Raw genomic sequence first — 56985 nt, 5'->3', positions numbered from 1 at the left:
AGGGGCACCTGCACGCCAGCGGCCTTGAGCCGGTCTGCCAGTTGCCACCATAGGCCCGAGAGGCGCTCGTCAAATGGTCCGCCGCCAGATTCGCGCGCCAGCAGCACGGCTCGGCAGCCCAGCAGGCGGGCCAGCGGCTCAAGCGGTGGCCAGCAGGCTTCTTCGCTGTAGAGGTGCATCACCGCCTCGCAGTCGCAGTGCAGATCAAGCACCAGATCGGCGTCGTGCGAGAGCCTCAGCAATTGCCGGCGCAGGCCTTCAAGCTCGCTGGAAGGTTGCCACGATTTGAGCCATTGGCCCACCAGTGAGCGCACGGTGGCCACGTTGGCTCGCGCGTCCTGCCCGAGCTGCTTCATGGCGTCGGCCAGCACCGCTTCGGCCAGGTCCGGGTAATGGCGATTGAAGTTCTGCGCCGTGTCGAACTCGAAACGTCCCATGGCCTTGTGGTCGAGGCGCTGCGCCAGGCCAATGGGGTTGGCCACAGGCACCAGCACCACCTGGCCACGAATGCGACCCTCGGCCTCGGCGGCCTGCAGGTGTTCACGCAAGTGATGCGCCACCAGCATGCCGGGCAGTTCCTCGGCGTGAAGGCTGGCCTGTATGTAGACCTTGGGACTGGCGTCGGGCGAGCCAAAGTGGAAGCTCACCAGGGTCTTCTGGCTTCCCAGGCTCGGGCTCGGCAGAGGGTGTTCGATTCGCTGCATGCCGCTTGGGACCTGTTCGCGGTTCAGTGCGCTCTCGGCGCGAGGTGAGCCAGAAAATGGCGTTCGGCCAGTTTGAACGCGCCCACCAGACTGAACGTGATGGTGAGGTAAATCCCCGCCGCGAACAAGTAGGCTTCAAACGGTAGGTAAAAGTCTGAGTAGATGCGGCTGGCCGCAGCCGTCACATCCAGCATCGCCGGCACGGTGCTGGCCAGGCTGGTGGCGTGCAGCATCATCACCACCTCGTTGCTGTAGGCCGGCAAAGTGCGCCGCAGCGCACTCGGCAGCACGATGCGGCGCAGCGCCAGGCTGCGGCTCATGCCCATCGCTTGTGCGGCCTCGATCTCGCCCGGCGCGGTATCCCGGATGGCGCCGGCAATCATCTCGGCCGTGTAGCCGGCGGTGTTAAGGCTGAAAGCCAGCAGGGCGCAGAAGAAGGGCTCCTTGAAATGCGTCCACGGCCAGATGTCGTTCCAGCGCGCCTGGATCCAGTCAAGCTGGGCCAGGCCGTAGTAAATAAGGTAGAGCTGAATGAGCAGCGGCGTGCCCCGGATCACATAGGTGTAGGCCCCGACCAGCCAGCGCAACGGCGCGATGGAGCTGGTGAGGGCCAAGGCAAACAACAGCGCCAGCACCGCACCCACGCCAAGCGACGACAGCAGAAGCCACAGCGTGGTGATCAGCCCCTCGCCATACATGGCGAGTGTGCTGGGGCGGAAGATGACTTCCCAGTTCATGTCAAGCTCGCGCCCGCTTCACGCCCATGCTGAAGCGGCGGTCCAGCCAGCGCAAGGCCCACAGCGAGATCGTGGTGTAGATCAGGAACAGTGCGGCCGCAAAAAGAAAATACGTGAACGGCTCACGCGTGGCCGCACTGGCCTGCTTGGCGAGATACGTCATCTCGTGCAGGCCGATCAGGCTCACCAGCGCCGTGGCCTTGATCAGCACCAGCCAGTTGTTGGTGAAGCCGGGCAGGGCGTAGCGCACCATCTGCGGTGCGGTGATGCGCAGGAAAGTGCGCAACGGGCTCATGCCGAACGCCCAACCGGCTTCCATCTGGCCCTTGGGAATCGAAAGGATGGCGCCCCGGAAGGTCTCCGTCATGTAGGCGCCGTAGATAAAGCCGATGGTGAGCATGCCCGCCAGGAACGGGTTGATGTCCACCGAAGCACGGCTGCCCATGGCCTCGAGCAGCTTGTTCAGGCCAATCGTGCCGCCGTAGAAGATCAGCAGCATCAGCACCAGTTCAGGGATGCCCCGCACCAGGGTGGTGTACGCCGTGGCCAGCCCCACGAGAATGGGACGGCCTGAGAGCTTGGCGCTCGCGCCCAGCAGCCCGAGCAGAATGGCCACCACCAGCGCAGCCAGCGAGACGCCCACCGTGAGGAGGGCGCCTTGCAGGATCGAGGCGTGGTAGCCGGTCAAGGCGCCGGGCTTTTAGTTGCCGTAGACGTCGAAGTCGAAGTACTTCTTGCTCACTGTCTCATAGACGCCATTGCCACGAATGGCCTTGATGGCGGTGTTCAGCTGATCCTTCAGCGCCGTGTCTTCCTTGCGCAGCGCCACGCCCACGCCAGTACCGAAGTACTTGGTTTCGTTGAGCACCGGGCCCACGAAGCCGTACCCGGCCCCTTCGGGCTTGCTCAGAAAGCCGCCGTTGACTTCCACCTGATCAGCCACCGTGCCGTCCAGACGGCCCGACTTGATGTCCAGATAGACCTGGTCCTGGGCTTCGTAGGGAACGATGCTGGCACCCGCGGGCTTGAGCTCACCCATGGCGTATTTCTCCTGGGTACTGCCCTTCAGCACGCCGATCTTCTTGCCTTTGAGCGAGGCCAGATCGGTAAAGGGCGTGCCGGTTTTCACGACGATGCGGCTGGGCGTGAAATAGTATTTGTCGGTGAAATCCACCACTTGCTGGCGTTCTTCGGTGATGGACATCGAGCTGACGATGACATCGTATTTTTTGGCCTGCAGGCCGGGGATCATGCTGTCCCAGACTTGTTCGACATACGTGCACTTGCGCTTGATCTCATTGCACAGCGCCTCGGCGATGTCGACGTCGAAACCGGTGGGCTTGCCATCGGCGGTCTTGAAGGTGAACGGCTCGTAGGTGGGGTCGATGGCAACCTTGAGTTCGGGCATTTCTGCAGGTGCCGGCGCGGCGGCAGGCGCCGCTGCGGGTGCGGGAGCAGCCACAGGTGCCGGCGTTTCGGTTTTGCCGCAAGCCACCAGCGTTGCGGCGCCGATCAGGCTGAGGGTCAAAAGAAGATGTTTCATGTGCGTCTTTCAGCGACCAGCCTCGAGGCCGGCCAAATGGTTGTGAGCAGGCGATGGATTGTAGGTGCAGGGCAATGAAGTGCTTGTTCTCCGGAAGCAGGTGTTTGCCCTGTAAGAGTTGCCCAGGGGACAGGGACGAGGCAGCAAGTTCCAGGCCCATCGTCTACAGTTCTTAAACTTAACATAATATACATCGTAGAATCTCAAGCCATAACGTCCTCGCATCCATCCGCCACTACCATCGGCACCAACTTCATCAACCTACAAGGCAGCAACATGGCTTCAGCAGCACTTCCAAGAATCGCATTGGTCACTGGCGCAGGCACCGGGATCGGTCGAGCTGTCGCGCTCGGCTTGTTGAAGGACGGATTTCAGGTTGTGCTCACGGGCCGTCGCGCCGAACCTCTGGCTGCGGTGGCGGAAGCCGCAGCAGCGGCAGGACAACATGCGCTGGCCATCCCCGCAGATGTGCGCGACGCCCAAAGCGTGCAGGCGCTTTTTGACAACATCGAGAGGCGCTTCGGCCGACTGGACCTGCTGTTCAACAATGCCGGCGTCAATGCCCCGGCAGTACCCATGGACGAACTTCCGGTGGAGCGCTGGAAAGATGTGATCGACACCAACGTCACTGGCGTATTTCTGTGCGCGCGCGCCGCCTTCGGGCTGATGCGCCGACAGACGCCACAAGGCGGACGCATCATCAACAACGGGTCCATTTCGGCCCACACGCCCCGCCCCTTCAGCAGCCCGTACACCGCGAGCAAGCATGCTGTGCTGGGCCTCACCAAAACCATCGCCCTGGATGGTCGGGACTTCAACATTGTGTGCAGCCAGGTGGATATCGGCAACGCGCTGACCGAGTTGTCCGCGCGCATGACTCAAGGCGTGCGGCAGGCCAACGGCACCATGGCCACCGAGCCGATGATGGATGTCGAGCACGTTGCGCAGGCGGTGCGCTACATGGCCGGGTTGCCGTTGTCGACCAATGTGCTGAACATGACCGTGATGGCCAGTCAGATGCCCTTTGTGGGCAGAGGATAGAAAAAGGGGCCTGAGGCCCCTTTTTCACTCTTCGACGAAGGCTTCTTCGCGCTTCTTCTTGATCGAGGGCAGCAGCACGATGATCAACAGCACCACCGCTGCGGCAAGCAAAGAGGCCGAGATCGGGCGCGTGACGAACACCGACCAGTCGCCACGGGAGATGAGCATGGCGCGACGCAGGTATTCCTCCATCATCGGGCCCAGGATGAGGCCTAGCAGCAGGGGCGCCGGCTCGCAGCCCAGCTTGATGAAGAGGTAGCCGATGAAGCCGAACAGCGCGACCATCCAGATGTCGAAGCTGTTGTTGTTGGTCGAATACACGCCAATGGCGCAGAACAGCACGATGGCCGGGAACAGCCAGCGGTAAGGCACCGTGAGCAGCTTGACCCAGAGGCCAATGAGCGGCAGGTTCAGGATCACCAGCATCAGGTTGCCAATCCACATCGAGGCAATGAGGCCCCAGAACAGCTCCGGATTCGCGGTCATCACCTGCGGGCCGGGCTGGATGTTGTGGATCGTCATGGCACCCACCATCAGCGCCATCACGGCGTTGGGCGGAATGCCCAGGGTGAGCAACGGGATGAACGAGGTTTGCGAGCCGGCGTTGTTGGCCGCCTCGGGGGCAGCCACGCCGCGGATGTTGCCCTGGCCAAACGGCACTTCGCCGGGCTTGAGCTTGGTTTTCTTTTCGATGGTGTAGGCCGCGAACGACGACAGCAATGCGCCGCCGCCGGGCAGGATGCCCAGCACCGAGCCCAGTGCCGTGCCACGCAGCACCGCGGGCGCCATGCGCTTGAAGTCTTCTGCGGTGGGCATCAGACCCTTCACCTTGCCGACGAAAACTTCCCGTTTTTCTTCGTCTTGTGACAGGTTGCTGATGATCTCACCGTAGCCGAAGATGCCCATGGCGATCACCACGAAGCTGATGCCGTCGGTGAGTTCGGGGATGTCGAAGCTGAATCGCGCCACGCCGGAGTTCACGTCGGTACCCACCAGGCCGATGAGCAGGCCGAGCACGATCATGGCGAGCGCCTTGATCAGGGAGCCCGATGCCAGCACCACTGCGCCAATGAGGCCCAGCACCATGAGGGCGAAGTATTCGGCCGGGCCAAAGCTCAGCGCCACCTCGGTCAGCGGAGGCGCAAAGGCGGCCAGCACCAACGTGCCCACGCAACCCGCGAAGAACGAGCCCAGCGCAGCGGCCGACAGGGCAGGCCCCGCCCTGCCCTTGCGCGCCATCTGGTGGCCGTCGATCACGGTCACCACCGAAGAAGATTCACCCGGCAGGTTGACCAGAATGGCGGTGGTGGACCCGCCGTACTGCGCGCCGTAGTAAATGCCGGAAAGCATGATGAGCGCGGCCACGGGCGGAAGCCCGTAGGTGGCTGGCAGCAGCATGGCAATGGTGGCCAGCGGGCCAATGCCGGGCAGCACCCCGATCAGCGTGCCCAGCAGGCAGCCAATGAAGGCGTAGATCAGGTTCTGGAAGGTGAAGGCGACGCCGAAGCCCAGCGCCAGGTGGTCGTAGAGATCCATCATGATGTGTGCTGCCTAGGGAATCAGGATTGAAGGAAGGCAGGCCACACGGGGAACTGCAGGTTGAGCAAATAGACGAAACCGCCATAGCTCCCAACGGCCAGAATCGTCGCGAGAATCACCGACTCCTTGAAGCTGTGCTTGGGGCGGGCCATACCCGCGATGATCACCAGTGCGTAGATCGCAACAATCAGGCCCATGGCCGGCAGGCCCAGGGAGGGCAAGCCCACCAGCAAGGCGCCAAACGCCAGGTTGGCACCCAGGATGTACCCCAGAGGGCGCCAGGCGAAGGCTCCGATCGGGTCACCATCGGGGGCTTTGCTGCGGAACGAAATCACCGTGATCAGCAGGCCCAGTACGGCGAGCAGAATGCCCAGCAACAGCGGGAAGTAGCCCGGCCCCATTCGGGAAGCCGTACCGACCGTAAAACTGGTGGCACCGACGGCAAAAGAGATGCCGACGATGGTGAACATGAGTCCTGAAAAGAAGTCCTTCTGACTGGCGAGCTTCACAGCGTCTCCTCTATTTGTGGGTATCGGGGCGATTTTGATGCGTCGCTTTGGCTGAACCAATGTGGATTACACCTACTCGTGACCCCGAAACGGGCGTTCAGCTCCGATTTGAGCAATGTTTGAATGATTGAAAGGTATTACCAGCGACCACGAGGCTGCTTTGACCGCACGAAGGCGGCGATGATTTCGGCCGCTTCTGCCCGGTTGGCACCCCGGGCGAAGTCGATGGCGGTCAAGCCCTTCTGGTTCTTCAGCAGCGGATCGGCGCCCTCTTCCAGCAGCAGCTTGACCACGCCCGGGTTGCCATAGTGGGCCGCCATCATCAGCGGCGTGCTCCGGTTGGGTGACTCGGCGTCGATGTAGGCATGGTTCTCCAGCAGCAGCCGCACCATGGCCGGGCTTTCCTCCCCCGCGTGGGTGGCGGCGTAATGCAACGGTGTCCAGCCGGTCTTGTTGACCTCGGCCTTTCGATCGATAAGGCGGCGGGCCAAGGCCAGGCGGCCCTTGAGCGCGGCCATCATCAGCGGCGTTTCACCTTTTTCAGAGACAGCGTTCACATCCACTTTGCTTTGCCCGACCAGAAAGTCGGCGACTGCGGGTGCGTCATCGCGCAGCGCCAGATACAGAGGGTGCTCGCCGGCCACATTGCGGGTGTTCAGGTCAAAGCCACGTCGGGCCAGGTTCTGCACGGCGCTGACGTCGTCGCGTTTGATGGCGGCGAAAAAGTCATCGAACGAGCTCGCCAAAACGGGGCCTGTCAAGAAGGCACCCGCCAATACGATACCTTTTAAAACAATGCGTTTTTTCATATATCTAATGTGTAACTTTAGATTTTGTCAGGATTTCATGGGGTAAGCACACGGCTGAAAAGCCGCTCGAAATTGCGGCTTGTGGCGTCTGCCACGGCCTCCACTTCAAGCCCACGGAGCTCGGCGATCTGTCGGGCCACCCAAGGCACCAGGGCGGGAGAATTGGTCTTTCCGCGGTGCGGCACAGGCGCCAGATAAGGGCTGTCGGTTTCAATCAGCATGCGATCCAGCGGCACGAACTGCGCCACTTCGCGCAGGTCCGCCGCGTTCCGGAAGGTCAGGATGCCGGAGAACGAAATGTAGAAGCCGAGGTCCAGCGCCGCGCGCGCCACGGCCAGCGTTTCCGTGAAGCAATGGAACACGCCCCGGGAGGGAGCACCATCTGCGGTGGCTGACGACGCGGAAGAGCCCAGACCCCCCTCTTCCCGCAGGATCGCCAGCGTGTCGTCGGAGGCGCTGCGGGTGTGGATCACCAGGGGCAAGTCGGTCAGGCGACCGGCGCGGATGTGCGTTCTGTAGCGCTCGCGCTGCCAGGCCATGTCGCCCACGCTGCGCTCGCCGAGCCGGTAGTAATCAAGACCGGTTTCGCCAATGCCCACCACCCGGGGTCGCGCTGCCCTCGTCAGCAGGTCGTCCAGCGAAGGTTCCTGAAGGCCTTCGGTGTCTGGGTGCACACCCACCGTGGCCCATAGGTGCGGGTGGTCATGGGCCAGGCGGTAAACGTCCTCGAATTCTTCCAGCGTGGTGCAGATGCACAGGGCGCGCTCGACCTGGGCTTGCGCCATGGCATCGAGGATGACGGGCAACTGCTCTCGCAGCTCAGGAAAGCTCAGATGGCAATGGGAATCGGTGAACATGCGTGACGAATGGGCAGCAAAAAGCCGATGGGACACGCATTGTGCGCCGCATCGGCTTCGCGGAAACCGCCGCCAGGGCGGATCAGAGGGTCTGGGTGGCCTTGTCCGATCCGAGGTTGGACCCCAGGATTTCCTCGATCTTGAGCTTGAGCTGGCGCGACTTCTCGTCGGCCGGGAAACGTATGCCCACGCCCTGGGTGCGCGCGCCCTGCGCCTTGGGCGGAGTGACCCAGGCCACTTTGCCGGCCACCGGGTAGCGCTGCGGGTCGTCCGGCAGGCTCAGCAGCACGTACACGTCATCGCCCAGGCGGTATTCACGCGCCGAGGGAATGAAGATGCCGCCATCGGCAAACAAGGGGATGTAAGCGGCATACAACGCAGCCTTCTCCTTGATGGAGAGCTGGATCACGCTCGGCCGCGCGGCAGCGGCCGATGGAGAGGGGTTGGTGCTCATGCTGGGCAGTTTAGCGGCAATCGTTGCGTGTGAAGAGGCAGAAATGACCGTGTCATGCGCCCAATTGCGGGGTGATTCCGTGACAAATGCGCGCTATGCCGGAACGGGCGCCGCGCGGTAGCTTTCAAACGATTCCTCATTCAGGCCCCAACCTGCCCCGTGCTGGCGAGCACCTGGCGCGTGCGCGCAGCCCAGGCTTCCTGCATCAGGCCGGCGCTGTAGGGATGCTCCACCGACCGTGCGGCCAGCATGAGTTCCCGTGACCACTGCGCCAGCGCGGTCCAGCGCGGCGCAGCCGGCAACTCTTCGTCGGGGAAAAAGCGGGCGGGTGCGCCAGCGGCTTTGGCCATGAGGTCGTGGCAGAGCTTCTGCAGCACGGCGAGTTGTTGCGCTGCAGGCCAGTCGTTCAGCAGCGCCCAATCGCCCCGTGCGAGCGAGCGGGGCAACTGCGCCCACGCGGGGCCCTGCAATCCAGAGGTGGCCCAGGCCAGCGCGTCGCTGGGCCGGCCACCGGCGGCCTGCAGCCACACACGGGCCAGCTCCCTGCTGGCGCCAGCAGCCGATTCCTGAGCCAGCAGCCAGTCGAGCGCCTCGACTTCGCCGGGCCACACCATGGCGTGCGTCTGGCAGCGGCTGCGGATGGTGGGCAGCAGCTGGTGAGCGGCGTCTGTAGCGAGCACGAAGCGCACTTCGCCCACCGGCTCCTCCAGGGTCTTGAGCAAGGTGTTGGCCGATTCCATGTTCATGCGCTCGGCGGGATAGACCAGGATCACCTTGGTGTTGCCGCGCGAACGCGTGAACTGCGTGAACGACACCGCTTCGCGTGCCGCCTCCACACGGATCAGCTTGCTGGGTTTGCGCTTCTTGTCGTCGATTTCCTTCTGCGCCCCCTCGTCCAATGGCCAGCCCAGCTCCAGACTGAGCGTTTCGGGCAAGAGGGCGCAGAGGTCGGCGTGCGTGCGCACGTCGATGGCGTGGCAGCTGCCGCATTCGCCACAGGCGCCATGCGGGCCGGGCCGCTCGCAAAGCCAGGCGCGAGCCAGCGCCAGCGCCAGCTCGTACTGGCCCAGGCCTGAGGGTCCGGCCAGCAGCAAGGCATGGCCTCGCTGGGCCAGCAGATCTTTCAGTTGAGCCTGCAGCCAAGGCGCCATCGGGCTCATGCTCGAACCTCTGCGGTCTTCAGCCAGCCGCGCTGCTCAAAGGCCACGCGCACGGTGTTCCATACGGCGTCTTTTGATTGATCGGAGGGCACGCGCACGAAGCGTGGAGGGTCTTCGGCGAAACGCTGCGCGTAACCTTCGGCCACCCGTTCAAAAAACGCCGTCGGCTGGGCCTCGAACCGATCGGGCACGCGCGCGCCAGCCAGGCGTTGGGCCGCCACTTCAGGCGGCAGATCGAACCACACAGTCAGGTCGGGCTGGCGCAGCATGGCCGTATCCGGGCGCGCCTGCACCCAGCGTTCGAGCTGGCGCAGCACGGCCAGGTCGAAGCCGCGTCCGCCGCCCTGGTAGGCGAAGGTGGCGTCGGTGAAGCGGTCGCACAGCACCACGTCGCCGCGTGCCAGCGCGGGCTCGATGACCTGCTGCAGGTGGTCACGCCGCGCGGCGAACATCAGCAACGCCTCGCACAAGGGGTCCATGGCGTCGTTGAGCACGAGTTCGCGCAGTTTCTCGGCCAGCGGTGTGCCGCCGGGTTCGCGGGTGAGCGTGAGGCGCCGGCCCGCAGCCCGGAAGGCCTCGGCCAGGGCCGCGATGTGGGTGGATTTGCCCGCGCCGTCGATGCCTTCGAAGGTGATGAAGAGTCCGGCGGGATGCATGTGCGAAGGATCGGGGGGAGGTTCAGCGGCGCAGGATGTAGCGCCGAACCGCCGCATTGTGCTCTTCCAGCGTGGCGCTGAACTGGCTGGAACCGTCTCCCCTTGCCACGAAATAAATGGAGTTGGTGCTCAGCGGTTGCACCGCCGCCATGATCGACGCCATGCCGGGCATGGCAATGGGCGTGGGCGGCAGACCAGCCCGCGTGTAGGTGTTGTAGGGCGTGTCCTCGTTGAGGTCGTTGCGCCGCAGGTTGCCGTCGAAAGCTTCACCCAGTCCATAGATGACCGCAGGATCCGTCTGCAGGCGCATGCCGATGCGCAGCCGGTTGGAGAACACACCGCCAATTCGACGCCGGTCGCTCTCCAGGCTGGTTTCTTTCTCGATGATGCTGGCCAGGATCAACGCCTCGTCGGGCGTGCGCAGCGGCGAGGCCGGGTCGCGCTGGGCCCAGGCTTGGGCCACGCGCTCCTCCATGGCTTTGGCCGCCTGACGCAGCACAGTGGAGGCCGGTGCGTGTTTCAGCACGCGGTAGGTGTCAGGAAAAAAACGCCCCTCGGGATGGCGGCCCGGGTAACCGATCAGGGCCATGATGTCGGCCTGGCTGAGACCTTCGATGTCCTGCTTGAGGTCGGTGGCGCTTCGCACGGCCTGTAAGACCTGCCGCACGTTCCAGCCCTCCACCAGCGTGATGCTGCGCAGTGCCTGCTCGCCGCGAACCAGCTTGGAGAGCAAGGTGCGGGGCGTGGTGCCAGGTGCGAACTCGTAGCTGCCGGCTTTCATGTCGCGCGATTCACCCGAGAGCCTGAACCACGCGTACAAGAGTTGAGAGGGGGCGCCGACGCCCGCATCGGCCAGGGTCTGGGCGATGGACTGCGCGGAGGAGCCCGGCGCGATGGTCACGTCCAGCGGCTCCTGGGCGGATGTGCCTGCCGGCAGGCGCAGCGGCTGCTGCAGCCACCACATGCCCACAGCGGCGGCCAGCACGGCCAGAATGAGCGGGTAGAGCACCAGCAGTTTGAGGATGCGCATCACGGGCTTGGTGTCGGCAGGGGCAAGGGTTGGGCGGGCTGCGTGGAAGGCGGCCGGCCATGATAATCGAGCCCCTCGCATCCGCAGGGGCCCACGGCCACCCACTGGCCGGGCCCCGGCCGCCTTTCATCGAGAACCGGCCCTTACCCATGATTCACCCCTCCGAACGCACCCCCCCGCTTCAGGCCGCTGCCCTGAACGGCGTGACGCCCTTGCCGCAGCTGGGCGTGATCCGCGTCGAAGGCGCGGACGCTGCGGCTTTCCTGCATGGGCAGCTCACGCAAGACTTTTCATTGCTCGGGTTGTCCGAGGCGCGCCTGGCGGCGTTCTGCTCTGCCAAGGGCCGCATGCTCGCCAGTTTCGTGGGCTTTAAACGCAGCCCAGAAGACATTCTTCTGATCTGCAACCGAGACCTGCTCGCCCCCACGCTCAAGCGCCTTTCGATGTTCGTGCTGCGGGCCAAGGCCCGGTTGAGCGACGCCAGCGAGAACTTCCGGGTGGTCGGCCTGGTCGGCGGTGCGGTGCCACCCGCGCTGCCCGTCCCGCTCTGGAGCCAGGCGCGCGTTGGAGAGGCCAGCGTAATACGGCTGCCGCTGGCCGATGGCGCGACGCGCGCGCTGTGGGTGGCGCCCGTTGGCGAAGCTCCGCCAGAAGGCCCGGCATTGGCCGAGCCCCTGTGGCAATGGCTCTCGGTGCGCAGCGGCGTGGCCACGCTCAGCCAGCCTGTGGTGGAGGCCTTCGTGCCGCAGATGCTGAACTACGAATCGGTCGGCGGTGTGAACTTCAAGAAGGGTTGTTACCCCGGCCAGGAAGTGGTGGCACGCAGCCAGTTCAGGGGCACGCTGAAACGCCGCGCCTACGTGGTGCATGCCGACGGCGCCATCTCGCCCGGCCAAGACGTGTTCCAGGACAGCGACGTCGAGCAGCCCTGCGGTACGGTGGTGGAGGTCGCTCCGCACCCGGAAGAAGGTTTCGACGCCATCGTTTCCCTGCAGGTCAGCGCGGCGGCGCAGGGCGGGCTGCACGCCGGCAGTGCGAATGGTCCTGCCCTGACCCTGCAGCCTCTGCCCTACCCGTTGCTCGACGACATCTGAACGACCACTGCGCCATGTGCCTGATCGCCTTCGCGCTGAACGCCGACCCGGCGTGCCCGCTGCTGATCGCGGCCAACCGCGACGAGTACCTGGACCGCCCCACGGCGCCGCTGCACCGCTGGTCGCTGGCCGATGGCACCGAGGTGGTGGGTGGGCGGGACCTGCGCGATGGCGGCACCTGGCTGGGCATCAATCCGCAAGGGCGCGTGGCCATGCTGACCAATGTGCGCCAGGCCATGGCCGGACCAGGCTCGCGCAGCCGTGGTGAGCTGGTCACACGCTGGCTGCGGGCGGACACCGATGAAGACCGCTTCGCCGAAAGCATCGATCCCGAGGCATACGGCGGCTTCAACCTGGTGGTGGGCGATTTCCATGCACGCCGCTGGAGCTGGCTGGGCAATCGCCATCCTGATGAACCCCACGAGATGCACCCGCCCGCCCTGCATCGCCAGTCGCTGGGCGCTGGCGTCTACGGCCTGTCCAACGCGAGTCTGGACACGCCGTGGCCCAAAACGCAGCGCCTCAAACACGCGGCGCTCGCCTCGCTGGAACATCTGCGGGAAGACCCTGCCGGGCGCTGGACCGATCCCCTGGCACGGGCGCTGTTCGATGACCAGCCTGCGCCCGATCAGGACATGCCCCGTACAGGTGTGCCGGGCGACGCCGAACGCGCACTCTCCAGCCCCTTTGTGCGCATGCCCGAGCGGGCCTACGGCACACGCAGCAGCCTGCTGGTGAGCGCCCGCCCGGAGGGCAGCGGCTGGCAGGTGGAGCTGATGGAGTGGACGCATGACCACGCATCAAACCGTTCCTCAACGCTGCCGGGGGAGCCCCACCACCGCATGGCGTTGGTCTGGCCTTAGAGCCTGGCCACCATCTCCTGGTGCGGGATTCCCGCCTCTTCAAAGGGCTCCCCGCGGTTCTGGTAACCAAGGCGCTGGTAGAAACCGATGGCACTCTGCTGTGCGTGCAGCATCACCTCGGCATCGCCGCGTGCGCGCGCCGCGTCCATCAATGCAAACAGCACATCGCGGCCGAGGCGGCTGCCGCGCAGCGTGCGGTCCACCGCCATGCGGCCGATCCGGGCCACACCCGTTTCGGTGGGCAGCAGGCGCCCCGTGGCCACCGGGCGGCCCAGGCGGTTGTAGGCGACGGCGTGCACGGCCACCGCGTCGGCCTCGTCCCATTCCAGCTCCTTGGGAATGCGCTGCTCCTGCACAAACACCGCGGTGCGGATGGCGCCCGCGTCGGCGCCGAGTTCACTCCAGGCGCCCACGCGCATGTGGCTCACCGCCTCGCCGGCTTCAAATCCCAGCAGCGTGTCGCGCAGCACCTGGGGCACGGGGCGAGATTTCTGCGTCGCCGGATCGGCGAACACATAAATGATTTCGCCGGTGATGAGGTGTTCCTCGCCCCGAAAGATGGCGCCCTGAAATGTGAGCGATGAATTGCCGACGCGCTGGCAACGCATCGCCACTTCGAGCTGGTCGTCCACACGCGCCGAGGCATGAAACTCAACGGTCGCCTTCACCACATAGAGATCGCCACCGAGGTGTTCCATGCTTTCCTGATACGGCAGGGCCAGCGCGCGCCAGTAGTCGGTGATGGCGGTGTCGAAATACATGAGGTAGTGGGCGTTGAACACAATCTTCTGCATGTCCACCTCGGCCCAGCGCACGCGCAGGCGGTGGAAAAAGCGGAAATCGCTGCGCTTCAGGGTCATTTCAGGTCTCCGGGTTGAAAGCTTTTCGCAGGGCGCGGGCCGCGTCGTTGTGAGCGGTGAGCGCCTGGGGAATGGCGCGGCCGAAGTTGATGAAGCCGTGCACCACGCCAGCATAAATCTCCAGCGCCACGGGCACGCCCGCGTGGCGCAACCGGTCGGCGTACATCACGCCTTCGTCGGTGAGGGGATCGCATTCCGCGAGGCCCAGCCATGCAGGCGCCACGCCATCGAGCTCGCGCGGGTGTCCGGAGGCGTCCACGCCATCCAGCGGTGCGAAGCGCCAGTCGTCGCGATCGGCTTCGGTGCGCAGGTACTGGTTGAAGAAATAGTCGATGTGCGGCTTTTCCAGCAGGAAGCCTTTGGAAAACCTCTTGTGGCTCGCGGTGTCTTGGTGCCCCGCGCAGCCGGGATAAAAAAGCAGCTGAAGCGCCAGTGGCCAGCCCGCGTCGCGAGCGGCAATGGCCGTGACCGCGGCCAGTGTGCCGCCTGCACTGTCGCCACCCACCGCCATACGCTGGGCGTCCAGCCCCAGCGCATCGGCCTGCTCGCGCAACCAGGCGAGCGCGTCCCAGGCATCTTCCACCGCCGTGGGGAACTTCCATTCAGGCGCCAGCCGGTAGTCCACCGAGATCACGGCGCAGTGCGCCAGATGGGCCAGATGGCGACACAGGGGCTCGTGGCTGGCCACGCTGCCCACCGTGAAACCGCCGCCATGAAAGAACAGCAACACCGGCAGCGCCACATCCAGCGACGGAGCAAACAGCCGCGCGGTCAGCTTGAAGTCATCGCGTGCGGGAATGCTCAGCTCCTGCACGCGCGTGAGCTTGTGCAGCGGGATTTCCAGCACGGGAGCACCGGCCAGATAGGAGGCCTTTGCCTGATCGGGCGAGAGTGCATGCAGGGGTGGGTGGCCGGCGCGTTCGATGCGGTTCAGCAGGCCACGCATGGCGGGCGTGAGCAGAGCGCGGGGATCGGAGTGGTGAGACATGGCCAAATTGTCTCTGTCTTTCTTGCGACCGAATATCTCGCCTCATCATTGGCCCCGAAGCAGTCAAACCTTATAGTTATCGTCTATAACCCGAAAGAACTCCGAGACACACCGAATGGCGCAAATCCTTTATGTGACCAACATCCTGATTGACTTCGGGGTGCTCTCCCAACTGCAGGCCGAATGCGAACGCGTAGGCATTCGCAAGGCGCTCATCGTCACCGACGCCGGCGTGAAGGCCGCTGGCCTGCTGGACAAGGCGCTCGCCGCCCTGCCCGGCCAGTCGCCTGCGGTGTTCGACCAGACCCCCTCGAACCCGACCGAGGCCGCCGTGCGCGCCGCCGTCGAGGTCTACCGCAGAGAGGCTTGCGATGGCCTGATTGCCCTGGGTGGCGGCAGCGCCATCGATTGCGCCAAGGGCGTGGCCATCGCCAGCGCCCACGAAGGGCCGCTCAAGACCTACGCCACCATTGAAGGCGGCTCGCCCCGGATCACCGACCGAGTGCCGCCGCTCATTGCGGTACCGACCACGGCCGGCACCGGCAGCGAGGTAGCGCGTGGCGCCATCGTGATCGTGGACGACGGGCGCAAGCTCGGTTTCCACAGCTGGCACCTGGTGCCCCGCACCGCCCTGCTCGACCCCGAGCTCACGCTGGGCCTGCCGCCTTTGCTCACCGCCGCCACCGGCATGGACGCCATCGCCCACTGCATGGAAACTTTCATGGCCCCGGCGTTCAACCCGCCAGCCGATGGGATCGGGCTGGACGGCCTGCAGCGGGGCTGGGCACACATCGAGCGCGCCACGAAAAATGGCCAGGATCGTGAAGCGCGCCTGAACATGATGAGCGCATCGATGCAGGGCGCCATGGCGTTCCAGAAAGGGCTGGGTTGTGTGCATTCGCTGAGCCACAGCCTGGGCGGCGTGAACCCGCGCCTGCACCACGGCACGCTGAATGCGGTGTTCCTGCCGGCGGTGATTCGCTTCAACGCCGAGGCCGAGTCCATGAAGAAGGAAGACCGTCTCCAGCGCATGGCCCATGCGATGGGGTTGCGCAGTGGCAGCGACGTGCCCGAGGCGATCCTCGACATGAACGCGCGCCTGGGCCTGCCCAGTGGACTGGCCGCCATGGGTGTAGGCGAGGAAGTGTTTGATCGCGTGATTGACGGGGCCCTGGCGGACCACTGCCACAAGACCAACCCGCGCCTGGCCAGCGCGCAGGACTACCGGGACATGCTGCAGTCGGCCCGTTGAACGGCTGCTGTTCCTGTCCCGCTGTTCCCCTTTGCACCATGAACATCTTTGATCTGCCTGTAGACGCACAGGTCGGTGCGACCGAGCTGCCCTCGCGGGTGGTCGGTATCGGGGCCTCCGCAGGCGGGCTGGCGGCGTTCGAGGCCTTCTTTCGAAATACGCGGACAGACACCGAGTCGGGCATGGCCTACGTGGTTGTGCAGCACCTGGCGGCAGACCATCCCAGCATGCTGACTGAGCTGATCCAGCGATGCACCAGCCTGCAGGTGTTCGAGATCCAGAATGGCATGGCGGTGCGGCCCGACTGCGTCTACGTGATTCCGCCCAACCGGGAGGTGCTGTACCTGGATGGCAGGCTGATGCTGCATATCCGGACACACCTTCACGGCGACGCCCGGACCGTCGACATCTTCTTCAATTCGCTTGCGCGTCAACTGCGTGATCGCGCGGTGGGCATCGTGCTTTCGGGCAGTGGCTGCGACGGCGGCGTGGGCTTGCAGGCGATCAAGGAAGCGGGCGGACTCACCATGGCCCAGACGCCAGCGACCGCTCAGTTTCCGGGCATGCCGCAAAGTGCCATTGACACCGGCGCGGTCGACATCGAACTTCCGCCCGATCAGATGATGGCGCACATTCTGGCGATGACGCCTCAGGTGCCAGACCGAGGCGGGGTAGCCGAGGCCGTTGCCGGAGTGTGGTCGAAAGAGGACTATGTGCACGTGATGCAGATGCTGCTCTCGCAGACCGGTCACGATTTTTCCCAGTACAAGCTGGGCACCATCCGCAGGCGCATCGAGCGCCGCATGGCGGTGCACGAGATGGATTCGCTCCATGCCTATGCCGCCCACCTGCGCCAGACGCCGGGCGAAGTGAAGAATCTGTACTTCGACCTGCCCATCGGCGTAACGGCTTTCTTTCGCGACCCCGAGGCGTTCCAGGTGCTGGAACGGGATGTCCTGCCACGCCTGCTCGCCGAGAAGGACCCTTCGAGCGTGGTGCGAATCTGGGTAATGGGGTGCTCCACCGGCGAGGAGCCTTACTCCATCGGCATGCTGGTGACAGAGGCCATGGATCAGCTGCAGCAACCTTGCAAGGTTCAGATTTTCGCGACCGATCTGAACGCCCGAGCCATCGCGGTGGCTCGGACGGGCATCTATCCCGCGAGTATTGCCCAGGAAATTTCTCCCCGGCGCCTCTCGCGGTTCTTCACGGCGGAGATGGCTGGAGGGCCCTACCGGGTGCGCAAATGCCTGCGGGACATGATGGTGTTCTCCGAACACGATGTGATCCGAGATCCGCCCTTTTCGCGTCTCGACCTCATCGTCTGCCGAAATCTTTTGATCTATTTCGATGGGGATCTGCAGAAGCGCCTGATCCCACTTTTCCACTACGCGCTCAAGCCCGGCGGCACCTTGTTCCTTGGCACATCTGAAAGCGTGGGTGAAAATGGCGAGCTGTTTTCGGTGCTGGATCGGCGCGCCAAGCTCTTCCGGCGCCGGGAAAACTCGAAATCCACCCGACTCAGTTACACCACCGCTGCCCTGCTCCCCACGACACGGCTCGAGGCCAGGCTGCATCAGCGCGAAGAAAAACGGGACTCACCCATGAAAGTTTCTCTGCGTGAAATTGCCGAACAGGCCTTGCTGCGGATCGCGCCAGCCAGCGCGCTGGTCAATGCCCAAGGCGACATCCGGTACCTCCACGGCCGCACCGGCCATTTCCTCGAGCCAGCGCCTGGTGAGGCCGGTGTCAACAACATACTGAAGATGGCTCGCGAGGGGCTGCGTCCTGCGCTCGAAGCGGCGCTCAGGGCTGCAGTGGCCCACCAGGAGGTTGCATCCGTTCCGCGAGTTCAGGTCCGCACCAATGGCCATTTCTCTCTCGTCAACCTCACGGTCCGACAAGTCTCGGGTCTGGGCACCGACGCAACCGACGACCCACTGTACCTGGTGGTGCTCGAGGAATCGACCAGCGCGCAGCTGAATGAGATGGTTGCAGAGCCGGCGTTGCACAGTGAGCTGGTTGAAGACGCACCCGCATCCTCCGATGAGCTGCAGGAACTTCGGCGTGCCATGCGCGTTCGCGATGAGCACCTGAAATCCATGTCGGAATCGCTCGAACGCTCGACGGAAGAGCTGCGGTCATCCAACGAGGAGATGCAGGTCGTTAACGAGGAGTTGCAGTCCACCAATGAGGAACTTGAGACCTCCAAGGAAGAGCTGCAGGCGGTGAACGAAGAATTGACGACGGTGAACACCGAGCTGCAGATCAAGGTGGCCGATCTCTCCCGCGTGAACAACGACATGAACAACCTGCTGGCGGGCACCGGCATCGGCACCCTGTTTGTGGACCACGACCTGCGCATCCTGCGCTTCACTCCGGCGACCTCGACCATCATCAACCTGATCCCCGGCGATGTGGGTCGACCGATCACCCACATCGCGTCCAACCTGGTGGGTTATCAGAAGCTTGTGGTCGACGTTAAGCGTGTGCTCGACACGCTGGAGAATTTTGAACTCGATGTGCAGACCACGCAGCAGCGCTGGTACACCATGCGCATCCAGCCCTACCGCACGGTCGAGCATGCGATCGAGGGCGCTGTGATTTCCTTCCTCGACATCACCGAAGTGCGGCTGGCGCGGGAAGCCTTGCGCGCGCTGGCGGCACAACGGGGTTCCGAGCCCATTTGAGTCGCACATGACCGACAGGCCCGATCCCAGCCCATCGCCCACGCCCCCTCGCGCGCGGCCTCTGGCGGCTGGGGCGACGGAGCCGCTGCACGACCTGCCGGCCGAGACTCTGCGTGCGCTGGTGAAAGAGCTGCAACTCCACAAGATGGAGCTGGAGATGCAGAACGAAGAGCTGCGCACCACACAGGCGGCGCTGGACGCCACGCGTGAGCACTACTTCAATCTGTACGACATGGCGCCGGTGGCCTACTGCACCGTGAACGCCAAGGGCCTGATCCAGCAGGCGAACCATTTCGCTGCCAGGCTGCTGGGCACGGAGCGCGAGTCACTTGTTGGTGCCCCGCTGGCGCGCTTCATCGCCAGCGAATACCAGGATGAGCTCTACCGGAAGAGCCGATTGAATCTGGGTACGGGTGAGCAAATTTCCAGCGAAATGCGGCTGGTTAGTCGTTCGGGCGATCACATCTGGGTGGAAATGGGCGCTACCGCTGCCCTGGACGAGGGCGGCGAACCGATGTGGCGCATTGTCCTGATCGACATCACCATGCGCCGGCATGCCGCGCAGATGAGAGAGAAGCAGGAGGCTTTCGAGGCGGAGCGCCGCGCCATGTCCCGCTTTCTGTCGGCGGCCAGCCACGACCTTCGCCAACCCACGCACGCCATGGGGTTGCTGATCGACCAGCTGAAACAACTCTCAGGCACGCCGCAGACGCATGTGCTGGTGAGCCGGCTGGATGCCTCTGTGCGCACGCTGGAGCACATGCTCAACGCCCTGCTCGACCTCTCCCGTCTGGACGCCGATTCACTTCAGGTACAACCCACCGCCGTCCCCTTTGCCCGGGTGGTGGAACAGGTGCGTACGCTGTTCCCGGGTGAGGGCATTCGAAGTGGTGTGCGCCTCAAGTTCAGGGCCTCGCCCGCCTGGTTGATGACCGATCCGGCCCTGCTGCAACGCGTGCTTCACAACCTGGTGGGCAACGCTTTGCGCTTCACGCCGCAGGGCACGGTGCTGGTGGCTTGTCGTCCCACCGCCAACGGCACCCATGCCCGCATTGAGGTGCGTGACAACGGTATCGGTATTGCCCCCGAGCACCTGTCACACATCTTTGAAGAGTTCTTCCAGGCCGACAATCCCGAACGCGACCGCAGCAAGGGGTTGGGGTTGGGGCTGAGCATCGCCAGGCGCACGTGTGACCTGTTGGGACATCCGCTCACCGTGCGATCGGCGCCTGGCTGGGGAAGCTGTTTCAGCGTCACCTTGCCGCTGGCGCCACCGCAGCCTGCGCTGGTCGAGGAACCGCCGGTTGCTGCGTGGGACCTTTCGCAGCAAGCTCTTGTGGGGTTGCATGCCCTCATCATCGAAGACGATGCCATGGCGTGTGACGCCCTGTTCGATTTGCTCAAGACCTGGAAGTCGATCCCCCATGCAGCGGAGGGCATCGAGACCGCACGCGCGCTGGTCGCCCAGGGTCTGGTGCCCGACTTCATTGTGAGCGACCACCGTCTGCGCGGGCAGGAAAACGGAATCGACGCTGTGCTCGCGCTGCGCGAGCTCACCGGCCGAAACATCCCTGCCTGCCTGATCACGGGCGATATGGACAAAGCGGTGGCCGAGCGTGCCCGCAGCGTGGGCATGGCACTGCTCTACAAACCCGCCCGCCCTGCCGCCCTGCGCGAGCTGATCCTTTCGATCATTTCGCGCTAAGGCATGCGCGCACCCACGTGCAGTTCGCCGCGCGACTCGGCCAGCTCGACCTGTCTTTGCCGCTCTGCCAGGCGGGCTTTCTCCTTTGGCGTGCGCTGATCGTGGCAGTGGGCACAACTGACACCCAGCACGTAATGCGGCGAGGCCTGGTCTTCAGGTGAAAGTGGCCAGCGGCAGGAGCGGCAAAGCTCATGGGGCCCGGGCACCAGGCCGTGGCCCACGCTCACGCGTTCGTCGAACACAAAGCACTCGCCTTCCCAGGTGCTCTGCGCTGGCGGTACCGACTCCAGGTATTTGAGGATGCCGCCTTCGAGGTGGTAGACCTCGTCGAAGCCGCGCATCTTCATGAGCGCAGTCGACTTTTCGCAACGGATGCCGCCGGTGCAGAACATCGCCACCTTGGGTTTCTTCTCGCCCTGCAAGCTGGGCTGCGCATCCAGCCAGGCGGGCAGCTCGGTGAAGGACTTGATGTTCGGGTTGACCGCGCCGTGAAAGGTGCCGATGGCCACTTCGTAGTCGTTGCGGGTATCGATGAGCAGCACATCGGGGTCGGCCAGCAGCGCGTTCCAGTCTTCCGGCTTTACGTATTGACCCACGGTGCGGTTCGGGTCCAGGCCGGGCACGCGCAGAGTGACGATCTCGCGCTTCTCGCGCACCTTCATGCGGTGAAACGGCGGGTGGTCGCTCCAGGATTCCTTGTGCGGCAGTCGGGCCAGGCGCGGGTCGGTGCGGAGGTACTGCAGCACGGCGCGCACGCCTGCCTCCGGGCCTGCAATGGTGCCGTTGATGCCTTCGGGCGCCAGCAGCAAAGTGCCTTTGACGTGGTTGGCCTCGCAGCAGGCGAGCAAGGGCGCGCGCAGGGCGGCGAAGTCCGGCAGGTCGACGAACTGGTAGAGCGCCGCGGTGAGAAAACGGGGGGTGGCGGAGTCGTTGGACATGGGGAAGGATTATCCCCCCGCCCCGTTCAGAGGGGCTCGACGCGCGAGAGGTCGGGCCGTTCGAGCCACTGTGCGAATTCGTCGGCCAGTTGCTGGCTGGCCGACACGCCCGCGCGCCAGACCTTCACGCGCGCGGGCAGGTCCTGTCCGTAGCGCGTGAAGTCGCTGCGATCGGGCAGCCGGCCATGGGGCAGCGTGGCCACCCAGGCCGGGTCGGGCGCCATCACCAGCATGTGGTCGAGCGCCGGGCTGGACAGGTGGCGGCCCTTCCAGCCCTTGTCGAGCCAGCCGGGCACCACCGCTTTCTGGAAATGGGGATAGAGCACGATGGGCGCCGATGCCGGTGGCTGGTAGCGCAGGTGCAGGTGGTAATCGGTGATGCCGCCGTCCCAGTAGGTGCCGGGCGGCGCGCCGGCGATGCCATGCACCGGCCGCAGCACGAACGGAATGGAGCAGCTCGCCTGCAGGGCATCCATGAAGTTGTCTTCCCGCATTGCCACCTGCCGGGTGCGGAAGTCTTCTGTGGAAAACGGGAGTGCGCTCGCCCCACCCGATTCGGGGAGCGATGAGGAAAACACCACACGCTCCAGCCAGTTCCCCAGCGCTTTTCGACTCACGGCATTGGCCGCGTAGGCGGTGAGGTACCCCAGCGGCGTGCGCAGTCGGCCGTCGCGCCCGAGCAGATGGCGGCCGCGCGAGGTGACGATGTGCAGGCGAAAGCGCGACTGCCCCAGCACTTCGCCAACCCGACCGCCGTAGAAGCTCTTGAGGTTGTCCGCAAAACGCTCGCTCACCTGCACGGCTGTGGGCCGCTTCTGGCCTGGGGGCAGCTCGTAGTGCTGGTGGATGTAATCGGTCTCCAGGCGCTGAAAGGCTGCCACGGGATCGTTCAGGCATGCCGTGGCCATGCGCCAGGCGCCGATGGACGCGCCCACCAGGTGCACCGGCTGTTGACTGCCGGAGAGCCAGGGACCGAACAGAAAGCGGTCCAGCGGCCCGAGGATCAGGCCCTTGGGTCCGCCGGCGGCGGCGGGGATGATGCCCACGTCCTGTGGACGAAGGCCATGGTTCTGGAGGTGCTGCAGGGCCCTGGGGCCGGCGTAGAGGCGAAGCGCTGGAGGCATAGGCCGCGATTGTCTCGCAGCCGCTGGCGCTTGCCCGGCAAACTCAGTGGTGCACGTGGGACTCTGATTCCTCGGCGTGCCGGGAAAGCGACGGAATCTCTTCGGCCACCACGGTGTCGGGGTCGATGCCCAGCACCAGCCCGACCGGATCGGGGTAGGTGTTGATCAGCAGTTCGCTGCGCATGGCCTGCTCTTCGGCGCGGGCGCGCCAGGAGCCGATGTGGATCACGCCGGCGATCGGCTCGTACACGTCGTTGTCAAACGGAGCGGTCTGGTGCTCGATGGCGTTGATCATGCGTTTAGGGAAATGCCATTCGCGCGCCAGTGCGGCGCCCACCTCGGCGTAGCTGTAGCCGAAGATGCCGCGCTCGGCTTTGGAGCGCTTGAGGTCAAGCATGGGCACGCTGCGGTCCAGGTCCAGCATGGCTTCGGGCATGCCCACGTGCATCACCAGCTCACCAATGCCATGAATGAGACCGGCGGTGAACGCGGTGTTCTCGTCGATCTTGATCGGCAGCGCGATGTATCGCGAGAGGTTGGCGGTGTTGAGGCTGTAGCGCCAGAACTGGTTCAGGTTGACGCTGCCCACCTTGTGAAAGCCTTCACCGAGCGAAGCGGCGATCACCAGCGCCCGCACCTTGATCATGCCCAGCACGTTCATGGCTTCGCGGGCATTGGAGACCTGCCGCGAGAGGCCGAAGAAGGCGGAGTTGGCGGTCTTCAGCAGCTTGGCCGTGAGCACCGGGTCGTCTTCGATGTAGGACGCCACCAGCATGGCGTCGACCTCTTCCTGGTCGAAGGTTTCGATCAGCTTGCGCACCACCTTGGGGGCGGAAGGCAGTGCGTCCGGTTGCTTGAGCAGCTTTTCGAGTTGCATGATCTGAGCCCTTCGACGGTTTGGGTTTGTTGTTGGGTAGCTGATGGTTTCTTCGTCAGGTCGGCGGCAGTCTTGAGAACTTTCAGTCGATAAAGGCGCCCAGGGCCTGGCTGAACGACCATTCCGTGGGGTCCTTGCCGAGCACGCTGTCCACATCCAGCCCCAGGGTGAGGCCGACCATGTCGGGAAAGGTCGACACGAGGCCGCTTTCATCCAGCTGGATCTCTTCGGCGCGCGCTCGCCAGGACGCCAGGTGCAGCACCCCACCCAGCGGGTCGTAGGTTTCGCCGTCGAACGGCGCCACCTGGTTGGCCAGCGCCGAGACGATGTCGGGCGGAAACTGCCATTTCTCGGCCATGCCGGCGCCCACCTCGGCGTAGGTGTAGCCCAGCACCATGCGCTCGGCATCGGCACGGCGCAGGTCCAGCGGTGGCGTGCCCATGTCGATGGGGCCGATCACGTCTGGCATGGCGATGTGCATGATCAGATCGCCGATGGCGTGCACCAGGCCGGCGGTGAAGGCGTTGCCTTCGTTCTGCCGCAAGATGCCCGCCAGCGAGCGCGAAATGTCGGCCACGCGCAGGCTGTAGCGCCAGAACTGGCGCATGTCCACACCGGGCACATTCTTGAAACTCGAGCCCAGCGCCGCCGCCATCACCAGCGAGCGCACATGGGTCATGCCCAGCAAGGCCACGGCCTCGTCCGCGCTGCCGATCTGTCGGCTGGAGCGGAAGAAAGCGGAGTTGGAAAGGCGCAGCACGCGGGTGGTGAGCGCAGGGTCCTGGGAGATCAGCCCCGCCACGCGCCGGGGACTGGGATCTTCCTTGTTCATCTCGGCCAGAAGCTCCGAGACCGTGCGCGACATGGCCGGCAGGGCACGGGGGTAGTTCAAAAGGGCTTCGAGTTGCATGGGGCTGAAGTCCGATGGCTGGGTTGGGTTTGACTACCCAAGCTATCGACACCTGCCCCTCCGACTTGAGCCCCTTGAATGACTTTGAACTACCGGCTCAGCGCTTCCCTGTGCCCTGCAAACGGGCAAAGGCCGAGGCCATGGCCGAGGCGACCGGTGGGCTGCCTTTGGCTACCGGCTGGCCCCCGCGTGCACCCCGCACTGGCTCGAACCGGTTGTCGCGGGCGCCGTCTGAACTGCGAGCGGGCGCCTCGCCCAGCTTCATGGAAAGGCCGATGCGCTTGCGCGCCACGTCCACCTCCATCACCCTGACCTTCACGATGTCGCCGGTTTTTACAATTTCCCGGGCATCGTTCACGAATTTGTGCGCCAGCTGGCTCACATGCACCAGCCCGTCCTGGTGCACGCCCAGGTCGATGAAGGCGCCAAACTGGGCCACGTTGCTCACCGTACCTTCCAGAATCATCCCTTCGCGCAGGTCGCTGATGTCGTCCACGCCGTCGTTGAAGCGCGCCACCTGAAAATCGGGACGCGGATCGCGACCGGGCTTTTCCAGTTCGCCCAGGATGTCCTTGACCGTGATCACGCCGAAACGCTCGTTGGCGAACAGCTCGGGACGCAAGGTCTTGAGCATGTCGGCGCGGCCCATGAGATCGGCCACCGGCTTGCCGGTCTTTTCCATGATCTGCTCGACCACGCTGTAGGTCTCGGGGTGCACGCCGGTCATGTCCAGCGGGTTGTCGCCACCGCGAATGCGCAGGAAGCCCGCGCTCTGCTCGAAGGTTTTGGCGCCCAGGCCGGCCACTTCCATCAGCTGCTGGCGACTTTTGAAGGCGCCGTGCGTTTCACGCCAGCGCACCACAGCCTTGGCCACACTGCCGGAAAGCCCCGACACGCGCGAGAGCAGCGGCACGCTGGCGGTATTCAGGTCCACGCCCACGCCGTTCACGCAGTCTTCCACCACCGCTTCGAGCGTGCGGGCCAGTTCGCTCTGGTTCACGTCATGCTGGTATTGGCCCACACCGATGCTCTTCGGGTCGATCTTGACCAGCTCGGCCAGCGGGTCCTGCAGTCGGCGCGCGATGCTGGCCGCACCGCGCAGGCTCACGTCCACATCGGGCATTTCCTGGCTGGCGAATTCGCTGGCGGAGTAAACCGAAGCGCCCGCCTCGCTGACCACCACCTTTTGAACACCATTCAGGCCCGCTTTCTCCATCAGTTTGATCAGATCCGCCGCCAGCTTGTCCGTCTCGCGGCTCGCGGTTCCGTTGCCGATGGCGATCAGGTTCACGCCGTGCTTGTGCGCGAGAGCGCCCAGAATGTGCAGTGAACCTTCCCAATCCCGCCGGGGTTCATGCGGGTACACCGTGGCCGTGTCGACCAGCTTGCCGGTGGCGTCCACCACCGCCACCTTCACGCCGGTGCGGATGCCCGGGTCCAGGCCCATCACCACTTTCGGGCCGGCAGGCGCGGCCAGCAGCAGGTCGCGCAGATTGTCGGCAAACACCTTGATGGCCACCGCTTCAGCGCTCTCGCGCAATCGCGCAAACAGGTCGCGTTCGCTGGAGAGCGAGAGCTTCACGCGCCAGGTCCAGGCCACGCACTTTCGCAGCAGGTCGTCGGCCTTGCGGCCCTGGTGGCTCCAGCCCAGGTGCAGGGCAATGCGGCCCTCGGCGAGGCTGGGCACCACCACCGTTCGGGCTGATCCTGTCGAAGCCAGGGCGTCGGGCGGCTCGGGCAGCACCAGTTTCGCATCCAGAATCTCCAGCGCGCGGCCCCGGAACACAGCCAGCGCGCGGTGCGAAGGCACACGCGAGATCGGCTCGTCGTAGTCAAAGTAGTCGCGAAATTTGGCGATGTCGGGCGCGTTTTCATCCTTGCCGGCCACCAGCGTGCTTTTCAGCAGACCATCGGTCCACAGCCATTCGCGCAGGCCCTGCAACAGCGCGGCGTCTTCCGCCCAGCGTTCACTGAGAATGTCGCGCACACCGTCGAGCACCGCAGGCACGGTGGAGAAATCGGCACCGGGTTTGCCATCGTCCAGCACCTCGGGCGGTTTTACGAAGGCGGCTGCCTCCGTGGCGGGGTCCAGCGTGGGGTCGGTGAACAGCTTGTCGGCCAGCGGTTCGATGCCGAACTCACGCGCGATCTGCCCCTTGGTTCGGCGCTTCTGCTTGAACGGCAGGTACAGGTCTTCCAGCTCCTGCTTGGTGGGCGCAGCGGCAATGGCCAGGCGCAGCGCGTCGGTGAGCTTTCCCTGTTCGTCGATGGCCTTGAAAACCGCAGCGCGGCGGTCTTCCAGTTCACGCAGGTAGTCCAGCCGGGTGGAGAGCTCGCGCAACTGAATGTCGTCCAGCCCACCGGTGGCTTCCTTGCGATAGCGCGCCACAAAGGGCACCGTGGCCCCACCGTCGAGCAATTCCACCGCCGCGCGGACCTGATGCTCCCCAACCCTGATTTCCGTGGCGATCTGCCGGATGATCTGCTGCATTCGAACCGATATGAAAACGCGAAGCGCGGAAGTTTGCCACACGCCCTTCCCCGACCCTTTTCAGCTTCTGCTGGCGCGTACCCGAAGCGAACTGCTCACACCAGCGAGCAGCGCACACCCCGCCGCCAGCCACAGCGCAATCGTTTCGCCCCGCCCGTCGTGCTGGTTCCACACCGCGTAGATCGCCGCCAGCATCACCGCGCCCAGCGTCTGCCCGGTGAGCCGGGCCGTGCCCAGCATGCCGCTGGCCGCGCCGCTGCGGTGCAAAGGCGCGGTGGTGACGATGGTGTGGTTGTTGGGCGACTGGAACAGTGCGAAGCCAGCGCCGCACAGGGCCATGCGCCAGACCATGTCTGCGCTGGCCGGTTGCGCCGGCATCAGGGCCAGCAGCGCCAGCCCTGTGGCGAATACCGCCATGCCGACGCCACCCAGCCAGCCCGCCGGGTAGCGGCCGATGAGTCGGCCGGCCACGGGTGCCACCACGGCGGTGGCCAGGGGCCATGCCGTGAGAAGCAGGCCGGCTTGCACGTGGCTGCGCCCATGCACCTCCAGCAACAGGAATGGCAAGGCCAGAAAGGCCAGCATCTGCGCACAGAAGGCGCCCAGCGATGCCCCCATCGACAGGGCAAACACGGGCATGCGAAACAGGTCCACCGGAAACAGCGGCGCCGCCTGGTGCAATTGCCGGCGCAGGTAGAAAACGCCCACCAGCACGCCCGCCAGCAGCAGAGCCCAGCCAGTGGGCGAAGCGCCGTTGCTCGATGCACCCCGCACGCCGAGCTGCTCAACCGCGAGAAACACCAGCGTGAACATGAGGATGTTGAGCAGCACGTCGAGCACCGAAAGGCGCGGTGGCATGGCCGCGTGCAGCGGGTTGGCCGGCAGAGCCCGCCGGCCCAGCCAGATGGTGAGCAGGCCCAATGGCAGATTGAGCGCAAAGAGCCAGGGCCACGACGCCACGGAAAGAATGGCGGCCGCCACCGAGGGCCCCGCCATGGCCGAGGTGGCCACCACCATGGAGTTCAGCGCCATGCCACGGCCGAGCCGCACGCTGGGGTAGACCAGCCGCACCAGCGCGGTGTTGACGCTCAGCACACCAGCCGCACCCAGGCCCTGAAGCCCGCGCGCTGTGGCCAGCATGGGCAAGGTGGTGGCCAGTGCTGCGGCCAGCGAGGCCAGCACAAACAGTGCCATGCCCACCAGGTAGACACGCCGGTAGCCCAGCCGGTCTCCGAGCGAGGCCAGTGGCAGCAGCATGACCAGCATGGCGATCTGGTAGGCGTTGACGACCCAGATTGCCTGCGAGGCGGGTGCGTTCATCTCGCGCGCAATGCCGGGCAACGCCAGGTTGACGATGCTGCCGTCCAGCACCGACATCGATATGCCCAGCATGATCACCACCACCGCGCGCCAGCGCTGGGCGGGCGGCAAACCGTCGGCAACCGCTGGGTTCAACCGCGAACTCCGCGTGCGTTCCCTGCTGCAACGGCCCCACCGAGCGTGAGCCAGGTCAGCGCCACGCCGATCAGGGCACCGATGGCCATGCCCACCACCATGGGCAGGGGCTGCCCGTTGGCGAACAGGCTGACCAGTGCCATGGCGAGCGCGCCGCCCAGCATCTGCAGGGTTCCCATCAGCGCCGATGCCGTACCGGCAATCGCGCCATGCTGCTCCAGCGCCAGCACCGAGGTGGTCGGGATCACCAGACCCATGAAGCCGCTGGCCACGAAGTACAGCGCGATCAGCACCCACAAACTGTCACCACCCGCCAGGTAGTAGATCAACAGCAGGGTCATGGTGACGCCCGAGGCGGTGGCCGCACCCTTCACCAGGTTCACCAGCCCGAAGCGCCGGCCCAGCAGCGCGGTGCATTGCGCGGCGCCGAAGAAAGCCGCCGCGTTGACGCCGAAAGCCAGGCTGTACTGCGTGGGGGTGAGGCCGTAGTGGTCGATCATCACGAAGGGCGAGCCGGCCAGGTAGACAAAGAAGCCGGCCAGTGCGGTGCTGGCGATGCCCACCAGGCCCAGGTAGTGCCGATCACGCAGCAGCACGCCGTACGAGCGCAAGGCACTGCCCAGGCTGCTTTCCAGCCGGTCGGCCTGGGTGCGCGTTTCCGTGAGGGCGCCATACACCAGCGCGAGACCCGCCACCGAAGCCAGCGCCACGGCCCAGAACACACCACGCCAGCCCGTGAGGGCGATCACGCCGCTGCCCACCAGCGGCGCGAGTATGGGAGAGACGCTGAACACCAGCATCAGCAGCGACATGATGCGCGCGGCCTCGTTGCCGGTGTGCAGATCGCGCACCACCGCGCGCGGAATCGCCATGCCGGCGGCCGCACCCAGACCCTGCAGGAAGCGCAGCGCTACCAGCGTCTGCACGTCGCTGGTGAGCGCGCAGCCCACGCTGGCCAGCGCAAACAGCCCCAGGCCGAAGTACAGCGGGGGCTTGCGCCCCACCATGTCGGAGACCGGCCCATAGAACAACTGGCCGACGCCGAGCGAAATGAAGAAAGCGGTGAGGGTCCATTGCACCTGGCCCACCGGCGCGCCCAGGCTGCTGCCGATGGCGGGCAGCGCGGGCAGGTACATGTCGATGGCGAAGGGACCGATGGCCGAAAGCAGGCCGAGGATCAGGGCGATCCGAAAGAAACCAGAAGAACGCATGGGGACGATTGTCGCCGTGGCACGCATTCCTTGCTGATGTGGGGCTGGCGCGCGGCTTGCGTCACAATTTCGCGATTCAACAACCACAGAGGGGCTCCACCATGGCCGTGGAAGGCAGCGCGGGCGACTTGCTCAAGGTCGTGACATTGCTGGGTGCGGCCGTGGTGGCGGTGCCGCTGTTCAAACGCCTCGGCCTGGGTTCCGTGCTTGGGTACCTGGCCGCCGGGCTGGCCATCGGGCCGTTCGGCATGGCGCTCATCAGCGACCCCGCCACCATCCTGCACACGGCCGAACTCGGTGTGGTGATGTACCTCTTCGTCATCGGGTTGGAGATGCAGCCTTCTCACCTGTGGAGCTTGCGCCGCGCCATCTTCGGGCTGGGCAGCCTGCAGGTGGTGGTGTGCGGCTTGCTGCTCACCGGGGTGGGGCTGGCCTTTGGTTTTTCGCTGCCGGTTTCGTTCGTGAGCGCCATGGGCTTCGTGCTTACCTCCACGGCGGTGGTGATGCAGCTGCTCGGCGAGCGCGGCGACATCGCACAGCCGCGCGGGCAGAAGATTGTTGCCATCCTGCTGTTCGAAGACCTGCTGATCGTGCCCTTGCTGGCCGTGGTGACCTTCATGGCGCCCGACCTCGGCCAGCAAGCCGCCACCGAGTCGTCGCGTCTGGCCACCATCGGCCTGGCGCTGGGCTCACTGGTGGCGCTGGTGGCGGCCGGCGTGTGGCTGCTCAACCCCCTCTTCCGCATTCTGGCCAACGCCAAGGCGCGCGAGGTCATGACGGCCGCCGCGCTGCTGGTGGTGCTGGGTGCCGCGCTGTTGATGCAGGTCGGCGGGCTGTCGATGGCGATGGGTGCTTTCCTGGCCGGCGTGCTGCTCTCCGAATCCACTTTCCGCCACCAGCTTGAAGCCGACATCGAACCCTTCCGGGGCCTGCTGCTGGGCTTGTTCTTCCTGAGCGTGGGCATGTCGCTCGACCTGGCCGCCGTCGCCTCCAACTGGCCCATCATCGTGGCCGGCGTGATCGCGATGATGATCGTCAAGGGACTGTGCATCTACGGCGTGGCGCGCTTCGCAAAAAGCTCGCACGCCGATGCGCTGGACCGCGCGGTGCTCATGGCACAAGGCGGTGAATTCGCCTTCGTGCTGTTCGCCGCCGCACTCGGTGCGCGCGTGATCGATCCGGTGGTCAACGCCAACATGACGGCCATCGTGGTGCTGTCGATGGCGCTTACGCCACTGGTGGTGCTGGTGCACAAGCGCCTCACCGCGAAGGACAGCGGCGTTTCGCTGGACGGCGTGGAGAAGGTCGACGGCCAGGTGGCCAGCGTGCTGGTGATCGGCTTTGGCCGGTTCGGGCAGATCGCCAGCCAGGGCGTGATCGCGCGCGGCGCCAGCATCACCATCATCGACAACAACGTGCAGATGATTCGCGACGCCGAGGCCTACGGCTTCAAGGTGTACTACGGCGACGGCTGCCGTGCCGACGTGCTGCACGCGGCCGGCGCCCATGCGGCCCAGGCCATTCTGGTGTGCCTGGACAACAAGGAAGCCGCCACCCGCATCGCGCACCTGGCCAAGACCGAATTCCCCCATGCCGAGCTGCTGATCCGCGCCTTCGACCGCGAACACGTGCTGGAACTGCGCAAGGCCGATGCGGGCTTCCTCGTGCGCGAGACCTTCGAATCGGCCATGTCCATGGGCCGCCAGGCCGTGCTCACGCTGGGCGCGGCCGAGGAAGAAGCCGACGCAGTGATGGAGCACCTGCGCCGGCGCGATGCCGAGCGCATGGACCTGGAGGCTGCCGGCGGGATGTTTGCCGGCCGCGCGCTGGTGCTGGGCAACCGGGTGAAGAAGGACCCGGGATCAGAAGAAGCGCAGCCGGCCACCTAGGCCCGCTCAGGGGCAGACCGCTTCGACGTTGTTGCCGTCGGGGTCGATCAGGAACGCCGCGTAGTAGGTCGGGCTGTAGTCGGGCCGTGGGCCTGGCCCACCGTTGTCGGTCGCCCCCGCCTTGAGCCCCGCTCGGTAAAACGCATCCACCTGCGCGTGGGTTTCAGCACGGAATGCAATGTGCACGCCCGGCCCTTTGGCGTTCGGCGTGGCATACAGCCAGAGCGCGGGCGCGTCCCTGGGGCCAAGGCCCGCATAGGTGTCGTCGTGTGAACCCAGCACGTGGCCGAGGGGAGCGAGCGCAGCTTCATAAAAACGGAGGCTGGCAGCGAGGTCGTGGACTTTCAATCCGAGGTGGTCGTACATGGCGATGGTTTCCTGCTGGATGGGTGGATCAAGCGGTCATCGTCGATCAAGGCGGCCAGGCGGTCTTGGAGAATCTTGCGGTCTTTCCTGCGGCCATGGCGGGCCGACTGGCGAAACGTGCCGGGCGACATGCCGGCCGCGCGGTGGAAGCTGCGCACGAAATTGCTGAGATCGCCGTAGCCCACCTCCAGCGCCACGTCGGTCACCGCCTGCTCGCTTTCGACCAGCAGCCGCGCCGAGTGGCGCAACCTTGAGCGCACCAGGTATTGATGCGGCGTGACGCCCAGCACGCGCGAGAAAACCCGCAGGAAATGGAACGGGCTCAAGGCCACTTCATCTGCCACACGGTCGAGGTCGATGTCCTCCTGCGAATGTGCGGCGATCCACATCGCGGCTTCCACCGCGCGCCTGCGGTCGCGGTCGCTGGCCGTCTGCGGCGCAAGCTTGCAACCCGTCGCTACATCGATGAAGCGCGAGGCAAACTCAAGACCCACCTCGTCCAGCCCGGCATCGCTGTGCCCGCCGGCCACCGCCTGCGCCAGTTCACCGAGCACCATCAGCTCCGGCAGCGGTGGCAGGCCGCGCGCGCGCCAATGGTGCCGGTCGCCACCCACCAGCTCCACAAAACGCGGCGAGAAATGGAACGACAGGCACTCGTCACCACAAACGTGATGGTCGTGCGTGCACATGAATTCGTCACCTGGATGACCCACCAGCACCGAACCGGCCACCAGTTCGTACGACTCGCCCCGCGTGCGGTAGCCGAAGCTGCCCTTGCGCACATAGGACACCGAGTAGCCCTGGTGCACCTCGGTGAACGGCCGCTCTGCGGGACTGGCGCTGCACCGGAAATCCATCACGCGAATGGGACCAGCCTTCAGCTCCCGGGCGCTGATCATGATGGCACCTCATCGAAAAGGCCAGGTGCATCGCCGAAGCGGGCGCGCTCGATCTGCAGCATGCGCAACTTGGTGGCCACTCCGCCACCGGCCGAGAAGCCGCCCGAGCGCGCGCCAGCGGCGAGCACGCGATGGCAAGGCACGATGGGCGCAAAGGGGTTGTGACCCAGCGCCTGCCCCACGGCACGGGCCAGGCCGGGATCGCCGAGCGCCCTGGCCACGTCGCCGTAGGTCAGCGTCTGGCCGGGCGGAATGCCGCGAGCCATGGCGTACACATCGCGCTGGAACGGCGTGAGGCGGTCCATGTTGAGCGCGATCTCGCGCAGGTCGCGGGTCTCGCCGCCGAGCAGTGCCCGGATGCCCTCGATGGCGGCTTGTACCTCGGCGGGTGGCACCGGCTCTTCCGGCGATTCAGGCAAACCTTTGAGCAGACGCATGCGGGTGCGTGCCGCATCGGATTCGGGCAACTGCACCGCCACGATGCCGCCAGGGCCCCACGCAATGCCGCACACACCGATGGCGGTGTCGAACAGCGCGTGACCGCCCTCGCCCATGCCTACACGGCGCGCAGCGCCGCCCGCAAACCGACGCCAATCTCGGGCCGCTCATGAAACGGATCGGCCGGGTTGGTCTGGTTCACGATGCCTTCCATGCGCGCTCGCACATTGCCCAGCGCACGCGGGTGGCTGAAGATGTAGAAGCGGTCCGCGCTGATGGCATCGAACACCAGTTGCGCCACTTCAGCCGCCGTCACCTTGCCCGAGCTCACGGCCTTGTCGCTCATGGCCTGCCCGATCATCTGGCTCTGCGTGGCTTGCTCGCTGGCCAGATCGGCCGGCTTGTTGCGGTGGCTCTGGCTGATGCCGGTGGGCACGAAATACGGGCAGAGCACGCTGGCACTCAGCTGGTCACTCACCAGCTTCAGGTCCTGGTAGAGCGTTTCAGTGAGGCTCACTACGGCGTGCTTGCTCACGTTGTAGATGCCCATGTTGGGCGGCGTGAGGAGCCCGGCCATGCTGGCGGTGTTGACGATGTGGCCGCGCCAGGAGGGATCGGCCTTGGCGGCGGCCAGCATCATGGGTGTGAAGAGGCGCACGCCATGCACCACGCCCCACAGGTTCACGCCCAGCACCCACTCCCAGTCCTTCACCGAGTTCTCCCAGATGAGACCACCCGAGCCGACACCCGCGTTGTTGAAGACGAAGTGCGGCGCGCCGAAAGTCTTCTGCACGTCGGCAGCCAGGGCTTCCATCTGCGCCTGGTCCGACACGTCCACCTTGCGCGAGAGCACGCGCACACCGGTGGCCTCGATCTCGGCGGTGGCCTTGTCCAGCGCGTCCTGCTGCACGTCCACCAGCACGAGGTTCATGCCCAGCTTCGCGCCGATGCGTGCGCACTCCAGGCCGAAGCCCGATCCCGCGCCCGTGAGCACGGCCGTCTTGCCCTTGAAATCCTGAATCATCCGTGTCTCCTGTTGTGTTTTGAAAGCGAAGTCATGCGGCTCGACGCATTTCTATGTGGTCGATGCCGTCTTCAAGGTAGATGTCGCTCGCAGGCTCGAAGCCGTGCTGGCGGTAGAAGGCCTGCAGCCGAGCCTGTGCGCCGATGCGGATGGGCTGCACGCCCCACAGGCCATGCGTGGCCCGAACTGCTTCACGCATCAGCACGTGGCCCAGACCCGTGCCGCGCGCCGCCTGCGCGCTGATCACACGGCCAATGCTGACTTCGGCGAACTTGAGTCCAGCGGGTACCAGGCGCGCATAGGCCAGCAGCGACCCGTCAGCGGCCTCACCCAGCAGGTGAAGGCAGGCCGGGTCGGCTCCGTCCATGTCCTGAAAAGCGCAGTTCTGCTCCATCACGAACACCTCGGTTCGCAGTTGCAGCAGGCAGTAGAGCGTGCGGGCATGGAGGGCATCGAAAGGCAGGCAACGCCAGCTGATGGTGTCGATCGATCTCAAGCGCGCACTTCCCTCAGCACGAAACCGATGCGCGGAAAATGCACATGGAGACGGCCTGCGCGTTCGTCGGTGCGCTCCAGCGTGTAGCGGGTGCGCGTGGCCGCGCGCAGGATGCCCTCGGTGGGTTCCTGGCCAAAGGTTTCGGCGTTCACCGTGACGCGGCTGCCCAGCTCGATGCCGTGCTCGTCCTGGAACACATCGTCCTGCAAAGGCTCGGGCTCCGCCGCCGCCGCGATGGCAATGGCCTCCGTGGCACTGAGCTTGCTCATCTGCCCATGGCCGATTTGCGCCATGCGGTCCAGCCAGTCGATCACGTGCGGCGTGGCGTCCAGAATGCCGGCCATGGTGGGGTTGACCACGCGGCTGAACCAGAGCGGGTGGTAGGCCGCAAAGTCGGCCACGCAAGGTGCATCACCCAGCAGGAAGGGCTGTGTTTCCACCATGGTCGAGAGGCGGCGCAGGTAGCTGCGGTAGGCGGCCGTGGCGTCGCCTGGGCGCAGGCTCGTCATACCGCCGCGCATGGCGCCACGGTCGGCGGCGAAGGCCTGGGCCGCTTCGGGCGGCTGACCCGCGAACAGCGCGGCCGCGCCCTTGGGGCTGAGGTTGTAGGCCATGGCGGCCCAGAACAGCGTGCTGTCGGCCCACTGCGCCAGCACGCGCGCCACACCCTTCTGGTGCTCGGGGTACAGGGTTGGCTCGGACTGGCGGTGTTCCAGCACATCGGCAATCAGCGCGGTGTCGCAATAGATGTCGGCACCTACCTGCAGGAACGGCGTGCGGCGGTAGCCACCGGTGAGCGCGATCACATCCGGCTTGGGCAGGATGCGCGGTATGTTCACACCCTTCCAGGCCAGTCCCTTGTGGCCCAGCATGAGGCGGACCTTCTCGGAAAACGGGGAGGAGGCGTAGTGGTGGAGGATGAGGTCGGACATGGCTTCTTTCGGAGATGGGTTCAGCGCGGCATGGCCCGCGCGATGATGGCGTCGAAGCCGGTGCCAGCGCCCAGCGAGCCAAAGCTGTGGCCCCACTGACCGTCGAGCCTTGAATCACAGAACGCGCCGAACACCTCGGGTGGCGCGGTCTGCGCCAGCAAAGCGGCCTGTACCGCCAGCGCCACGTCCTGCGCCAGGCGGCGGGCCTCCATTTCGGTGGCCATCTCCGCCACGCGGATGGGCAGTCGGTCGGCCAGATGGTCCAGCGCCCGGTGCATGCCGCGCGCGGGCGCGAGTTCGCTGGCCAGCGCCTCGGCCGCGTCGGCCTTGCGCAGGGCTCGCAGCAGGTCAAGCGCCATGATGTTGCCCGCGCCTTCCCAGATGGAGTTGAGTGGCATCTCGCGGTAGATGCGTGCCATGGTGCCTTCCCCGCCCTCTTCCACATAGCCGTTGCCGCCCAGGCATTCCATGGCTTCCTGCGCAAAGTGGCTGCCGCGCTTGCAGATCCAGAACTTGGCCACCGGCGTGAGCAGGCGGTTCATCACCTGCTCGTGCGGGTCACCGAGTCGGTCGAAACTGCGCGCCAGCCGCAGCGCCAGCGCGGTGGCGGCTTCAGATTCCAGCGAAAGATCGGCCAGCACGTTCTTCATCAACGGCTGGTCGATCAGCAATTTGCCAAAGGCTTTGCGCTGGGTGGTGTGGTTGAGTGCAATGGACAAGGCCTGGCGCATCAGGCCACTGGTACCGAGCGCACAGTCGAGCCGTGTCATGGTGCCCATGGCCAGGATCTGTGGCACGCCGCGCCCTTCTTCGCCCACCAGCCAGGCGCTGGCGCCGACGAACTCCACCTCGGAACTGGCGTTGGCCTTGTTGCCCAGCTTGTCCTTGAGGCGCTGGATGAACAGCTGGTTCATCGAGCCATCGGGCAGCACGCGCGGCAGGAAAAGGCACGAGAGCCCGCTCGTCGTTTGCGCCAGGATCAGGAACGCATCGCACATGGGAGCCGAAAAAAACCACTTGTGGCCGGTCACCGTGAATCGCTGGCCCCACTCGTCGCTGCCCGCAGGTTCGGCGCGCGTGGTGTTGGCGCGCACGTCCGAACCGCCCTGCTTTTCCGTCATGCCCATGCCCATGGTCAGGCCGGGTTTGTCGCGCCAGAGCTTGAGCGCCGGATCGTAGACCCGGCTGGTGAGGCCGGGCGACCAGTCCTTGTAGATGGCCGGGTTGTCCTTGAGCGCGGGTGCCACGGCGTAGCTCATGGAGATGGGGCAGAGGACGGAAGGCTCCAGCTCGGTGAAAAGCATGAAGCCGGCAGCGCGAAGCTGATGGGCATTTTCGCCGCCCTCGCCCCAAGGCGCGCCATGCAAACCAGCACCCACGGCCTCGGTCATCAGCGCGTGGTAACTCGGGTGGAACTCCACCGAGTCAATGCGATGCCCGAAACGGCTGTGCGTCTTCAGTTGCGGCGTGTGCACGTTGGCCAGCCGCGCATGGGTCTGCATGTCGCCGCTGCCCACCACCTGGCCCAGCGCCTGCAACGGCTCGGTGTCCAGCGCAGGCGCGTTGAACTTCAGCGCCGCCTGCATCGGCCGGTTGACGGCGAAAAGATTCACATCCACCAGCGGCGCGGGCTGGTTGAAGACCTCGTGCGTGGTGGCGGCCACGTGGCGCCCCTTTAAATCAGTTTGACCAGTTGCTTGCCGAAGTTCTTGCCTTTGAGCAAACCCAGGAAAGCCTCGGGCGCTGATGCCAGGCCTTGCGCCACCGTCTCACGCGGACGAAGCTTGCCGGTGCCTACCAGGGTACCCAGCTCGGTAAGCGCCTCGGGCCAAACCTCCATGTGCTCGCTGACGATGAAGCCTTCAACCTTGAGGCGGTTCACCAGGATCAGTGCCGGGTTGGCGAGTGGCATGGGCTGGCCGTCGTAGCCGGCGATCATTCCGCAGACTGCGATGCGGCCGAACGCGTTCATGCGCAGCAGCACGGCGTCGAGCACCATGCCGCCGACGTTTTCAAAGTAGCCGTCAATGCCCTTGGGACACACGTCCTTGAGCGCCTTGGCCAGCGAGTAGGCGTCCTTGTGCACCTTGTAGTCGATGCAGGCGTCAAAGCCGAGTTCTTCGACCGCGTACTTGCATTTGTCTGGGCCGCCGGCAATGCCCACAGCGCGGCAACCGCGCGCCTTCGCCAGCGCACCAAAGGCGCTGCCCACGGCCCCCGTGGCAGCACTCACCACCACCGTGTCACCCGGTTTGGGGTTGATGATCTTCACCAAGCCGTACCAGGCGGTCACGCCCGGCATGCCGACCGCGCCCAGGTAGTGCGAGAGCGGCACGTGCGTGGTGTCCACCTTGCGCAGCGCGCCCGGCTGGTTCGCATCCACCACGCTGTATTCCTGCCACCCGCCCATGCCGACCACCTTGTCGCCGGGCTGGAACTTGGGGTGCTTCGATTCGGCCACCTCGCCCACGGTGCCGCCGATCATGACTTCTCCCAGTGGCTGCGAGGCGGCGTAGCTCTTGCTGTCGTTCATGCGGCCCCGCATGTAGGGGTCCAGGCTCAAGTAATGGTGGCGCACCAGCACCTGGCCGTCGCTGAGCGCAGGCGTTTGCGTGGTGACGAGCTTGAAGTTGGCGGCGGTGGCCTCGGCCTGGGGACGGTTGTCGAGCAGAATTTGCTGGTTGGCGGGCATGGGGTGTCTCCTAGTCGGTGGATATGCGGTTGAGAGGCTGGGTGCTGCCCGGCCCCGTGGGCAGGCGCGGTACCAGCTTGAAGGTGCCGGTGGCGTGGGCACAGTGTTTTCCGGCGGTGTCGAAAATGCTGCCCTCGGTGAAGACCATCGTGGCGGTGCGGTGCAGGATGCGGCCGGTGGCGTGCAACGGGCCCTTGGCGGCGCGCATGAAGCTGGTTTTCATCTCGATGGTGACGCAGCCCAAATCGGGCTGAACCGACCGGGCGGCGTGCGCCATGACCACATCGAGCAGGGTCATGCTGGCGCCGCCGTGCACCACGTCAAACGAATTCAGGTGCTCTGGTGCGGGGTCGAAGCTCAGCTCGGCCTCGCCGCCTTCGAACTTGTGCAGCTGGAAGCCGAGGTGATCGACAAAGGGAATGCGGACAGAAAATTCCATGCGGTGTTCAACCACCCGTGATGACGCTCACGCCACCATCCACCGCCAGCCACTGGCCAGTGATGTGTTTGCCGGCGTCGGATGCGTAGAGCACGGTGAGGCCTTTCAAGTCTTCGTCGTCGCCGAGTCGGCGCAGCGGTGCGTGAGCAGCGAGTTTTTCTTCGCCCATGGCCTTGAGGGTGCCGGCGGTCATCTTGCTCGGGAAGAACCCCGGGCAGATGGCGTTGACGGTGATGCCGTACTTGCCCCACTCGGCGGCCAGGGCCCGGGTGAAGTTGATCACGGCGCCCTTGGAGGTGTTGTAAGCGATGGTGTTCATGCCCGAAGGATTGCCACCCAGGCCGGCAATGGAGGCCGTGTTGATGATGCGGCCGTGTTTGCGCGCAATCATGCTGCGCCGCGCCACCACCTGGCTCAGCACGAAGTAGCTGCGCACGTTGAGGTTCATGACCTTGTCCCAGGCTTCCACCGGGTGGTCTTCGGCCGGCGCGCCCCAGGCCGCGCCCGCGTTGTTCACCAGGATGTCGATGTCGCCCAGGCGCTGCAGGCTTTCATCGGCCAGCTTGTGGATGTCTTCTTCCTTCGAGCAGTCGGCGGCGAACCAGCGCGCATCGATGCCGGCGGCCTGCAGCTCGGCGGTGGCGCTCTCAAGGTCTTCGGCCTTGCGCGAGCTCACCAGCACGCGCGCGCCGGCCTCGCCCAGCGCATGTGCCATCTGCAGGCCCAGCCCGCGCGAGCCGCCGGTGATCAAGGCGGTCTTGCCCTTGAGATCGAAGAGTTGGGTAATGGTGCGGGTCATGTTGTCGTCCTCTTGGTGTGGGAAAGAATCGCTCGGGGCATTGTGGGCGAATCAGGCGGGGGTGTCTGTCACCGGCGCGGCCTGCAGGGCCTGCAGCTTGCGCCAGAGGTGCGCTCTCAAACGGGCGTCTTCGGTCAGACCCATCCCCTGCCTCAACGCGGCCGACGCTTCGGGCCAGCGGCGAGCCTGCTCCAGCAGATGGGCGCGCGCCACCCACCAGGGCGCGTGGTTGCGCACCTCGGTCTCGGGCAGCGCATCCAGCACCTCCAGCCCCGCCACGGCACCTTGTGCCGTGCCCAGAGCCACCGCATGACCGATGCGTGCGCCCAGGGTGGGTGCGATCTGCAGCAGGCCTTCGTAAAGCTGGGCAATGCCACCCCAAGGCACCCGCCCGGTGATGGCGCGTTGAGCGTGTGCCGACTGGATCGCCGCCTCCAGCTGGTACGGCCCGATCTGTCCGAGTTTCGCCGCCTCGCGCAGCAGCCCGTTGGCGCGGGCGATCTGCGCATGGTCCCAGCGCGCGGTGTCCTGTTCATGCAAGGGCACAAAACACTCGCTGCCCTCGGGCGTGGTCACAAACCGCGCATCGCGGCGCGACTCGCAGAACAACATCAACGCCCACAACCCAAGCGCCTCCGCGTCTGCTGGCAGCAGCGCCACGCACAGCTCGGCAAGGTAGAGCGCTTCGGTCGCGAGTTCGGCGCTAAAGGCCGCTTCACCGCCCGCTGCACCAAGTCGCTCCCAGGCCAGACCGTAAGCGGCATACACCGCCTCCAGCAGCGCGTGAGTTCGCTCGGGCAAGTCGGCCGGATCAGGTTCTTCGAAGCGGATGCCGGCCCGCGCAATCTTCTGCTTGGCGCGCACCAGCCGTTGCGCCATGGCCGTGGGCGACACCAGAAATGCCGCGGCAATGCGCTGGGCATCCAGCCCGAGCACCGTCTGCAGCATGAGGGGCGTGCGCACTGCGCGGTCGATCGCCGGGTGGGCGCAGACCAGCATGAGGCGCAGGCGGTTGTCGGGAATCGGGTTCGCCACCAGAAACGGCTCGGGCGCCGCGTCGTCTTCGCGGGGCAGGAGCGCGCGCACCGCCGGGTCTTCGGCGAGCCGCTGCACCACACCCTGGTGCCGTGCCGATTGCAACAATTCCCGCCGCGCCACGGTGAGCAACCACGCTTCGGGCTGCCTTGGAACGCCATCGTGAGGCCAGCGCTCCAGCGCTTTCAGCAGGGCGTCGCCGAGCGCGTCTTCGGCAGCGGCCAGGTCGTTCCAGCGCCAGGCGAGATAGGCCACGAGGCGGCCGTAAGCTTCTCGCGCAGTGCGGGCAGCCACCTCGGCCGTGGCCGGCATCATGCGTGCGGCGCCTCCATGGGCGGCAGCACCGGCCGCACCTCCACGCTCCCGGTGCTGGCGCAAGGTGCCCGTGCTGCCCATTCCAGCGCCTGGTCGAGCGAGGGCACGTCGATCACGAAATAGCCACCGAGGTGTTCTTTCGTGTCCGGGTAGGGTCCGTCCTGCACCTGACGCTGGCCGTCGCGCACGCGCACCTGGGTGGCGGTGTGCGGAGGCTGAAGACCGTTGCCCCCCTTGCTGATGCCGGACTGCTGCAGCGCGGCGATGTAGGCGCCCCAGGCGCCCCAGTAGGCGTCGTCGTGGCGGCGGTCGAAATCGGACTGGGGTTCCTTGAAAACGATCATGTATTCCATTTGAAGCTCCATAGGGTGCCGCGCAATGGTGCGGCACGGTGGGTGGCAGCGCAACCCTGCGCCACCTGCTCCATGGATGCGCCGACTCCGCCCGGATCGACATCCGACACGACCGCTGGTCAGAAAGCGTCTTCGGGCAGCGCGGCGCAAGTCTGGTCGCGCTGGCTCACCACCTGCAGCCAGGCGCCGATCTTGGGCAGCTCGTAGTGGAAGAAAAACCGCATGGCCGCCAGCCGGCCGGTGCGGGCGTGCGTTTCGGGCGCCGCGCTCGCGGCCAGTGCCACATCGAGCCAGACCCACGCCAGCACCGTGTGGCCGAAGGCCTGCAGGTACGGCACGGCATTGGCCAGTGCATCGGTGGGCTCGCCGGTGGCCCAGGCGGCTTTGGTGGCCGCGCCCACCTGGGCCAGCGCCTGACCCAGCGCGTTGGCGTGGGCCGCGAATTCGGGGACCTGAATCGCGCGCTCGATGGTGCCGTTGATGCGGCCAGCCAGCAGGGTGAGCCCCTTGCCGCCTTCCATCAACACCTTGCGCCCCAGCAGATCCATGGCCTGGATACCGTGTGTGCCTTCATGGATCATGTTCAGGCGGTTGTCGCGCCAGTATTGCTCCACCGGGAAGTCTCGCGTGTAGCCATACCCGCCGTGAATCTGGATCGCCAGGCTGTTGGCTTCCAGGCACCACTCGCTGGGCCAGCTCTTGGCAATGGGGGTCAGAACCTCCAGCAGCAGGCGAGCGTCGTCCGCCGTTGCCGCGTCGGCCGTGTGCTGCTCGTCCACCAGCCGCGCGCAATACAGTTCGAGCGCCAGCGCACCTTCGCAATACGACTTCTGCGCCAGCAGCATGCGCTTCACGTCGGCGTGTTCGATGATGCGCACCGGCGGTTGCGCCGGGTCTTTGCCGGCGGGGCCCATCGGGCGGCCTTGCGGGCGGTTCCTGGCGTAGTCCAGGCTCGCGTGGTAGCCGGCCATGCCGAGCATGGTGGCGGCCAGGCCCACGCCGATGCGGGCCTCGTTCATCATGTGGAACATGCAGTGCAGGCCCTTGCCGGCCTGGCCCACCAGGTAGCCCACGGCTCCGGCCTCACCGCCGACGGGGTACTTGCCTTCGCCAAAGTTGAGCAGCGTGTTGGTGGTACCGCGCCAGCCGCACTTGTGGTTAAGGCCAGCCAGCGCCACGTCGTTGCGCTCGCCGGTCAATTGACCTTCGGCGTTCACCATTTTCTTGGGCACGATGAACAGCGAGATGCCTCGCGTGCCGGGTACCAGCTTGCCGTGTTCGTCCGGAATCTTGGCCAGCACGAGGTGGATGATGTTTTCGGTCAGTTCGTGCTCGCCGGCCGAGATCCACATCTTGTTGCCCTTGAGGCGGTAGCGCGGGCCCAGCGGGTCACTCTCGAAATCGGCGCCATCGGGCACAGCGCGCGTCATCACATCGCTGAGCGACGAGCCCGCCTGCGGTTCGGAGAGGCACATGGTTCCCGAGAAACGGCCCGAAAACTCGTTGAGTGCAAACACCCTTTTCTGCGCTTCGGTGCCATGCACCATCAGCAGGTTGGCGTTGCCGGTGGTGAGCATGCCACTGCCAATGCTCACCGACGCCATGGCAAAGAACGCGTTGGCGGCGGCCTCTACCGTGTAGGGCAACTGCATGCCGCCCACGTCGTAATCTTGCGCGGCGCTGAGCATGCCGCTCTCTGCATAGGCCTTCTGGGCATCGTGGGTAGCCTGCGGCAGAACCACGCGCTCGCCATCGAAATGCGGCTCCTGCGTGTCCACCAGCCGGTTGAAAGGCGCGTACTTCTCGCGCGCAATGCGCTCGCAGGTGTCGAGCACGGCGTCGAAAGTCTCGCGGCTGTGGTCGGCGAAGCGGTCGCGCTCGTTCAGGTTTTCGACGTGCAGCCAGTCGTTAAGCAGGAAATCGAGGGTAGGTCGCAGGCTCATGGAATCGGCCTCTTGTTCAGTTCTGGCGCGGCAACGCGGCGATGGTGCCCTGCGCCACCGCGCAGAGCTTTTCCGCGCCGTCCTTCAGCACGAACACATCGCAGCGGCAGACCGATTGCGTCTTGCCGGTGTGCACCGCTTCGGCCCGCGCAATCAAGCGCTCGCCGATCGCAGGCCGCAAGTAGTTGATCTTGAACTCCGCCGTGACCACCGGCACGCCCAGAGCGCTCCCACCGGCGTAGGTGAGCGCGTTGTCGGCGGCGTAGCTCAACACGCCGCCGTGCACGAAGCCGTGCTGCTGCTTCACCGACTCACCAATGGGCACATGCAGTTCGCAGTGCCCTCTGGAGAACGCGGCGAGCTCGGCGCCGATGAGGCGCGAGAAAGGCTGAGCCGCCAGCACCTCGCGCCCCATGGCCAGAAACTCCTCGGGGCTGACGCTGGCCTCGGCCATGGCGGTGCGTCCTTACAAAACTTCGAAGACGCCGGCGGCACCCATGCCACCACCAATGCACATGGTGACCACGACCTTTTTCGCACCACGGCGCTTGCCTTCGATCAATGCGTGGCCCGTCAGGCGCTGGCCGGACACGCCATAGGGGTGACCCACGGCGATGGCGCCGCCGTTCACGTTCAGCAGGTCGCCCGGAATGCCCAGCTTGTCGCGGCAGTAGATCACCTGCACGGCGAAGGCTTCGTTGAGTTCCCACAGGTCTATGTCACTCACCTTGAGGCCCAGGCGAGCCAGCACCTTGGGAATGGCAAACACCGGGCCGATGCCCATTTCGTCCGGCTCGCAGCCCGCCACCGCGAAGCCTAGGAAACGGCCCAGGGGTTGCAGGCCACGCTTCTCGGCCAGGGTTTCGTTCATCACCACGCAGGCGCCGGCGCCGTCGCTGAACTGGCTGGCATTGCCAGCCGAAATCACACCGCCGGGAATGGCTGGGCGAATGCCGCTGATGCCTTCTTTGGTGGTGCCAGCGCGAATGCCTTCGTCGTTCTCCACCGTGACCTGCTTCGTGGTGAGACCCATCACCTTGTCGGCCACACCGGCAGTCACCGTTATGGGAGCGATCTCGGCCTTGAAGAGGCCGGCTTCCAGCGCGGCGGTGGCGCGTTGCTGGCTGGCAGCGCCGTATTCGTCCATGGCGTCGCGGCTGATGTTGTAACGCTTGGCCACCTGCTCGGCGGTCTGCAGCATGTTCCAGTAGATCTCGGGCTTGTTCGCCACGAGCCACGGATCGGTCAGCATGTGGGTGTTGATTTCCTGCTGCGTGCAGGAAATGCTCTCCACGCCGCCGGCCACAAACACGTCGCCCTCGCCGGCCACGATGCGCTGTGCTGCCATGGCAATGGTCTGCAGACCAGACGAGCAGAAACGGTTGACCGTCATGCCCGAGGTGGTGATGGGCAGGCCGGCGCGCAGTGCAATCTGGCGTGCAATGTTGGCCCCGGTGGCGCCTTCGGGGGTTGCGCAGCCCATGATGACGTCGTCCACTTCAGCGGCTTCGATGCCGGCGCGCTGCACGGCGTGCTGCACTGCGTGGCCGCCGAGGGTGGCGCCGTGGGTCATGTTGAAGGCGCCCTTCCAGCTCTTGGCCAGGGGCGTGCGGGCGGTGGAAACGATGACGGCGTTGGTCATGAAATGTTCTCCTGATTCAGTTGAAGGACTTGCCTTCGGCGACCAATCGGGCCAGCAGGGGCGCGGGCTCCCAGAACTTCGCATCGTCCAGCGGGTTCTTCGCGAAGCGCTTCATGCTCTGCACCACGTTGAACAGGCCCACCGTGTCGGCGTAGATCATCGGGCCGCCGCGGTGCGCGGGGAAGCCATAACCGAAGATGTAGACCACGTCGATGTCGCTGGCCTTGTTGGCAATGCCCTCTTCCAGAATGTGCGCGGCTTCGTTCACCAAGGCATACACAAGGCGCTGCACGATTTCTTCGTCGGAGATCTTGCGCGGCTTGATGCCGAGCGAGGCACGGTGGTCCTCGATCATCTTCACCACTTCGGCGTTCGGGATCGCATCGCGCTTGCCCGGCACGTAGTCGTACCAGCCGGCGCCTGTTTTCTGGCCGAAACGGCCCTTCTCGCACAGCAGGTCGGCGGTCTTGCTGTACTTCATGTCTGGCTTTTCCTGGTAGCGGCGTTTGCGAATCGCCCAGCCAATGTCGTTGCCGGCCAGGTCGCCCATGCGGAACGGGCCCATGGCCATGCCGAACTTCTCCATCGCCTTGTCCACCTGCTCGGGCGTGCAGCCTTCGTCCAGCAAGAATCCACCCTGGCGGCCATATTGCTCGATCATTCGGTTGCCGATGAAGCCATCGCACACGCCGGAAACCACCGCCGTCTTCTTGATCTTCTTGGCCACGGTCATCACGGTGGCCATCACGTCCTTGGCGGTCTTTTCGCCGCGCACCACTTCCAGCAGCTTCATCACGTTGGCCGGGCTGAAGAAGTGCAGGCCCACCACGTCCTGCGGGCGCTTGGTGAAACTCGCGATCTTGTTCACGTCGAGCGTGGAAGTGTTGGAGGCCAGGATCGCGCCCGGCTTCATCACGCGGTCGAGTTCCTTGAACACCGCTTCCTTCACACCGATCTCTTCAAACACGGCTTCAATGACGAGGTCGGCCGAACCGATGTCGTCGTAGCTCAGTGTGGTGCTGAGCAGCGCCATGCGTTGTTCATACTTGTCCTGCTTGAGTTTGCCCTTCTTCACCTGGGCCTCGTAGTTCTTGCGGATGGTCGCAATGCCACGGTCCAGCGCCTCCTGCTTCATCTCGAGCAGCTTCACCGGAATGCCGGCATTGAGGAAGTTCATGGCGATACCGCCGCCCATGGTGCCGGCGCCGATGATGGCCACCGAGGCGATCTCGCGCCTGGGCGTGTCGTCCGGCACGTCCGGAATCTTGCTGGCGGCGCGTTCGGCGGTGAACAGGTGGCGCAGCGCGCGGCACTCCGGCGTCCACATCAGGTGGATGAAGATTTCGCGCTCGAAGGCCATGCCATCGTCGAACCGCTTCTTGGTGGCGGCTTCCACCGCGTCCACGCACTTGGCCGGCGCCGGGAAGTTCTTCGACATGCCCTTGACCATGTTGCGCGCAAACTGGAAATAAGCCTCGCCCTTCGGGTGCTTGCACGGCAAGTCGCGCACCTTGGGCAACGCACTGCCGTCGGCGTGTTTCGCGGCCATCTCGCGCGCCATGGCCAGCGCCTCCTCGGCCAGGCTTTCGGGCGAGGCGGACAGCTTGTTGAACAGCATCTGGCCGGGCAACTGCGCCAGCATTTCGCTCTTCACAGGCTCACCGCTCACGATCATGTTGAGCGCCGGCTCCACGCCCAGCGCACGCGGCAGGCGTTGTGTGCCGCCCGCGCCGGGGATCAAGCCGAGCTTCACTTCCGGCAAAGCCACATTGGTGCCGGGCGCAGCGATGCGGTAGTGGCAGCCCAGCGCCAATTCCAGCCCGCCGCCCATGGCCACCGAATGAATGGCCGCCACCACCGGCTTGGAAGCGTTCTCCACCGCCAGAATCACCGAGAGCAGGTTGGGCTCGGCCAGCGCTTTGGGCGAACCGAACTCGCGAATATCGGCACCCCCTGAAAACGCCTTGCCGGCGCCGGTGAGCACGATCGCCTTGACGGCGGGGTCGGCCTCGGCCTTCTCCAGACCGGCAGCGATGCCCTGGCGTGTCGACAGCCCCAGGCCATTGACCGGCGGGTTGTTCATGGTGATGACGGCGACATCGCCGTGGACCTGGTACTCAGCGGTCATGGAAGCTCCTTCGTGGTACGGGGGTGCGCTGAAAAAGAACGATCGTTCGATTCTAGGGGGATTGTGCGGTGCGGCAAGGGGGCGGTGTCGCCGGGTTGTCTGGCTTGAGAAGACCTGCGCTTTCAGACCTCAAGCCACTCTTTTCTTGTGTAGGGATCGGCCCGCAGGCTTTCCGGCGTGCCCTGAAACACGATGCTGCCATGCCCCATCACCAGCGCCCGGTCGGAAATGCTCATGGCGATGGTGAGCTTCTGTTCGATGAGCAGCACCGCCACGCCGCGCGCCTTGAGCTTCTGCAGGTATTCGCCGACCAGCTCCACGATCTTGGGCGCGAGGCCCTCGGTGGGCTCGTCGATGATGATCAGGTCCGGGTCGCCCATGAGCGTGCGGCACAGCGTGAGCATCTGCTGCTCGCCACCAGAGAGCACGCCGGCCTCGGTGTGCTGGCGCTCCTTCAGGCGCGGGAACATGGTGTACATGTCGTCGAAGCCCCAGCGCGAACCTTTCCCCTTGCCTTTCTGGCCGAGCATCAGGTTCTGGTGCACGGTGATCTTGGGAAAGATGTCGCGGTTCTCGGGCACATGGCCGATGCCGAGGTGAGCGATCTCGAACGGCTTCTTGCCCAGAATCTCCTGGCCCTTCCAGCTCACATGACCAGTGCATTCGACCAGACCCATGATGGCCTTGGCCGTGGTGGAGCGGCCCGAGCCGTTGCGCCCGAGCAGGGCCACGATCTCGCCGGCTCCCACCTGGAACGTGACGCCATGCAGCACGTGGCTCTTGCCGTAGTAGGCATGCAGGTTGTTGATGTCGAGCATGTCAGTGTCCTGCAGCCTGTTGTTCAGCCATGGTGCCCAGGTAGGCTTCCTGAACGCGCGCATTGGCGCGCACAGCCTCCGGTGTGTCGAAGGCAATCACCTCGCCATAGACCACCACCGCAATGCGGTCCGCCAGGCCAAAGACCACGCCCATGTCGTGCTCCACGGTCAGCAGCGTCTTGCCCACAGTCACTTCGCGGATCAGGTCGATGAAGCGGGAGGTCTCGCTCTTGCTCATGCCGGCGGTGGGTTCGTCCAGCAGGATCACATGCGCGCCACCGGCAATGGTGATGCCGATCTCCAGCGCGCGCTGCTCGGCGTAGGTGAGGTTCATGGCGAGCACGTCGCGCTTGCGGTCGAGGCGGATCATCTGCATGAGTTCTTCGGCGCGCTGGTTCGCGTCGTCCAGATCTGCAAGGAACTTGAACAGCGTGTACTTGTAGCCGAGGCTCCAGAGCACGCCGCAGCGCAGGTTCTCGAATACGCTGAGCTTGGGAAAGATGTTGGTGATCTGAAAGCTGCGCGAGAGGCCCAGCCGGTTGATCTGGTACGGCTTCAAACCGTTGATGCGCTGCCCGGCCAGCAGCACGTCGCCGCTGGTGGGCTCGAAGCGGCCCGAGATCAGGTTGAACAGGGTGGACTTGCCGGCGCCGTTGGGGCCGATGATGGCCACACGCTCACCAGGATTCACCACCAGGTTCGCGCCACGGATGATTTCTGTCTTGCCAAAGCGCTTGCGCAAGTCGCGCAGCTCAAGTGCGGGTGTCTGGTTGTTCACTGCTGCGCTCATAGCGCCTCCCTGCGCTTGATTTCCTGTTCGATCTCGACCTGGATGTCGTGCCATTCGCGCAGGAACTGACGCCGCGCAAGCTCGAACAAGCCCAGGCCGGTGAGCATCACAAAGGCGGAACCGAACCAGCTGTTGGCGCTGCGCGCGTTCAGCGTGGCGCCCAAAAACTGGAGTTCGTCACCCAGCGCGGCGTTGAGCTGAAGGTGGTAGACCATCTCGATCATGGCGCCCGCTCCCACCAGCACCACCAGCGCCAGCAGACCCAGCGCGAGATAACTCGTCCACACCCTTTTGAGCATGCCGAAGGCGGCGACGCGCACATTCATCATGATCAGGCTGGCCACACCGCCAGGCGCATACATCACCATGAACAGGAAGACCAGCCCCAGGTAGAGCAGCCAGGCCTTGGTGAATTCGGACAGCAGCACGAACGCCAGCACCATGAGGATGCCGCCGATGATGGGGCCGAAGAAGAAGGTGGCGCCACCGAGGAAGGTGAACAGCAGGTAGGCGCCCGAGCGCGCACCGCCCACCACTTCGGCGGTGACGATCTCGAAGTTCAGCGCCGCCAGCCCGCCGGAGATGCCGGCAAAGAAAGCCGCAATCACGAAAGCCAGGTAGCGCACCACCTGGGTGTTGTAGCCCACGAACTCCACGCGCTCCGGGTTGTCGCGCACGGCATTGAGCATGCGGCCCAGCGGTGTGCGCGTGAAGGCGTACATGAGCCCGGTACACACAAAGGTGTAGATCGCGATCAGGTAGTAGAGCTGGATCTGCGGCCCGAAGGTGATGCCCATGGGCCGTGAGCCGGTGACGCGGTTGCCAGCAATGCCGCCCTCGCCACCGAAAAACTCGGGAAACATGAGCGACATGGCGTACACCAGCTCGCCAATGCCCAGCGTGATCATGGCAAACGGAGTGGCCGCCTTTTTGGTGGTGACCCAGCCAAACACCAGGGCAAAGGCCACGCCGGCCAGACCACCCACAATGGGCACCAGGCTGACCGGGATGGGCCACTGGCCATTGCTCACCAGGTTGAGCGTGTGGATGGCCAGGAAGGCGCCCAGACCCGAGTACACCGCGTGCCCGAAGCTGAGCATGCCGCCCTGCCCCAGGAGCATGTTGTACGAGAGGCAGACGATGATGGCGATGCCCATCTGGCTGAGCATGGTCTGGCTCAGGCTGCTGGTGAAGATCAGCGGCGCGACCAGCAGCACGAAGGCGTAGAGGCCCCAGACGATCCAGCGGCCGACGTTGAAGGGCTTGAACTGATAGTGTGATTTGCTCGCCATGGCTTCAGCCCTCCCGCGTTCCGAGCAGCCCCTTGGGCCGGAAGATCAGGATCAGCACCAGGAACACATACGGCAGGATGGGTGCAATCTGGCTGATCTTGAGTTTCCACACGGCCCAGCCGAAGGTCTCGGGTGTGAGCGTGACGCCCACCACCTGTACCAGATCCACCAGCGCCTTGTCGATGCCCACGGCAAAGGTCTGGACGATGCCGATGAGCAGCGATGCCACGAAGGCGCCCGACAGCGAACCCATGCCGCCCACCACCACCACCACGAAGATCACCGAGCCCACGGTGGCGGCCATGCCCGGTTCGGTGACGAAGGCGTTGCCGCCGATCACACCGGCCAGGCCGGCCAGCGCCGCGCCACCACCGAACACCAGCATGAACACACGCGGCACGTTGTGCCCCAGCGTTTCCACCGTTTCAGGGTGCGTGAGCGCGGCCTGGATCACCAGCCCGATGCGCGTGCGCGTGAGCAGCAGCCAGATGGCGATCAGCATGAGCACGGCCACCAGCATCATGAAGCCCCGGTACATGGGGAACTGGGTGCCGTAGATGGTGAACAGCGGGCCGGAGAGCTCGGCAGGCACGCGGTAATCGACCGAGCTGGTGCCCCAGATCAGTTGCACCATCTCGAGAATGATGAAGCTCAGGCCAAAGGTGATGAGCAGCTCGGGCACGTGGCCGAACTTGTGCACCCGGCGCAGGCAGTACTTCTCGAACACCGCGCCCAGCAGGCCCACCAGCACCGGTGCAATGAATAGCGCCGGCCAGAAGCCCATGAACTGGGTCGTGCTGTAGGCGAAGTAGGCGCCAAGCATGTAGAAGCTGGCGTGCGCAAAGTTGAGCACGCCCATCATGCTGAAGATCAGCGTGAGCCCGGAGCTCAGCATGAACAGCAGCAGCCCGTAGCTCAGGCCGTTGAGCAGGAAGATGGTGAAGAATTCCATGAGGTGTGCTGGCGGTGGAAACAGAAAAGCCCGTTCACCCTGATCGTATCGAGGGGCAAACGGGCTTCGACAGGCTCAGCCCGAACCGGTGGTTCCTGAAATCAGGAAGGCCGCTTCATCTGGCAGCTGGTGGGCGTGCTGGCCACATACGGGTCCATCTGCTTGATGGGTGCAAATGTGAAGCCGGTGTTTTCCACGCTGTAGGGGTTCTTGGCATCGACCTTCTGCCACTTGGTGACGAACATAGACTGCTGCAGCTGGTGGTCGTTCTTGCGCATGGTCACTTCGCCTGCAAAGCTCTTGAAGGACAGGCCTTCCATGGCCGCCGCCACTTTCACCGGGTCGCTCGACTTGGCCTTGGCAATTGCCCCACTCAGCAGATTGATGCCGTTGTAGGTGGCGTAGGTGTAGTAGTCGTCGTTGAATTTCTTCTTGAACTCTGCGGCCATCCTGCCGATCTCGCCGCTGTGGTTGGCGTGACCGTAGGCGATCACATAGACCTCGCCTTCGCCGCCGGCGGCCAGCGCGGTGGGCGTGCCAGTGACGCCGGAGTAGTAGGTGTACATCGGCAGCTTCAGGCCGGCGTCGTTCAAGGCCTTCACGAACAGGGTGAGGTCGGCGCCCCAGTTGCCGGTGACGATGGTGTCTGCGCCGGACTGCTTGATCTTGGCCACGTAGGGCGCGAAGTCCTTCACCTGGCCAATGGGATGCAGATCTTCACCGACGATCTTCACGTCCGGGCGCTTGCGGCTGATGCCTTCCTTGAAGTACTTGGCCACCTGCTGGCCGTGCGAGTAGTTCTGGTTGAGCAAATACACGTTCTTGACCTTGGGCTGGTCCTTCATGAAGGTGGTGAGCGCCTCCATCTTCATGGTGGTGTCGGCGTCCAGACGGAAGTGCCAGTAGTCGCACTTCTCGTTGGTCATGGCGGGGTCGACCGCGGCGTAGTTCAGGTAGATGACTTCCTTGCCGGGGTTGCGCTCGTTGTGCTTGGCCACCGCATCGAGGATGGCCAGGCCAGCGCCCGAGCCGTTGCCCTGGGTGACGTAGCGGAAACCCTGATCGATGGCGGCTTTGAGCGTGTTCAGACTCTCCTGTGGCGAGCCTTTGTTGTCGAAGCCGACCACCTGGAAGCTCACACCCGCCGGGTTCTTTGCACCGGAGAGTTGTTCGGCGGCGAACTGCCAGCTCTTGAGCTGGTTCTGTCCCACGTTGGCGAACGGTCCGGAGAGCGGATCCATGAACGCGATCTTGACGGTTTCACCTTTCTGGGCCTGCGCTGCGAAGGCACAGGCGATCAGGGTTGCGGCGGTGAGGCTCTTGACGGCGAAGTGCATGTCTGTCTCCGGATGGTGGTTGGGGGGCGATGCACAGCTTACAAGCCCCCTGCTGCGCATCACTCAGGGATAGCCCCTAGGGGCTATCACGCGGGCGACTGAACCGCTGTCTTTTGTCCGGTGGGCGACTGGCGCAGGGCTCAGACGCCCGGCAGCACGTAGTCCTGCAGCTGCTGACGCAGGGTCATCTTCTGCATCTTGCCGGTGGCGCCCAGCGGGATGGCTTCCACGAACACCACGTCGTCGGGCACCTGCCACTTGGCGATCTTGCCTTCGTAGAAGGCCAGCAGCTCCTCGCGCGTGACCTCCGCGCCCGGCTTCTTCACCACCACCACGATGGGGCGTTCGTCCCACTTGGGATGGCGCATGCCCACGCAGGCGGCCATCGCCACCGCCGGGTGGGCCATGGCGATGTTTTCCACGTCGATCGAGCTGATCCACTCGCCGCCGGACTTGATCACGTCCTTGCTGCGGTCGGTGATCTGCATGAAGCCATCGGCGTCGATGGTGGCCACGTCGCCGGTGGGAAACCAGCCGTCGCGCAGCGGATCGCCGCCTTCGCCCTTGAAATAGCTGGCGATGATCCACGGTCCGCGAACCAGCAGATCGCCGTAGCTCTTGCCGTCCCAGGGCAGTTCCTCGCCCGCCTCGTCGACGATCTTCATGTCCACGCCGAAGATGGCGCGACCCTGCTTCAGGCGCACCTTGAGCCGCTCATCGGCCGGCAGCGAGAGCTGCGCGTTCTTGAGCGTGCAGACCGTGCCCAGGGGCGACATCTCCGTCATGCCCCAGGCGTGCAGCACCTCGACGCCGTACTGGTCGTTGAAGGCGTTGATCATGGCCGGCGGGCAGGCCGAGCCGCCAATGACCGTGCGCTTCAGGGTGCTGAATTTCAGGCCGCCGGCCTGCAGGTGGCCCAGCAGCATCTGCCATACCGTGGGCACCCCGGCCGCCATGCTGACCTTTTCAGCCTCGATGAGTTCGTAGACCGACTTGCCGTCCAGCGCGGGACCCGGGAAAACCAGCTTGCAGCCGGTGGCTGCGGCCGAATACGGAATGCCCCAGGCGTTGACGTGAAACATGGGCACCACCGGCAACACGCTGTCGCGCGCCGAGAGGCTCATGGCATCGGGCAGCGCCGCGCCGAAGGCGTGCAGCAAGGTGGAGCGGTGCGAATACAGCGCGGCCTTGGGGTTGCCCGTGGTGCCGCTCGTGTAGCACATGCTGGAGGCGCTGTTCTCGTCGAAGGTAGGCCAGGTGCAGGTATCCGGCTGGGCACCGATCCAGGCCTCATAGCTCAGCAAGCCGGGGATGCCGCTGTCGGCCGGCAACGCCGCCGCGTCGCACAGCGCCACCCAGTGCTTCACCGTGGGGCAACGCGCCGCCACCGCCTTGACCAGTGGCAGGAAGCTCATGTCGAAGCACAAGGCCCGGTCTTCCGCGTGGTTGACGATCCAGACCAGCTGGTCGGGGTGCAGGCGCGGATTGAGCGTGTGCAGCACGCGGCCGGTACCGCTGACGCCGAAATACAGTTCCAGATGGCGGTAACCGTTCCACGCCAGCGTCGCCACGCGATCCCCCATGGGCAAGCCCAGGCCATCCAGCGCATTGGCAACCTGGCGGGAACGGCGCGCCACCTCGCGCCAGTTGCTGCGGTGGATGTCACCCTCGACACGGCGCGAGACGATTTCGCCCTCGCCATGGTGCCGTTCAGCGTGATCGATCAGGGAAGAAATCAGCAGTGGTTGGCTCTGCATCTGGCCCAGCATGGAGGTCTCCGTCGGGGTTGAAAAGATAAGGGCATGTTAGCCCGCGCACCGGGTCAACATGGCGCGGGTTGTCCCGGAGGAAACAGGCAGCCCGGGCATCGTCGGTGCCTGGTCAGTCTTTGCCTGCTTCAACAGGGGCCGCGTAGTCAGTCAGTGCCCGCCGGGTCTGGGTGGCGAGTTCGCGAAGCGCGCCCGTCCAGTCTGCTTGGGCGGGCCAGCGACCCTCCTCAACCAGGGGGTCGTGGCACTGGCGCGCGAGCCGGTGCAGCGCCTGGGCACCAGCTTCGCCGCTCATGCCCACGAGCGAGTGAAGCGCCTCGCTGCAGGCTTTTGTGTCTTGTGCCATCGCTGAGGCCTCCACATCGCAAAGAAGGCGGTCGATGGCGGGAAGATACTCCACCATCAGTTCGTCCAGCACGCCAATGCGCCGGTGGTTGTCAAGCCGCTTGATATCGAGCAGATTGACGGTGTCGGCGCCCGTCAGATGGTTCGATTCCGGTGCACGGGCACGCACTGCGCCACACAGGGGCAAGGCATGCAATTTTTCAAGAAGCATGGCCATGTCAAAGGGCTTGACCAGCAAATCATCCATCCCGGCACGCCGGGCTTCTTGCAACACGCTCGGCGAGGAATGCGCAGTGAGAGCCAGGATTGGCGCTCGTCGGCACGCCAGGGCACTGGCGCGAATGGCGCCAGCCGTTTCAATGCCATCCATGCCGGGCATTTCGATGTCCAGAAGAATGGCGTCGCAGCGGTCCATGGTCGCGAGCCGCGAAATCACCTTGTGCCCGTTGTCCGCTTCGACCACGGTAACGCCCTCAGCACGCAACGAGGCGGCCACGGTCTTGCGGATGTAAGCGTTGTCATCGGCCAGCAGAACGGCACGCCCGGCCAGCGACGGCGCCTGTTGCGCCGCGACGCGTGCCTGGCTGGTCTCCATCGCATCGCACAGTGCTTTCAGCAGCGCACACTGCTCGCTTGGCTTGGCAACAAATCCATTCATCGTTGCCTTGCGCGTCTTGATCTGGGCCACAGCCATCGGCTCGCCGGAGTAGGCGACGATGCACAACTGCGGATCGATGCCGGGTTGGCCTGCGCGAATGCGCTTGGTCAGGGCGTAGCCATCCATTGCGGGCAGGTGGAGATCGAGCACGATCAGGTCGTAGCGCTGCTGCGCCAGCATGTGCAAGGCCTGCTCCCCATCTGAGCATTCATCGACCACGGCGCCCATGGATGCGAGCTTGTGGCGGGTGAGGAAACGCACTGCCGCGTTGTCCTCCACCACCAGAAGGCGTCGGCCGTCGAACAGTGCGCGCGACTTTGCCAGCATCGTCGTGAGCTCCTTGTTGCGTTCAGCAGCTGTAACCAGCGGCAGCGTCAGCCGAAAGCAGGTGGACTGGCCCGGCACGGACGAACAGGTAATGCTCCCGCCGAACGCCCCCATAACGCGCGCGCAGTACGCAAGGCCCAGACCGGTGCCACCGGCCTTGCCCTGGCTGTAAAACGGTTGAAAAAGCCGCGCCTGCACTTCGGGGGCGATACCGGGCCCATCATCGCGCACCTCAATCTGGCCCGCATCGACAACGATCTGAACCCGCACGCCCGGATTCGCCAGCGCGTTCTTGATCAGGTTGAACATGACAAACAAGAAAGCGGTCTCGTCTGCCCGAAAGAAGAAGTCGCACTCCACTCTCAAGCTCACCTGCGCACGGTGGGTCGCATCTTCATAGCCGAACTCTTGCACTGCCCTTGCACAAGTTTCACCCGCCAGCAGGCGGCTGAAGCCATCGGAGTTCAAGGGCATGTCGTGCACCTCGTCCAGCGTCATGGCGATGACCTGCAGTCCGCGTTGCACCGCGAGTTCTCCCTGGGCAATGTGCTCGTAAAGAGTGTTCAGATCTCCAGCGGCCAGCTCCTGGCGCTCCACCTCCAAGGTGGGCACTGGCAGCACCCGCTGGAATGCTTCGAGGCTCAGCTTGAACTGCGTGAGTGGGTTGCGCATTTCGTGGGCGATTGATCCCGCGAGCGAGGCATAGGCCTGCCGTACCTTGATGGCCGCAGCACGCTCAACGCCATGTTTGAACAAGGTCCCTCCTGCCACCACCACCAGCAAGATGGGCAGCCTCGCCACATAGTCCATCGGTAGCTGGGGGCTCGGGTCAGAGGCCCAATAGACGCCGAAGGCGAGGATGAAGCCGGCCGCAAGCATCACGAACATGTTGCGTCGATCGGTCAGCAAAATGATGAAGAACGCGGCCATCAGTGTGTTGCCTACCGCAACCGGACCTCCTCCATTCTTGAGCGACGTGAATACAAACAGGAACGGTAAACAGAAGATCGGAACCGCCCATGCGACCAGGTGGAAATGGGGCTTGAGCGAGCGTGGCCAGTGTTCAGGAAAGAGGATCAGCAGGCATGCGAGCATGGCCGCCAACCTGAGCGGCCAATCGTCGTAGCCAGGCGAGCTCTTGGTGAAGCGCGACAAATAGAACAACGGATACGCCACCAGGCCCACCATGGCGGCGTAGCGGAGCATCTGGGGTTCAAGCTGGTGATACCTGCGATGGCGGCCAACAAGTTCCCGAAGCAAATTCATGGAGACAACCCCCTGGGGTAAATTAGTACAAAAGGCTTATTTTGTTTGTATTGTCACAACTCCTTGGCCCTGCTACAGCGGGGTTAACCCAAGCAAAGGAAAATCTTCCGATGTCATCTGCGATCGATGCGCCCAGCGCGGCCCTGGACCTGGGCCTGGCGTGGCACAACCGCTTTGCCCAACTCGGCGAGGCCTTCTTCACCCGGCTGCAACCCACACAGCTTCCCCGTCCCCATTGGGTGGGCACCAGCACGGCGGTGGCCGATCTTCTGGGGCTGGACCGCTCCTGGCTGCAATCGTCTGCCGGTCTGGAAGCGTTTTCGGGCAACGGTGAAATCTTGGGTTCGCAGCCGCTGGCCAGCGTCTACAGCGGCCACCAATTCGGGCATTGGGCTGGTCAGTTGGGCGATGGCCGTGCGATCCTGCTCGGCGAGGTGAACACCGTCAGCGGTGCGCAGGAAGTGCAGTTAAAAGGCGCCGGCCTCACGCCCTATTCGCGCATGGGCGACGGGCGCGCCGTGCTGCGCAGTTCGATCCGCGAGTT

General features: G+C 65.0%; 52 protein-coding genes (2 of these 52 only partly in view). 8 read left to right on the top strand and 44 right to left on the bottom strand.

Annotation, left to right across the window (positions count from 1 at the left end):
- The 4 genes from CAP37_RS08080 to CAP37_RS08065 form a co-directional block, all read right to left on the bottom strand.
- A protein-coding gene (locus CAP37_RS08080; protein ID WP_256926912.1) for a succinylglutamate desuccinylase/aspartoacylase family protein crosses the window boundary here: on the bottom strand, positions 1-647 show its 5' portion. 436 nt of this gene lie to the left of the window's left edge; the window shows 647 of its 1083 coding nt (coding positions 1-647); the start codon lies at positions 645-647; its stop codon lies off the left edge, out of view.
- An 80-nt stretch (positions 648-727) separates the two neighbouring features.
- Positions 728-1441 carry an ABC transporter permease gene (locus CAP37_RS08075; protein ID WP_086123704.1) on the bottom strand — a complete coding sequence of 238 codons (714 nt, stop codon included), beginning with the start codon at positions 1439-1441 and terminating at the stop codon, positions 728-730.
- 1 nt (position 1442) lies between these two features.
- Positions 1443-2129, bottom strand: a complete 687-nt coding sequence (locus CAP37_RS08070; RefSeq protein WP_086123703.1) for an ABC transporter permease — start codon at positions 2127-2129, stop codon at positions 1443-1445.
- A 12-nt stretch (positions 2130-2141) separates the two neighbouring features.
- The gene (locus tag CAP37_RS08065; protein WP_086123702.1) at positions 2142-2984 is read right to left on the bottom strand and encodes an ABC transporter substrate-binding protein; all 843 of its coding nucleotides are present in this window, start codon (positions 2982-2984) and stop codon (positions 2142-2144) included.
- Positions 2985-3260: 276 nt separating this feature from the next.
- Here CAP37_RS08065 and CAP37_RS08060 point away from each other — a divergent pair, with 276 nt between their 5' ends.
- Positions 3261-4025 (top strand): SDR family oxidoreductase, encoded by a 765-nt coding sequence (locus tag CAP37_RS08060; RefSeq protein ID WP_086123701.1) that lies wholly within the window; start codon positions 3261-3263, stop codon positions 4023-4025.
- Between the two features lie 24 nt (positions 4026-4049).
- Here CAP37_RS08060 and CAP37_RS08055 read toward each other — a convergent pair whose 3' ends face one another.
- The 8 genes from CAP37_RS08055 to mltG all read right to left on the bottom strand — a co-directional run bounded on the left by CAP37_RS08055 (position 4050) and on the right by mltG (position 11039).
- Positions 4050-5561 (bottom strand): tripartite tricarboxylate transporter permease, encoded by a 1512-nt coding sequence (locus CAP37_RS08055; RefSeq protein WP_086124881.1) that lies wholly within the window; start codon positions 5559-5561, stop codon positions 4050-4052.
- Between the two features lie 23 nt (positions 5562-5584).
- Positions 5585-6073: a tripartite tricarboxylate transporter TctB family protein gene (locus CAP37_RS08050; protein WP_086123700.1), complete on the bottom strand. Its 489-nt coding sequence runs from the start codon at positions 6071-6073 to the stop codon at positions 5585-5587.
- 137 nt (positions 6074-6210) lie between these two features.
- Complete coding sequence (locus CAP37_RS08045) at positions 6211-6882, bottom strand: ankyrin repeat domain-containing protein (protein ID WP_086123699.1); 672 nt, start codon at positions 6880-6882, stop codon at positions 6211-6213.
- 35 nt (positions 6883-6917) lie between these two features.
- Positions 6918-7739: a TatD family hydrolase gene (locus CAP37_RS08040; RefSeq protein ID WP_086123698.1), complete on the bottom strand. Its 822-nt coding sequence runs from the start codon at positions 7737-7739 to the stop codon at positions 6918-6920.
- An 82-nt stretch (positions 7740-7821) separates the two neighbouring features.
- Complete coding sequence (locus tag CAP37_RS08035) at positions 7822-8193, bottom strand: PilZ domain-containing protein (RefSeq protein WP_086123697.1); 372 nt, start codon at positions 8191-8193, stop codon at positions 7822-7824.
- A 140-nt stretch (positions 8194-8333) separates the two neighbouring features.
- Positions 8334-9353, bottom strand: coding sequence for a DNA polymerase III subunit delta' (locus tag CAP37_RS08030; RefSeq protein ID WP_086123696.1), 1020 nt, complete (start codon positions 9351-9353; stop codon positions 8334-8336).
- Positions 9350-10009 (bottom strand): dTMP kinase, encoded by a 660-nt coding sequence (gene tmk / locus CAP37_RS08025; RefSeq protein WP_086123695.1) that lies wholly within the window; start codon positions 10007-10009, stop codon positions 9350-9352. Before tmk ends, CAP37_RS08030 begins: the two co-directional genes overlap by 4 nt.
- A 22-nt stretch (positions 10010-10031) precedes the next feature.
- Positions 10032-11039 (bottom strand): endolytic transglycosylase MltG, encoded by a 1008-nt coding sequence (gene mltG, locus CAP37_RS08020; protein WP_179190163.1) that lies wholly within the window; start codon positions 11037-11039, stop codon positions 10032-10034.
- Between the two features lie 149 nt (positions 11040-11188).
- Here mltG and CAP37_RS08015 point away from each other — a divergent pair, with 149 nt between their 5' ends.
- Positions 11189-12133 carry a folate-binding protein YgfZ gene (locus tag CAP37_RS08015; RefSeq protein WP_086123694.1) on the top strand — a complete coding sequence of 315 codons (945 nt, stop codon included), beginning with the start codon at positions 11189-11191 and terminating at the stop codon, positions 12131-12133.
- Positions 12134-12147: 14 nt separating this feature from the next.
- Positions 12148-12996, top strand: coding sequence for an NRDE family protein (locus CAP37_RS08010; RefSeq protein ID WP_086123693.1), 849 nt, complete (start codon positions 12148-12150; stop codon positions 12994-12996).
- Here CAP37_RS08010 and CAP37_RS08005 read toward each other — a convergent pair.
- Positions 12993-13856, bottom strand: a complete 864-nt coding sequence (locus tag CAP37_RS08005; RefSeq protein WP_086123692.1) for a YbgC/FadM family acyl-CoA thioesterase — start codon at positions 13854-13856, stop codon at positions 12993-12995. The two genes, CAP37_RS08010 and CAP37_RS08005, sit on opposite strands and share 4 nt — an antisense overlap.
- Before the next feature lies 1 nt (position 13857).
- The gene (locus CAP37_RS08000; RefSeq protein ID WP_086123691.1) at positions 13858-14844 is read right to left on the bottom strand and encodes an alpha/beta hydrolase; all 987 of its coding nucleotides are present in this window, start codon (positions 14842-14844) and stop codon (positions 13858-13860) included.
- A gap of 115 nt (positions 14845-14959) precedes the next feature.
- Here CAP37_RS08000 and CAP37_RS07995 point away from each other — a divergent pair, with 115 nt between their 5' ends.
- Genes CAP37_RS07995 through CAP37_RS07985 form a run of 3 tightly spaced genes read left to right on the top strand, consistent with a single transcriptional unit; the run spans position 14960 to position 20491 of the window.
- Complete coding sequence (locus CAP37_RS07995) at positions 14960-16096, top strand: iron-containing alcohol dehydrogenase (protein WP_086123690.1); 1137 nt, start codon at positions 14960-14962, stop codon at positions 16094-16096.
- Positions 16097-16134: 38 nt separating this feature from the next.
- Positions 16135-18786, top strand: a complete 2652-nt coding sequence (locus tag CAP37_RS07990; RefSeq protein ID WP_086123689.1) for a CheR family methyltransferase — start codon at positions 16135-16137, stop codon at positions 18784-18786.
- 7 nt (positions 18787-18793) lie between these two features.
- Positions 18794-20491: an ATP-binding protein gene (locus CAP37_RS07985; RefSeq protein WP_086123688.1), complete on the top strand. Its 1698-nt coding sequence runs from the start codon at positions 18794-18796 to the stop codon at positions 20489-20491.
- Here CAP37_RS07985 and CAP37_RS07980 read toward each other — a convergent pair.
- The 7 genes from CAP37_RS07980 to CAP37_RS07950 form a co-directional block, all read right to left on the bottom strand.
- Complete coding sequence (locus CAP37_RS07980; RefSeq protein WP_086123687.1) at positions 20488-21429, bottom strand: rhodanese-related sulfurtransferase; 942 nt, start codon at positions 21427-21429, stop codon at positions 20488-20490. The two genes, CAP37_RS07985 and CAP37_RS07980, sit on opposite strands and share 4 nt — an antisense overlap.
- 26 nt (positions 21430-21455) lie before the next feature.
- Positions 21456-22553 (bottom strand): patatin-like phospholipase family protein, encoded by a 1098-nt coding sequence (locus CAP37_RS07975; protein WP_086123686.1) that lies wholly within the window; start codon positions 22551-22553, stop codon positions 21456-21458.
- Between the two features lie 43 nt (positions 22554-22596).
- Complete coding sequence (locus CAP37_RS07970; protein ID WP_086123685.1) at positions 22597-23430, bottom strand: HDOD domain-containing protein; 834 nt, start codon at positions 23428-23430, stop codon at positions 22597-22599.
- An 82-nt stretch (positions 23431-23512) separates the two neighbouring features.
- Positions 23513-24340, bottom strand: coding sequence for an HDOD domain-containing protein (locus tag CAP37_RS07965; RefSeq protein WP_086123684.1), 828 nt, complete (start codon positions 24338-24340; stop codon positions 23513-23515).
- Between the two features lie 97 nt (positions 24341-24437).
- On the bottom strand, positions 24438-26831 hold the full coding sequence (locus CAP37_RS07960) for a Tex family protein (protein ID WP_086123683.1): 2394 nt from the start codon (positions 26829-26831) through the stop codon (positions 24438-24440).
- A gap of 60 nt (positions 26832-26891) precedes the next feature.
- Positions 26892-28286, bottom strand: coding sequence for an MFS transporter (locus CAP37_RS07955; RefSeq protein ID WP_256926911.1), 1395 nt, complete (start codon positions 28284-28286; stop codon positions 26892-26894).
- On the bottom strand, positions 28283-29497 hold the full coding sequence (locus CAP37_RS07950; RefSeq protein WP_086123682.1) for a multidrug effflux MFS transporter: 1215 nt from the start codon (positions 29495-29497) through the stop codon (positions 28283-28285). Before CAP37_RS07950 ends, CAP37_RS07955 begins: the two co-directional genes overlap by 4 nt.
- A 101-nt stretch (positions 29498-29598) precedes the next feature.
- On the opposite strand from CAP37_RS07950, the gene CAP37_RS07945 reads away from it, so the two are divergent.
- Positions 29599-31386, top strand: coding sequence for a monovalent cation:proton antiporter-2 (CPA2) family protein (locus CAP37_RS07945; RefSeq protein WP_086123681.1), 1788 nt, complete (start codon positions 29599-29601; stop codon positions 31384-31386).
- Positions 31387-31392: 6 nt separating this feature from the next.
- On the opposite strand, the gene CAP37_RS07940 is transcribed toward CAP37_RS07945, so the two are convergent.
- The 23 genes from CAP37_RS07940 to CAP37_RS07830 form a co-directional block, all read right to left on the bottom strand.
- Positions 31393-31752 carry a VOC family protein gene (locus CAP37_RS07940; RefSeq protein ID WP_086123680.1) on the bottom strand — a complete coding sequence of 120 codons (360 nt, stop codon included), beginning with the start codon at positions 31750-31752 and terminating at the stop codon, positions 31393-31395.
- Positions 31731-32651, bottom strand: a complete 921-nt coding sequence (locus CAP37_RS07935) for an AraC family transcriptional regulator (protein ID WP_086123679.1) — start codon at positions 32649-32651, stop codon at positions 31731-31733. The genes CAP37_RS07940 and CAP37_RS07935 overlap by 22 nt, the downstream gene beginning before the upstream one ends.
- Entirely contained in the window at positions 32648-33205 is a 558-nt protein-coding gene (locus CAP37_RS07930) for a methylated-DNA--[protein]-cysteine S-methyltransferase (protein WP_086123678.1), read from the bottom strand. The genes CAP37_RS07935 and CAP37_RS07930 overlap by 4 nt, the downstream gene beginning before the upstream one ends.
- 2 nt (positions 33206-33207) lie before the next feature.
- Complete coding sequence (locus tag CAP37_RS07925; protein ID WP_086123677.1) at positions 33208-34113, bottom strand: SDR family oxidoreductase; 906 nt, start codon at positions 34111-34113, stop codon at positions 33208-33210.
- A gap of 31 nt (positions 34114-34144) precedes the next feature.
- Positions 34145-34609 (bottom strand): GNAT family N-acetyltransferase, encoded by a 465-nt coding sequence (locus CAP37_RS07920; RefSeq protein WP_306297827.1) that lies wholly within the window; start codon positions 34607-34609, stop codon positions 34145-34147.
- On the bottom strand, positions 34606-35541 hold the full coding sequence (locus tag CAP37_RS07915) for a glutathione S-transferase family protein (RefSeq protein WP_086123676.1): 936 nt from the start codon (positions 35539-35541) through the stop codon (positions 34606-34608). Before CAP37_RS07915 ends, CAP37_RS07920 begins: the two co-directional genes overlap by 4 nt.
- A gap of 20 nt (positions 35542-35561) precedes the next feature.
- Complete coding sequence (locus tag CAP37_RS07910; protein WP_086123675.1) at positions 35562-37205, bottom strand: isovaleryl-CoA dehydrogenase; 1644 nt, start codon at positions 37203-37205, stop codon at positions 35562-35564.
- An 11-nt stretch (positions 37206-37216) separates the two neighbouring features.
- A complete protein-coding gene (locus CAP37_RS07905) occupies positions 37217-38233 on the bottom strand; it encodes an NADP-dependent oxidoreductase (protein ID WP_086123674.1) in 1017 nt (338 codons plus the stop codon).
- 10 nt (positions 38234-38243) lie between these two features.
- Positions 38244-38672: a PaaI family thioesterase gene (locus CAP37_RS07900; protein ID WP_086123673.1), complete on the bottom strand. Its 429-nt coding sequence runs from the start codon at positions 38670-38672 to the stop codon at positions 38244-38246.
- A gap of 7 nt (positions 38673-38679) precedes the next feature.
- Positions 38680-39471, bottom strand: coding sequence for an SDR family oxidoreductase (locus CAP37_RS07895; protein ID WP_086123672.1), 792 nt, complete (start codon positions 39469-39471; stop codon positions 38680-38682).
- 51 nt (positions 39472-39522) lie between these two features.
- The gene (locus tag CAP37_RS07890) at positions 39523-40821 is read right to left on the bottom strand and encodes an RNA polymerase sigma factor (protein WP_086123671.1); all 1299 of its coding nucleotides are present in this window, start codon (positions 40819-40821) and stop codon (positions 39523-39525) included.
- Positions 40818-41174: a YciI family protein gene (locus CAP37_RS07885; RefSeq protein ID WP_086123670.1), complete on the bottom strand. Its 357-nt coding sequence runs from the start codon at positions 41172-41174 to the stop codon at positions 40818-40820. The genes CAP37_RS07890 and CAP37_RS07885 overlap by 4 nt, the downstream gene beginning before the upstream one ends.
- Positions 41175-41293: 119 nt before the next feature.
- Positions 41294-43117: an acyl-CoA dehydrogenase gene (locus CAP37_RS07880; RefSeq protein ID WP_086123669.1), complete on the bottom strand. Its 1824-nt coding sequence runs from the start codon at positions 43115-43117 to the stop codon at positions 41294-41296.
- A 16-nt stretch (positions 43118-43133) separates the two neighbouring features.
- Positions 43134-43571, bottom strand: a complete 438-nt coding sequence (locus tag CAP37_RS07875) for a PaaI family thioesterase (RefSeq protein WP_086123668.1) — start codon at positions 43569-43571, stop codon at positions 43134-43136.
- Positions 43572-43583: 12 nt separating this feature from the next.
- On the bottom strand, positions 43584-44759 hold the full coding sequence (locus CAP37_RS07870; protein WP_086123667.1) for an acetyl-CoA C-acyltransferase: 1176 nt from the start codon (positions 44757-44759) through the stop codon (positions 43584-43586).
- 16 nt (positions 44760-44775) lie between these two features.
- Positions 44776-46887, bottom strand: a complete 2112-nt coding sequence (locus CAP37_RS07865) for a 3-hydroxyacyl-CoA dehydrogenase NAD-binding domain-containing protein (protein WP_086123666.1) — start codon at positions 46885-46887, stop codon at positions 44776-44778.
- Between the two features lie 122 nt (positions 46888-47009).
- Positions 47010-47705, bottom strand: a complete 696-nt coding sequence (locus tag CAP37_RS07860; protein ID WP_086123665.1) for an ABC transporter ATP-binding protein — start codon at positions 47703-47705, stop codon at positions 47010-47012.
- A gap of 1 nt (position 47706) precedes the next feature.
- A complete protein-coding gene (locus CAP37_RS07855; protein WP_086123664.1) occupies positions 47707-48495 on the bottom strand; it encodes an ABC transporter ATP-binding protein in 789 nt (262 codons plus the stop codon).
- Positions 48492-49787 (bottom strand): branched-chain amino acid ABC transporter permease, encoded by a 1296-nt coding sequence (locus CAP37_RS07850; protein WP_086123663.1) that lies wholly within the window; start codon positions 49785-49787, stop codon positions 48492-48494. The genes CAP37_RS07855 and CAP37_RS07850 overlap by 4 nt, the downstream gene beginning before the upstream one ends.
- Before the next feature lie 4 nt (positions 49788-49791).
- Positions 49792-50739 (bottom strand): branched-chain amino acid ABC transporter permease, encoded by a 948-nt coding sequence (locus CAP37_RS07845; RefSeq protein ID WP_086123662.1) that lies wholly within the window; start codon positions 50737-50739, stop codon positions 49792-49794.
- Between the two features lie 101 nt (positions 50740-50840).
- On the bottom strand, positions 50841-52076 hold the full coding sequence (locus CAP37_RS07840; RefSeq protein ID WP_086123661.1) for a branched-chain amino acid ABC transporter substrate-binding protein: 1236 nt from the start codon (positions 52074-52076) through the stop codon (positions 50841-50843).
- Between the two features lie 140 nt (positions 52077-52216).
- Positions 52217-53845, bottom strand: a complete 1629-nt coding sequence (locus CAP37_RS07835; protein WP_086123660.1) for a 3-(methylthio)propionyl-CoA ligase — start codon at positions 53843-53845, stop codon at positions 52217-52219.
- Between the two features lie 112 nt (positions 53846-53957).
- Positions 53958-56381 carry a response regulator gene (locus CAP37_RS07830; protein WP_218776829.1) on the bottom strand — a complete coding sequence of 808 codons (2424 nt, stop codon included), beginning with the start codon at positions 56379-56381 and terminating at the stop codon, positions 53958-53960.
- A gap of 170 nt (positions 56382-56551) precedes the next feature.
- On the opposite strand from CAP37_RS07830, the gene CAP37_RS07825 reads away from it, so the two are divergent.
- Positions 56552-56985 carry the 5' portion of a YdiU family protein gene (locus CAP37_RS07825; protein WP_086123658.1) on the top strand. It continues 1057 nt past the right edge of the window, so 434 of the gene's 1491 nt are visible here — the first part of the coding sequence; its start codon is at positions 56552-56554; its stop codon lies beyond the right edge, outside the window.

Source organism: Hydrogenophaga sp. IBVHS1 (assembly GCF_002127265.1).
GTDB lineage: Bacteria > Pseudomonadota > Gammaproteobacteria > Burkholderiales > Burkholderiaceae_C > Hydrogenophaga.
Note: the sequence above shows the minus strand (reverse complement) of the source record. Positions and strands in the feature narration are given on the sequence as shown.

Bases quoted from the DNA above. Each gene is read 5' to 3' on its own strand.
- CAP37_RS08075 (WP_086123704.1), bottom strand. From the start codon at position 1,441: ATGAACTGGGAAGTCATCTTCCGCCCCAGCACACTCGCCATGTATGGC.
- CAP37_RS08065 (WP_086123702.1), bottom strand. From the start codon at position 2,984: ATGAAACATCTTCTTTTGACCCTCAGCCTGATCGGCGCCGCAACGCTG.
- CAP37_RS08060 (WP_086123701.1), top strand. From the start codon at position 3,261: ATGGCTTCAGCAGCACTTCCAAGAATCGCATTGGTCACTGGCGCAGGC.
- CAP37_RS08055 (WP_086124881.1), bottom strand. From the start codon at position 5,561: ATGGATCTCTACGACCACCTGGCGCTGGGCTTCGGCGTCGCCTTCACC.
- CAP37_RS08045 (WP_086123699.1), bottom strand. From the start codon at position 6,882: ATGAAAAAACGCATTGTTTTAAAAGGTATCGTATTGGCGGGTGCCTTC.
- CAP37_RS08040 (WP_086123698.1), bottom strand. From the start codon at position 7,739: ATGTTCACCGATTCCCATTGCCATCTGAGCTTTCCTGAGCTGCGAGAG.
- CAP37_RS08035 (WP_086123697.1), bottom strand. From the start codon at position 8,193: ATGAGCACCAACCCCTCTCCATCGGCCGCTGCCGCGCGGCCGAGCGTG.
- CAP37_RS08030 (WP_086123696.1), bottom strand. From the start codon at position 9,353: ATGAGCCCGATGGCGCCTTGGCTGCAGGCTCAACTGAAAGATCTGCTG.
- tmk (WP_086123695.1), bottom strand. From the start codon at position 10,009: ATGCATCCCGCCGGACTCTTCATCACCTTCGAAGGCATCGACGGCGCG.
- mltG (WP_179190163.1), bottom strand. From the start codon at position 11,039: ATGCGCATCCTCAAACTGCTGGTGCTCTACCCGCTCATTCTGGCCGTG.
- CAP37_RS08015 (WP_086123694.1), top strand. From the start codon at position 11,189: ATGATTCACCCCTCCGAACGCACCCCCCCGCTTCAGGCCGCTGCCCTG.
- CAP37_RS08010 (WP_086123693.1), top strand. From the start codon at position 12,148: ATGTGCCTGATCGCCTTCGCGCTGAACGCCGACCCGGCGTGCCCGCTG.
- CAP37_RS08005 (WP_086123692.1), bottom strand. From the start codon at position 13,856: ATGACCCTGAAGCGCAGCGATTTCCGCTTTTTCCACCGCCTGCGCGTG.
- CAP37_RS08000 (WP_086123691.1), bottom strand. From the start codon at position 14,844: ATGTCTCACCACTCCGATCCCCGCGCTCTGCTCACGCCCGCCATGCGT.
- CAP37_RS07995 (WP_086123690.1), top strand. From the start codon at position 14,960: ATGGCGCAAATCCTTTATGTGACCAACATCCTGATTGACTTCGGGGTG.
- CAP37_RS07990 (WP_086123689.1), top strand. From the start codon at position 16,135: ATGAACATCTTTGATCTGCCTGTAGACGCACAGGTCGGTGCGACCGAG.
- CAP37_RS07985 (WP_086123688.1), top strand. From the start codon at position 18,794: ATGACCGACAGGCCCGATCCCAGCCCATCGCCCACGCCCCCTCGCGCG.
- CAP37_RS07980 (WP_086123687.1), bottom strand. From the start codon at position 21,429: ATGTCCAACGACTCCGCCACCCCCCGTTTTCTCACCGCGGCGCTCTAC.
- CAP37_RS07975 (WP_086123686.1), bottom strand. From the start codon at position 22,553: ATGCCTCCAGCGCTTCGCCTCTACGCCGGCCCCAGGGCCCTGCAGCAC.
- CAP37_RS07970 (WP_086123685.1), bottom strand. From the start codon at position 23,430: ATGCAACTCGAAAAGCTGCTCAAGCAACCGGACGCACTGCCTTCCGCC.
- CAP37_RS07965 (WP_086123684.1), bottom strand. From the start codon at position 24,340: ATGCAACTCGAAGCCCTTTTGAACTACCCCCGTGCCCTGCCGGCCATG.
- CAP37_RS07960 (WP_086123683.1), bottom strand. From the start codon at position 26,831: ATGCAGCAGATCATCCGGCAGATCGCCACGGAAATCAGGGTTGGGGAG.
- CAP37_RS07950 (WP_086123682.1), bottom strand. From the start codon at position 29,497: ATGCGTTCTTCTGGTTTCTTTCGGATCGCCCTGATCCTCGGCCTGCTT.
- CAP37_RS07945 (WP_086123681.1), top strand. From the start codon at position 29,599: ATGGCCGTGGAAGGCAGCGCGGGCGACTTGCTCAAGGTCGTGACATTG.
- CAP37_RS07940 (WP_086123680.1), bottom strand. From the start codon at position 31,752: ATGTACGACCACCTCGGATTGAAAGTCCACGACCTCGCTGCCAGCCTC.
- CAP37_RS07935 (WP_086123679.1), bottom strand. From the start codon at position 32,651: ATGATCAGCGCCCGGGAGCTGAAGGCTGGTCCCATTCGCGTGATGGAT.
- CAP37_RS07930 (WP_086123678.1), bottom strand. From the start codon at position 33,205: ATGGGCGAGGGCGGTCACGCGCTGTTCGACACCGCCATCGGTGTGTGC.
- CAP37_RS07925 (WP_086123677.1), bottom strand. From the start codon at position 34,113: ATGATTCAGGATTTCAAGGGCAAGACGGCCGTGCTCACGGGCGCGGGA.
- CAP37_RS07915 (WP_086123676.1), bottom strand. From the start codon at position 35,541: ATGTCCGACCTCATCCTCCACCACTACGCCTCCTCCCCGTTTTCCGAG.
- CAP37_RS07905 (WP_086123674.1), bottom strand. From the start codon at position 38,233: ATGCCCGCCAACCAGCAAATTCTGCTCGACAACCGTCCCCAGGCCGAG.
- CAP37_RS07900 (WP_086123673.1), bottom strand. From the start codon at position 38,672: ATGGAATTTTCTGTCCGCATTCCCTTTGTCGATCACCTCGGCTTCCAG.
- CAP37_RS07895 (WP_086123672.1), bottom strand. From the start codon at position 39,471: ATGACCCGCACCATTACCCAACTCTTCGATCTCAAGGGCAAGACCGCC.
- CAP37_RS07890 (WP_086123671.1), bottom strand. From the start codon at position 40,821: ATGATGCCGGCCACGGCCGAGGTGGCTGCCCGCACTGCGCGAGAAGCT.
- CAP37_RS07885 (WP_086123670.1), bottom strand. From the start codon at position 41,174: ATGGAATACATGATCGTTTTCAAGGAACCCCAGTCCGATTTCGACCGC.
- CAP37_RS07880 (WP_086123669.1), bottom strand. From the start codon at position 43,117: ATGAGCCTGCGACCTACCCTCGATTTCCTGCTTAACGACTGGCTGCAC.
- CAP37_RS07875 (WP_086123668.1), bottom strand. From the start codon at position 43,571: ATGGCCGAGGCCAGCGTCAGCCCCGAGGAGTTTCTGGCCATGGGGCGC.
- CAP37_RS07870 (WP_086123667.1), bottom strand. From the start codon at position 44,759: ATGACCAACGCCGTCATCGTTTCCACCGCCCGCACGCCCCTGGCCAAG.
- CAP37_RS07865 (WP_086123666.1), bottom strand. From the start codon at position 46,887: ATGACCGCTGAGTACCAGGTCCACGGCGATGTCGCCGTCATCACCATG.
- CAP37_RS07860 (WP_086123665.1), bottom strand. From the start codon at position 47,705: ATGCTCGACATCAACAACCTGCATGCCTACTACGGCAAGAGCCACGTG.
- CAP37_RS07855 (WP_086123664.1), bottom strand. From the start codon at position 48,495: ATGAGCGCAGCAGTGAACAACCAGACACCCGCACTTGAGCTGCGCGAC.
- CAP37_RS07850 (WP_086123663.1), bottom strand. From the start codon at position 49,787: ATGGCGAGCAAATCACACTATCAGTTCAAGCCCTTCAACGTCGGCCGC.
- CAP37_RS07845 (WP_086123662.1), bottom strand. From the start codon at position 50,739: ATGGAATTCTTCACCATCTTCCTGCTCAACGGCCTGAGCTACGGGCTG.
- CAP37_RS07840 (WP_086123661.1), bottom strand. From the start codon at position 52,076: ATGCACTTCGCCGTCAAGAGCCTCACCGCCGCAACCCTGATCGCCTGT.
- CAP37_RS07835 (WP_086123660.1), bottom strand. From the start codon at position 53,845: ATGCTGGGCCAGATGCAGAGCCAACCACTGCTGATTTCTTCCCTGATC.
- CAP37_RS07830 (WP_218776829.1), bottom strand. From the start codon at position 56,381: ATGCTCCGCTACGCCGCCATGGTGGGCCTGGTGGCGTATCCGTTGTTC.